Annotated in this window: 24 protein-coding genes (1 of these 24 running past the window's edge); 7 read left to right on the plus strand and 17 right to left on the minus strand. The window is 70.2% G+C overall.

The genetic code is table 11. From position 1 onward, the window contains the following. From H504_RS37915 to H504_RS0131105, 10 genes are all read right to left on the minus strand, one after another. Positions 1-8,078 carry the 5' portion of a non-ribosomal peptide synthetase gene (locus H504_RS37915; protein WP_051386445.1) on the minus strand. The gene continues 1,195 nt to the left of window position 1, outside the view, so only the first 8,078 of its 9,273 coding nucleotides appear in the window; its start codon is at positions 8,076-8,078; its stop codon lies off the left edge, out of view. After that, positions 8,075-27,415 (minus strand): non-ribosomal peptide synthetase, encoded by a 19,341-nt coding sequence (locus tag H504_RS0131065; protein ID WP_084468457.1) that lies wholly within the window; start codon positions 27,413-27,415, stop codon positions 8,075-8,077. Before H504_RS0131065 ends, H504_RS37915 begins: the two co-directional genes overlap by 4 nt. Before the next feature lie 85 nt (positions 27,416-27,500). After that, complete coding sequence (locus H504_RS37920) at positions 27,501-28,304, minus strand: siderophore-interacting protein (protein ID WP_211239432.1); 804 nt, start codon at positions 28,302-28,304, stop codon at positions 27,501-27,503. 4 nt (positions 28,305-28,308) lie between these two features. Next, complete coding sequence (locus H504_RS0131075; protein ID WP_026425986.1) at positions 28,309-28,536, minus strand: MbtH family protein; 228 nt, start codon at positions 28,534-28,536, stop codon at positions 28,309-28,311. A 52-nt stretch (positions 28,537-28,588) separates the two neighbouring features. Then, entirely contained in the window at positions 28,589-29,428 is an 840-nt protein-coding gene (locus tag H504_RS37925; protein ID WP_051386446.1) for an alpha/beta fold hydrolase, read from the minus strand. After that, positions 29,428-31,134, minus strand: a complete 1,707-nt coding sequence (locus tag H504_RS0131085) for an ABC transporter ATP-binding protein (protein WP_026425987.1) — start codon at positions 31,132-31,134, stop codon at positions 29,428-29,430. Before H504_RS0131085 ends, H504_RS37925 begins: the two co-directional genes overlap by 1 nt. Further along, complete coding sequence (locus tag H504_RS37930; protein ID WP_035307044.1) at positions 31,127-32,752, minus strand: ABC transporter ATP-binding protein; 1,626 nt, start codon at positions 32,750-32,752, stop codon at positions 31,127-31,129. Before H504_RS37930 ends, H504_RS0131085 begins: the two co-directional genes overlap by 8 nt. Positions 32,753-32,856: 104 nt before the next feature. Beyond that, on the minus strand, positions 32,857-33,882 hold the full coding sequence (locus tag H504_RS0131095; protein ID WP_026425988.1) for a FecCD family ABC transporter permease: 1,026 nt from the start codon (positions 33,880-33,882) through the stop codon (positions 32,857-32,859). Next, positions 33,879-34,868 carry a FecCD family ABC transporter permease gene (locus tag H504_RS0131100; RefSeq protein WP_026425989.1) on the minus strand — a complete coding sequence of 330 codons (990 nt, stop codon included), beginning with the start codon at positions 34,866-34,868 and terminating at the stop codon, positions 33,879-33,881. The genes H504_RS0131095 and H504_RS0131100 overlap by 4 nt, the downstream gene beginning before the upstream one ends. 28 nt (positions 34,869-34,896) lie before the next feature. After that, the gene (locus tag H504_RS0131105; RefSeq protein ID WP_035307122.1) at positions 34,897-35,541 is read right to left on the minus strand and encodes an HAD family hydrolase; all 645 of its coding nucleotides are present in this window, start codon (positions 35,539-35,541) and stop codon (positions 34,897-34,899) included. Between the two features lie 62 nt (positions 35,542-35,603). On the opposite strand from H504_RS0131105, the gene H504_RS0131110 reads away from it, so the two are divergent. After that, positions 35,604-36,641, plus strand: coding sequence for an LLM class flavin-dependent oxidoreductase (locus H504_RS0131110; RefSeq protein WP_026425991.1), 1,038 nt, complete (start codon positions 35,604-35,606; stop codon positions 36,639-36,641). On the opposite strand, the gene H504_RS0131115 is transcribed toward H504_RS0131110, so the two are convergent. From H504_RS0131115 to H504_RS0131130, 4 genes are all read right to left on the minus strand, one after another. Further along, a complete protein-coding gene (locus H504_RS0131115) occupies positions 36,610-37,650 on the minus strand; it encodes a zinc-dependent alcohol dehydrogenase family protein (protein ID WP_026425992.1) in 1,041 nt (346 codons plus the stop codon). The two genes, H504_RS0131110 and H504_RS0131115, sit on opposite strands and share 32 nt — an antisense overlap. 451 nt (positions 37,651-38,101) lie before the next feature. After that, positions 38,102-39,085 (minus strand): SGNH/GDSL hydrolase family protein, encoded by a 984-nt coding sequence (locus tag H504_RS0131120; protein WP_026425993.1) that lies wholly within the window; start codon positions 39,083-39,085, stop codon positions 38,102-38,104. 410 nt (positions 39,086-39,495) lie between these two features. Next, positions 39,496-40,092: a hypothetical protein gene (locus H504_RS0131125; protein ID WP_157440736.1), complete on the minus strand. Its 597-nt coding sequence runs from the start codon at positions 40,090-40,092 to the stop codon at positions 39,496-39,498. Next, positions 40,082-42,229 (minus strand): hypothetical protein, encoded by a 2,148-nt coding sequence (locus H504_RS0131130; protein WP_026425995.1) that lies wholly within the window; start codon positions 42,227-42,229, stop codon positions 40,082-40,084. The genes H504_RS0131125 and H504_RS0131130 overlap by 11 nt, the downstream gene beginning before the upstream one ends. A gap of 696 nt (positions 42,230-42,925) precedes the next feature. Between H504_RS0131130 and H504_RS0131135 the strand changes: the two genes are divergently transcribed. The 3 genes from H504_RS0131135 to pip all read left to right on the plus strand — a co-directional run bounded on the left by H504_RS0131135 (position 42,926) and on the right by pip (position 46,255). Next, positions 42,926-44,398 carry a DNA-3-methyladenine glycosylase 2 family protein gene (locus tag H504_RS0131135; protein ID WP_026425996.1) on the plus strand — a complete coding sequence of 491 codons (1,473 nt, stop codon included), beginning with the start codon at positions 42,926-42,928 and terminating at the stop codon, positions 44,396-44,398. 1 nt (position 44,399) lies between these two features. After that, the gene (locus H504_RS0131140; RefSeq protein ID WP_026425997.1) at positions 44,400-44,930 is read left to right on the plus strand and encodes a methylated-DNA--[protein]-cysteine S-methyltransferase; all 531 of its coding nucleotides are present in this window, start codon (positions 44,400-44,402) and stop codon (positions 44,928-44,930) included. A 383-nt stretch (positions 44,931-45,313) separates the two neighbouring features. Continuing rightward, a complete protein-coding gene (pip, locus tag H504_RS0131145) occupies positions 45,314-46,255 on the plus strand; it encodes a prolyl aminopeptidase (protein WP_026425998.1) in 942 nt (313 codons plus the stop codon). Here the strand turns inward: pip and H504_RS0131150 are convergent. From H504_RS0131150 to H504_RS37940, 3 genes are read right to left on the minus strand one after another with little or no spacing between them, the layout of a single operon-like run. After that, the gene (locus H504_RS0131150) at positions 46,252-46,902 is read right to left on the minus strand and encodes a response regulator (protein ID WP_026425999.1); all 651 of its coding nucleotides are present in this window, start codon (positions 46,900-46,902) and stop codon (positions 46,252-46,254) included. The genes pip and H504_RS0131150 overlap by 4 nt on opposite strands. After that, the gene (locus H504_RS43770) at positions 46,899-47,894 is read right to left on the minus strand and encodes a sensor histidine kinase (RefSeq protein ID WP_051386448.1); all 996 of its coding nucleotides are present in this window, start codon (positions 47,892-47,894) and stop codon (positions 46,899-46,901) included. The genes H504_RS0131150 and H504_RS43770 overlap by 4 nt, the downstream gene beginning before the upstream one ends. 3 nt (positions 47,895-47,897) lie before the next feature. Beyond that, a complete protein-coding gene (locus H504_RS37940; RefSeq protein ID WP_157440737.1) occupies positions 47,898-48,701 on the minus strand; it encodes a hypothetical protein in 804 nt (267 codons plus the stop codon). A 285-nt stretch (positions 48,702-48,986) separates the two neighbouring features. On the opposite strand from H504_RS37940, the gene H504_RS0131165 reads away from it, so the two are divergent. The 3 genes from H504_RS0131165 (at position 48,987) to H504_RS0131175 (ending at position 52,127) form a co-directional block, all read left to right on the plus strand. Continuing rightward, positions 48,987-50,285, plus strand: a complete 1,299-nt coding sequence (locus tag H504_RS0131165; RefSeq protein ID WP_026426000.1) for a glycoside hydrolase family 18 protein — start codon at positions 48,987-48,989, stop codon at positions 50,283-50,285. A gap of 122 nt (positions 50,286-50,407) precedes the next feature. Then, a complete protein-coding gene (locus tag H504_RS0131170) occupies positions 50,408-51,760 on the plus strand; it encodes an acyltransferase (RefSeq protein WP_026426001.1) in 1,353 nt (450 codons plus the stop codon). 31 nt (positions 51,761-51,791) lie between these two features. Then, positions 51,792-52,127 (plus strand): hypothetical protein, encoded by a 336-nt coding sequence (locus H504_RS0131175; RefSeq protein WP_157440738.1) that lies wholly within the window; start codon positions 51,792-51,794, stop codon positions 52,125-52,127. The last annotated feature ends 390 nt before the right edge of the window (positions 52,128-52,517 follow it).

Below are 52,517 nucleotides of genomic sequence, written 5' to 3' on the forward strand. Positions count from 1 at the left end.
TTGGGAGGCGAGGCATCAAGGGACAAGGCATCGGAAGACGAAGCGGCCGGAGACCAGACACCGGGGGGCCGAGCGTCGAGAGACGAAGCATCCGGGAACCAGACGCCGGAAGACGACACGCCAGCAGGCGGAGCACCGAAGGACGAAGCGGCCGGAGACCAGGCACCGGGGGGAGGGGCGTCGAGAGACGAGGCGTCCGGGAACGAGACGCCGGAAGACGACGCGGCAGCAGGCGGAGCGCCGGAGGACGAGGCGTCCGGGAACCAAGCGCCGGGGGTCCGGGCATCGGGAGACGAAGCGGCTGGGAACCAAGCGCCGGACGACGACGCGGCAGCGGGCGGAGCGCCGGGAGACGAGGTGTCGGGAAGCGAGGCGCCCGGAGACGAGGCGCCAGCGGACGAAGTATCCGGAGACGAAGCGTCAGGAAATGAAGCGCCGGCAAACGAAGCAGGAGAAGACGATGCACTAGAAAGCGACGCGTCGGAAAGCGAAGGGGCAGCGGGTGAACTGTCCGGAGGCGAGGCGTCGGGAAGGGAGGCGTCGGGGAACCAGGCGACGTGGAACATGGGGCCGGTGTGGGGGGCGAGGTGGTCCAGGACGGAGTCGACGTCGAGGGGGCCGGGGTGGTGGTGGACGGACGCGGTGGCGGTTTGTGGGACTTCGAGGCCGGCTGGGGTGAGGCGGGCGCGGAGGATGTCGTGGGTGTCCAGGAGCGCTTGGACGGCCGTGGTGAGGGTGGGCAGGGTGAGGCCAGGTGGGGCGGGGATCACCTGCGTCTGCGCGAATCGGGTGATCGGGCCGCCTTGGTCGAGCAGGTCGCGCATGATCGGGGTCAGTGGGACCAAGCCGACGCCGTTGTCGGTGCCGGCGGGCTGGTCGGGCTCGGCGATCAGGGCCAGGGCGGCGACGGTGCGCTGCTCGAACACGTCGCGGGGGGAGAACTTGAGGCCTTCGGCGCGGGCGCGGCTGACCAACTGGATCGAGACGATGCTGTCGCCGCCGAGGGCGAAGAAGTCGTCGTCGATGCCGATTGTGGGCAGGCCGAGGACGGCGGCGAAGATGTCGACGAGGGTGGCCTCGGCCGGGGTGGTGGCTGCTCGGTTGGACACCAGGGCGGCGAAGTCCGGATCCGGTAGCGCGGACCGGTCGATTTTTCCGTTGGGCTGCAACGGGAATTCGTCGACGGCTACGAATGCTGACGGGATCATGTGGTCCGGGAGCAGGGCGGCGGCGTGGGTGCGGAGATCGGTGGCGCCGATGACATAAGCCACCAATCGACCGTCACGAACGACGGCGACGGCGGCCCGCACCTCCGGGTGCTCAGCGAGAACCGACTCCACCTCACCGAGTTCGACCCGATAACCGCGGACCTTGACCTGGTCGTCGGCGCGGCCGAGGAATTCCAGGGAACCCGCACTGTTCCAACGCACCAGGTCGCCCGTGCGGTACAGACGACCATCGCCGAATGGGTTGGCCACGAATCTCGCGGCGGTGAGTCCGGGCTGACCGAGGTAGCCGCGCGCGAGTCCTGGGCCGCCCACATACAGCTCACCGACGACACCAGGCGGGACCAGCCCGAGTGCCTGATCCAGCACGTGGACCACGGAGTTCGCCACTGGGCGGCCGATGACCACATCTCGTCCGGCGATCGGCGCCACCACGGCGTCCACTGTGGACTCCGTGGGTCCGTAGAAGTTGAACGCCTCGACCGAACTGTCCGCGAGAGTGCGCCACAACTCGGGGCCAATGGCCTCGCCACCGGTGCCGACAACGGAAACGTCCGTTTCGAGGAGGCCGTCGGACACCAATTGGCTCAAAAGTGAAGGTGCGGCGTCGACATAGGCGATGTTGTTGTTCCGCACGTAGTCCACGAGTCCGCGCGGATCGGCGACGATGTGGGTTTCATGGCCGGCAATCATCCACAACAACGGGTCCAGGGAGGCGTCGAACGAGAACGACGCCGATTGCAGCGCCGCGCCCGGTCGCAGCACCGAAGCCTGGTGCGACGCCAACAGGTTCACCAACCCGGAATGCTCGACAACAACGCCCTTGGGTCGCCCGGTTGAACCAGAGGTGAAGATGACGTAGGCCGCGCCGGAAACCGGACCACCCGTGAATGAGTATCCGGAAACGTCGTCGATCTCGATGGCACCCGGCATGGCGACCGCGGCGATGGTCAAGGTCAACCGGGGATTGGCCTGCTCGACCATGTACCGCAGCCGATCGGCCGGGTACTCGGGGTCGAGCACGAGGTACGCCGCGCCCGCCTTCCACACGCCGATCATCGCGGCGACCAACCCGGCCGACGACGGCAACGCCAGCGCGACAACGTCACCCGCGCGGACACCGTTCGCGACCAGCAGCCCGGCGACCTGGTCGGATCGGGCGGCCAACTCGCCGTAGGTCAGGGTCGCGTCGGGGCCGACGACGGCGCGCGCGGCGGGGTCCTGACGGGCGAGCACGTCGAGCACGGACGTGTCCGCCACGTCCACAATCGGCCCACACCCGGCCACGCGCAGAAACTCCCGCTCGGCGTCCGACAGGAGGTCACCGACCACGGTGTTCTCCGCGAACGACCGCAGCGCGCGGACGAACCGGTTGGCCCACGCGGTCACGAGTTCGGCGGAGACAAGGTCGTCGCGCACGTCCAGCCAGGCGGAACCGGCGTTGACGGTGAGGGTGATCGGGTAGTTGGTGGCGTCGGCGCCGCTGACCCCGCTCACCCGGAACCCGGCGGCGAACTCGGCGCGGTCGAGGGCGTCCGTGTCGACCGGGAAACTCTCGAACACGGTCAGCGTGTCGAACAATTCGCCGACACCGAGGGCGCGGTGCAGGTCGGCGATGCCGATGTGCTGGTGGTCGAGTACGGCGGCCTGTTCAGCCTGGACCCGGGTCAGCAGGGCTCCGGTGGTCTCCGCCGGGTCGAGCCGGACGCGAACCGGGATCGTGTTGATGAACAAGCCGATCATCGACTCCACGCCGGGCAGGTCCGCCGGTCGCCCGGACACCGTCGCGCCGAACACCACGTCGGTGCGACCGAGACCGCGGGCCAGGGTCAAGCCCCACGCGGTTTGGACCAGGGTGTTCACCGTGACGCCGTGCTGTCGCGCCACAGTGGACAGCGACTCGGGCAGCGCCAAGTCGACCCGCCGGGGCAGCGCGCCGGAACGAGCAGCGCCCGCGGGAGCGACGAGAGTGGGCTCGACACCGGCAAGTGACTGCGTCCACACAGGAATCCCATTGTCCTTTGCAGACAACCAGTGGAGGAAGTCCCGGTATGACCGGACGGCGGGGAGAGTGTTGCCCGCGTACAGCTCGAACAGTTCGCGCACCAGCAGCGGTGTCGACCAGCCGTCGAGCAGCAGGTGGTGGAACGTGATCAGCAACCGGTGCCGGCCCGGTCCGACCCGACCGACGAGGAACCTGATCAGTGGCGCCGAAGCGATGTCGAACCGGGTCCGCCGGTCGGCCGCGACCAACTGGTCCCAGTCGCCGTCGGTTTCCCGCCAGGCGAGTTCGGCGTGGGCGGACACGACGAGGACGGGGTGGTCGACAGACGCGCGAAGGACCTCGTGCCGATCGAGCAGAGCAGACGCGGCAGCTCGGAGGCGCACGGTGTCCAGCGGCCCGGTGAGTTCACACTGGAACTGGACGGTGTAGACGTCGGTGGCGGTGTCGTCGAAGCGGGACAGGAAAGCGATTCCCTGTTGCAGCGCGGTCGGCCGCCAGACGTCGACGAGGTCGGGGTGCCTACGCGCCAATTCGTCCACGTCGGACTGATCGAGGTCGGCGAGCGGGAAGTCCGACGGGGTGAAGCCGCCCCCGCCGGTGGCCACGTGCCGGTCGAGCGCGTCGAGCGCGGACACCCAGGCGGCGGCGAGGTCGTCGATCTTGGTCTGGGTGAACAGGGCGGCGGGCCAGGAGAAGGTCGCGGTGAGGCGGCCGTCGGCGGTGACGGCGTTGATGTCGAGGGCGTGGCCGACCGACAGCTCGGGGTTGGCGTCGCCGCCAAGCGCCCCGGCCTCCGGCGCCCCGGACCAGGGGCCGGGGGTGCCCGCGTCGAACCGGCCGAGGTAGTTGAACAGGATGTCGGGGTTGGTCGCGGACAACTGGTCTCGCAACAACCCGAATCCGAGGCCGTCGCCCGGTACCGCGCGCACCTGTTCCTTGATCCGCTTGATGGCGTCCCCGGCCGACGCCCCCGGGTGCACGTCGATGCGGACCGGGTGGGTGCTGGTGAACCAGCCGACGGTGCGGTGCAGGTCGGCGCCAGGGACGGCGTCCTCCTCGCGACCGTGTCGTTCCAGGTCGACCACCCGCGGGCCGCCGACCTGGGCCGTGGCGAGGGCGAGGGCGGTGAGCAAGATGTCCTCCACGCCCGCGTGGTAGGCGGCGGGCACCGGCCCGAGCAGTCTGGCGGTGGTGTCCGGCGAGATCGACACCCGGACGGACCGCACGGTGGCGACGGTGTCCCGAGCGGGCACGACCTGGCGGCCGCCGGTGGGAAGGCCGCGCCAGTGGTCGAGTTCGGCGGCGCGGTCCTGGGTGGTGAGAGCACGCGCCCAGTCGCGGAACGAGGTGCCGACCGGGGCGAGCGGCTTGCCCGCGACGGCGTCGGCGAGGTCGGGCACGATGATCCGCCAGGACACGCCGTCGACCACCAGGTGGTGCGCGACGACCAGCACCCGGTCGGGGGCGAACCAGACGACCCGCAGCATCTCCCCCGCCGCCGGGTCCAGTTCGCCGTAGGCCCGGACGGCCTCGCCCGCGTAGTCGGTGTTGTCGACGTGACGAACAAGAGGCGCGGCATCGAGGTTCGAGCGGACGTCGAGAGCGTCAACAACCAGACGCGCGCGCAGGATGTCGTGGGTGTCGACGACGGCCTGGACGCCGGCGACGAGCCGGTCCAGGGTCAGGCCAGGCGGCGCGATGAGCAGGCGGGCCTGGGCGACGCGGGTGAACGGGCCGCCCCGGCCGAGGAGTTCGCGCATGATCGGGGTCAGCGGGACGGTCCCGGTGCCCTGGGACGCGACGACCGGGGCCGGTTCGGCGGCGACCTCGGCGACGCGGGCGACCGTGCGCCGCTCGAAGACGTCCCGCGGGGAGAACCGGAGCCCTTCGGCGCGGGCGCGGCTGACCAACTGGATCGAGATGATGCTGTCGCCGCCGAGGGTGAAGAAGTCGTCGTCGATGCCGACCGAGGGCACGCCAAGCACCTCGGCGAACACGGCGGCCAGAGTGCGTTCGGTCTCGGTCTCGGGCTGTCGCGCGGTGGTGAGCCCGGCGAAGTCCGGTGCGGGGAGGGCTTTGCGGTCGACCTTGCCGTTGGGGGTCAACGGGATGCGGTCGAGCACTACGAACGCGGCGGGCACCATGTGTTCTGGTAGATCCCGCCCCGCCCAGCGGCGGAGCTCGCCGCTGTCAACAGGAGCAGTGGGGACGATGTAGGCGACGAGCCGGGTTGTCCTGTCTTCGCGCACTACGGCTACCGCGTGCGCGACGGCTGGGTGCACGGACAGGACTGCCTCGATCTCGCCCAGCTCGATGCGGAACCCGCGCAGCTTGACCTGACCGTCCGCGCGGCCGAAGTACTCCAGGGTGCCGTCTTCGCGCCACCTGGCGAGGTCACCCGTGCGATAGAGGCGACCGGAGCCGAACGGGTTGGCCACGAATCGGGTTGACGTGAGCCCGGCGCGGTTGACGTAGCCGTCGGCGAGACCGGCTCCCGAGACGTAAAGCTCGCCGACGACTCCCGGTGCGGACAGGCCGAGGCTGTTGTCGAGGACGTAACACCGGAGGTCCGGGATGGGGAGACCGATGTCCGGCGTGCCTTCGGTGGCGATGCTCTTGGTCAGGGGGAGGTAGGTGACGTGCACGGTGGTCTCGGTGATCCCGTACATGTTCACCAGACGCGGGGCGTCGTCGGCGTGGCGGTCGTACCAGCCCGTCAGCTTGCGCGGCTCCAGGGCCTCACCGCCGAGGATGACGTACCGCAGCGCGAGGTCCACACCGCCCCGGGCGGCGTCGGCGGCGTCAAGTTGGTGGAACGCCGAAGGCGTCTGGTTGAGCACGGTGACGCGTTCGCGCGCGAGTAGGTCGAGGAACGCCTCGGGGGAACGGCTGGTGGCGTGGTCGACGACGACGAGAGTCCCGCCGCGTAGCAGCGCTCCCCACAGCTCCCACACGGAGAAGTCGAAGGCGTAAGAGTGGAAGAGAGTCCACACGTCGTCGGCGCCGAAGTCGAACCAGTGGTCCGTGGCGGTGAGCAGCCGGTCGACGTTGCGGTGCGGGACGAGAACACCCTTGGGAGTACCGGTGGACCCGGAGGTGTAGATGACGTAAGCCGGGTGATCCGGAGTTAGCGCTACCTGCGGCGGTGGGCCGTCCACACTGTCTGTCGGGGATACCGTGGGCAAGTCGAAAGCCCGGTCGGTGACTACGAGCGTCGGTGCGGCGTCGGCGACCATGAGGTCAAGCCGGGCTTGCGGGTAGTCGGGGTCGAGTGGCAGGTAGGCGGCGCCGGACTTGAGGACGGCCAGCACGGCGACAACCAGGTCAGCCGACCGGGGCAGGCACACAGCGACGATCCCGCCAGGGCGGGCGCCACGCTCGATGAGCACGCGAGCGAGTTGGTCTGAGCGCACGTCCAGCTCGGCATAAGTCAACCGGTCGTCGCCCGCGACAAGGGCTGTCGACCGTGGCGCGCGCACGGTCTGCTCGGCGAAGCGGGCCGGGATGGTGGCGGTAGCGCCAACGGTTCCGGTGGGGTTCCAACGCTCGGTGACGTTGTGGCGCTCGTCGTCGGAGAGGCCGTCGATGCGAGCGACGACGGTAGTGGAATCGGTGACAGCCGTAAGAATCCTGACCAGCCGTTCCGACAGGGTGTGTGGATCGACCAGCCCGGGGCGGTACTTGAGCAGCAAGTCGGTGCCGGTGGCGACAAGAGTCGCCGGGTAGTGCGTGGCGTCCCGGGTCTCCCCCGCGCGAACCCGCAGACCGGTGGCGGACTCGGCCCGGTCCAGAGCGGCGGTGTCGACGAAATAGCTCTCGAACACCGTCAGCGTGTCGAACAGCTCCCCGATCCCGGCCGCGCGCTGGATGTCGGCGAGCCCGAGGTGCTGGTGGTCCATCACCCTGGCCTGCTCGGCCTGCACTCGAACCAGCAGCGCGGCCACCGTCTCCGCCGGGTCGAGCCGGACCCGGACCGGCACCGTGTTGATGAACAGGCCGATCATTGACTCGACGCCGGGCAGGTCCGCCGGGCGACCGGACACGGTCGCGCCGAACACGACGTCATCGCGGCCGAGCGTGCGGCCGAGCAGCAACGCCCACGCGGCTTGGATCACGGTGTTGAGGGTGACGCCGGTCGATCGCGCGAGCGCGGCGAGTTGAGCCAAGAGGCCGTCCGGCACTGGGATGGGCTGTTGGTCGGCGGCGCCCGACGGGTCTGCCCCGGGCGCTAGCAGCGTCGGCTCATCCAAGCCGTGCAGTGACTCGGACCAGGCAGCACGGGCGGCCTCGTTGTCCTTACCGCGCAACCACGCCAGGTAGTCCTTATATGGACGGACGGTCGGAAGTTTCGTGGGGTCGCCGTGGGCGGTGTAAAGCAGGAAGAGTTCCTTGGCCAGCAGCGGGGTGGACCAACCGTCCAGCAAGATGTGGTGGTAGGTCAACAGCAACCGGTGCCTGTCCGGGCCAAGACGTGCGAGAAGGACTCGCAGCAACGGGGCCTGGGCGAGGTCGAAGCGCTCGGCGCGGTCTGCGGCGAGAACACCGTCCCATTCGGACTCGGTCACGTCCTGCTCGCGCCACGGTAGCGCTACCTCGCGCGGGACTGGGGCGAGCAATTCGCCGGTCTTACGGCGTCGGAAGCACGCGCGCAGGTTGGCGTGCCGGTCGATGAGGGCCTGCGCGGCGGTCCGCAGCACCACGGCGTCCAGTGGCCCGTCCAGGTCCAGCACGAACTGGACCAGGTAGGGGTCGTCGGTCTCGGTTCCGTACTCGCTGTGGAACAAGAGGCCTTGCTGCAGCGGGGAAAGGGGCAGGACGTCTTCCAACCCGGGCTTGCGCGTGTTCACTGGCTCCACTCCGACTCGAACTCATCGAGTTCGTCCTGCGACAGGTCACTGAAGGTCAGGTCCGACGGGGTGTGGCCGCCCCCGTCACCCCGGGTGATCGCGCGCAGCGCGGCGAACCAGCCTTCGGCCAGCTCCCGCACGGCGGCCTCGGACACCACGTGGCCGCCCCACGCCCAGGTCGCGGTCAACCTCGGACCGCTGGGGCTGTCGATGGTGACGGCGCTGACCTGGATGGCGTGCGAGATGGGCATGTCCGGGTGCACTCCGCCACCGAGCGCGGCCGCCTCGGGTGCCGCTGTCCACGGTCCGGACTCGCCGCCGCCGAACCTGCCCAGGTAGTTGAACAGCAGTTCGCGGCGAGGGATACCGGTGTCGCCGAGGAGGCCGTATCCGATTCCGTTGTCCGGGACGGCGCGTAGGTGTTCCTTGACCCGCTTCACGGCAGCGTCAACGGCGGAGACAGCGATACCGGTGAGATCGAGCCGGACGGGATAGACGGTGGTGAACCAGCCAACCGTGCGCGACAGGTCTACCCCAGGCACGGCCTGTTCCTCGCGGCCGTGCCCTTCGACATCGACGACCCGGGCGAAGTTGCCGTAAGTGGCCGCCGCGATGGCCAAACCTGCGAGCAGGATGTCGTTGACGGTGCCGTGGTACTGCTCGGGCACGGTAGTCAGCAGCGGCAGGGTGTCCTCCGCCGACAGCGTCATCCGCAGCTCTTGCCCCGTGGCGACGGTATCGCGGGAGTCGACCGCGCGAGACGCGATCAGGGTCCCCGAGCAGGCCGCGAGCGCGGACCAGTGGTCAAGCTCGGCATTGCGGTCGGCCTGAGTGAGCCCGATTGCCCACTGGCGGAAGGAGGTGCCGATCGGATCCAGGGCCGCGCCGCTGTACGCCTTGACGAGGTCGGGCTCCAGGACGCGCCAGGAGACGCCGTCCACGACGAGGTGGTGGGCTACCAACAGCAGCCTGCCTTGGGCCTGGAACCAGACGACCTTGAACATCACCCCCGCGCGGGGATCCAGCTCATCGGCAACCTGCGCCGGGTCGAGACCGTCTTCGGCTCGGCGCACCACATCGGCCGGGGCGTAGTCGGGCACGACGAGGCCGTCGTCGGTGAGGCGCGCACGCAGGATGTGGTGCTTGGCGCGCAGCGCCTCCACCGCTTGGACCAGCCGGTCGAGATCGAGATCGGCAGGGGCGCGCAACATCCTGACCTGGGAGAACCGGTCGAGTGGGCCGCCACGGGCGAGGGTGTCGCGCATGATCGGGGTGAACGGGACCGCGCCGATCCCATCACCGTCGACCTCGGGGGCGCGCTGATCGGACTCGGCGACCAGCGCGATCCCCGCGACCGTGCGGCGCTCGAAGACATCGCGCGGGGTGAACCTGATCCCGGCGGCACGAGCGCGGCCGACGAGCTGGATCGAGACGATGCTGTCGCCACCGAGGGTGAAGAAGTCGTCGTCCACGCCCACCGCGGGCAGGCCCAGCACGGTGGCGACGAGGTCGACCAGCACGCGTTCGATGTCGGTGTCGGCTTCGCGGTCACTGACCAGGGCGGCGAAGTCGGGCTTCGGTAGGGCCTTCCGGTCGGTCTTGCCGCTGGGGGTAAGAGGGATGTCGTCGAGGCTGACGAACGCGGACGGGACCATGTGGTCGGGCAGCGTCTTGGCCAGGTCCGCGCGAAGCGAGTCGGTGTCGACATCGCCGATCAGGTAGCCGACGAGCCTGTCGTCCACGACAGCGGCAACGGCGTGGGTGATGCTGTCGTGGGCGGACAACGCCGCCTCGATCTCGCCGAGCTCGATGCGGAACCCGCGCAGCTTGACCTGGTCGTCGGCTCGGCCGAGGTATTCGAGGACGCCGTCGCCCCAACGCGCCACATCACCGGTCCGATAGAGGCGACCTGGGCCGAACGGACTGGCGACGAACCTGACCGAGGTGAGTGCAGGCCGGTTCAGGTAGCCCCATGCGAGTTGAGTACCCGCCAGGTACAGCTCACCCGGTACGCCCGGCGGCACCGGCCGCAGGAACGGGTCAAGAACGTAGGTGTGTGTGTTCCAGACCGGTCGTCCAATGGGGACAGTTCCGGCGTACGGGACCTCGATGGCGGTGACATCGACCGAGGCTTCCGTCGGACCATAGAGGTTGTGCAGTTCGGCGTTGGAGACCTGCCGGAACTCGTCGCACAGGTCGGCGGGCAGCGCCTCTCCGGAGCACAGGACCCTCCGCAGGGATGTGGTCCGGGCGCCTGGGTCGGCGACGAAAGCGCGCAACATGGACGGCACGAAGTGGACCGTGGTGACCTGGTGGCGGTCGATGACCCCGCCCAGGTACGCCGGGTCGCGGTGGCCGCCGGGCTTGGCGAAGACCAGGGTGGCGCCGGTGATCAGCGGCCAGAAGAACTCCCACACCGACACGTCGAAGCCGGCCGGGGTCTTCTGCAGCACCCGTTCCCCCGGCGTGAGGTCGTACTCGGCCTGCATCCAGAGCAACCGGTTGACGATGCCGGACTGCGGCACCACGACGCCCTTGGGCTTGCCGGTCGACCCGGACGTGTAGATCACATACGCGGCGCGATCTTCGGTGGTGACCTCGGCTGTAAGCGGTACGGCCAGGTCTGCCGGGATGCCGTCGGTGTCGACGACCAGGGTGTTGCCGCCTGGCTCGGTCGCGATCACCACGGTGGGGGCGGCATCGGCGATCATCATGGCGAGCCGGTCGGCCGGGTACTCCGGGTCCAGCGGCAGGTACGCGCCACCCGCCCGCTGGATGGCGAGCAGGGCCACGATCAGCGCCGCCGACCGCTCCAACCGCACGCCGACAATCGAGCCCGGTCGAACGCCCCGCGTGACGAGAGCCCCCGCGAGCACGCCGACCCGACGGTCCAACTCGGCATAGGTCAGCGTGGAACCCTCATCGACGATGACTGCGGTCTCGTCGGGTTTGTCGGCGACTCTTGCCGCGAACAGGGCAGGCAACGTGGTGGGGTCCACGGCGACGGTTGAGCCCTGCCAGTCGGTGAGGACCTTGCGCTGTTCATCGGAGGTCAGCAGCGACACCGTCGCCACGGACTGGGTCGGGCTGGTCGCGATCGTGTCGAGGGCATGCGCGAGCCGACCGAGCAGGGCTCGCGCGGTGAGCTCGTCTACGACGTCCGGGCGGTAGCGCAGGGTAAGAGTCGTCTGGGCACCGGGGAGCACCAACAACGTCAACGGGTAGTGCGTGGCGTCGCGGCCCTCCACCTGCGTCACGCGGAACCCGGCGGCGGTCTCGGCGCGTTCGAGGGCGTCAGCGTCGACGGGGTAGCTCTCGAACACGGTAAGCGTGTCGAACAGCTCGCCGATCCCGCCCACGCGCTGGATGTCGGCCAGGCCGAGGTGCTGGTGGTCGTGCTGACCCGCCTGCTCAACGTGCAGGCGGGTCAGCAGCCCGGACAGCGACTCGGCGGGGTCGAGCCGCACGCGGACGGGCACGGTGTTGATGAACAGGCCGATCATCGCCGTCACGCCGTCGATGTCGCCGTCGCGACCGGACACGGTGGCACCGAAGACGACATCATCACGGCCGGTGTGTTGCGCGAGCACGAGTCCCCAAGCGGCTTGCACGGCCGAGTTGAGGGTGACCCCGACGCGCCTAACGGTGGCGGTTAGCGCGTGCACCGTGTCAGCGGGCAGCTCCAAGTCGAGCTGCCTGGGGAGCACGCCCGTACGAGCCGCATCGGGGGCGATCACGGTGGGCTCATCGAGCCCGGTAAGCGCGCCGCGCCAAGCCGCCTCGGCGGCGACGTGGTCGCGGGCGGCGAGATCGGCGAGGTGTTCGCGGTAAGAGCGGACGGCGGGCGGTTCCTGCCCGGCGTAGCGGGTGAACAACTCGCGGGCCAGCAGGGGGGTCGACCAGCCATCGAGGATGGCGTGGTGGTTGGTGACCACCAGCCGCGCCTGGTCACCGGGCAACCGCACCAGCAGGAACCGGATCAGCGGCGCGGCCGCCAGGTCGAACCGGGTGGCCCGCTCGGTGTCGATGAACGCCTGGCACTCGGCGGCGGAGTCTGCGGTCACCTCGCGCCAGGCGACGTCGACCCGCCGGGTGATCACCTGGGCGAGGCGGCCGGTGGCCAGGGTCGGGAACGCGGCGCGGAGCGGGTCGTGCCGGTCGACGGTGGCCTGCGCGGCCGCGCGCAAACGATTGCCATCCACGGTTCCGCGCAGGGTGAGGACCTGCTGCGTGGTGTAGACGTCCACTTCGGACTCGTCGAAGCGGGAGAGGAACAGCAGCCCCTCCTGCAGCGGCGTGGTCGACCACACGTCGACCGGGTCGTAGCCCGCGTCGATCTCGTCGACCTCGGCCTGGGTGAGCCCGGCGAGCGGCCAGTCCGACGGGGAGTGCCCGCCGCCGCCGGTGTGCGCCAACTCGGTCAGAGCGGCGGCCCAGCGGTTGGCGAGGGCGTGCACGGTCTCGTCGTCGACCGCGCCGACCCAGGCGAAGTGCGCGGTCAGGGTCGAGTCGTCGGCGAGGATGTTGAGTGCGATGGGATGGCCGACCGGCATTGCGGCGTCGGCCCCGCTGGTCAGTCCAGCCGCCTCGGGGGCGGTGGACCAGTCGCCGCTCTCCCCCGCGCCGATCCGGCCGAGGTAGTTGACCAGGATGTCCCGGGGGGCGGCAGGAAGACGGTCGCGCAGCAAGCCGTAGCCGAGGCCGTCGCCGGGGATCGTACGGACGGCGTCCTTGACCAGCTTAAGAGTCGCGGCGGGGTTACCGGCAGGAGTTAGCCGTACCGGGTGGATGTCGGTGAACCAGCCAACGGTCTCGGTGACATCGTCGGAGCGTCCGTGTCCTTCGAGGTCGACGACGATGGGCTCTCCTACCGCCGTCGCCAACGCGGACAGCAACACCTCGGTGGGGCCGGTGTGGAAGGCGGCCGGGACCGGTCCGAGCAGGATGGGCGCGTCGGGGATGGTGACGGTGAGAGTGCGCGCGGTGCCGACCGTGTCTAGAGACGGGTCGAGAGGCCGGGCGGTAAGACTGTGTGCGGGGGCCAAGATCTCCTGCCAGGCCGGGATCTCCGTGTCCCGGTTCTGCTCACCGAGCGCGGTAGCCCAACCTCGGAAAGACCTACCGGGTGCGGTGAGCGTCTCGCCGTTGACGGCGGCGGCCAGGGCGGGGACAAGGATTCGCCAGGACACTCCGTCGATGACCAGGTGGTGCGCGACGATCAGCAGTCGGCCGGGTTCACCGGTTCCCCGGTCGCACCAGACGACGCGGACCATCACGCCCGCGACCGGATCGAGTTCGGCGATCGCCCGGTCGGTGGCCGCGCGCAGGACCGTCGTCCACTGTGGCCCGTAGACGCCGGTGGCATCGATCCGGGTGACCGCTTGGGGCGCCTCAGCGACGACGAGGGCCTCGTCGGTGAGGCGGGTGCGCAGAACCGCGTGGGTGTCCAGGACGGCCGCGACAGCGGTGGTGAGGCGGTCAACGGTGAGGCCGGCGGGGCTGAGCAGGAGCCGGGCCTGGTGGAAGCCGTTGATCGGGCCGCCGCGACCGAGCAGTTCGCGCATGACCGGAGTCAGCGGGATCGGGCCGGTAGCGTCATCGGCGACTGTTACCGCCGTCGTGTCAAGTTCGGCGACGGCGGCAAGAGTGGCGATGGTGCGTGTCTCGAAGACCTGCCGGGTCGTGAACCGGATACCCGCCGCACGTGCTCGGGCGACGAGCTGCATCGAGACGATGCTGTCGCCGCCCAGCGCGAAGAAGTCGTCATCGGCGCTGACGGTGTCGAGGCCCAGGATGTCGGCGACCAGGCCGACGAGTGCGGCCTCTGCGCCGGTGATGGGCGCGCGGGTGCCGGTGGTGACACGTTCCGGCTCCGGTAGGGCTGCGCGGTCGACCTTGCCGTTGACGGTGGTGGGTAGCTCATCCATCAGCACGAACGCGGACGGGACCATGTAGTCCGGTAGAACCGATCGCGCCCAGCCTGCCAGTTGCGTCGTGGTCACGTCGCTGTCGGGGACGATGTAGGCCACGAGCGACGAGCGGCGGACAGTGACAACAGGGCGGACAACAGCGCGGACAACAGCGCGCCGGACCGCAGGGTGACCGGACAGGGCTACCTCGACCTCTTCGAGTTCGAGACGCATCCCGCGAATCTTGACCTGGTTGTCGGCGCGGCCGACGAAGTCGAGGGACCCGTCGGCGTTCCACCGGGCGAGGTCACCCGTGCGGTAGAGGCGCCCGCCCGCAGGGCCGAACGGGTCCGCGACGAAACGTCCCGCTGTGAGGCCGGGCGCGTTGACGTAACCACGGCCGAGTAGGTAACCGCCCGCGTACAGCTCACCTGCTTGCCCAACCGGGACAGGGCGCAGGTACGAGTCGAGCACATAGAGGCGGGTGTTCGGGTTGGGCTTACCGATCGAGGTAGCGATTCGTTCAGCGGCGTCGCGGTAGACCACGTGCGACACACCGATCGTGGCCTCGGCAGGCCCGTATCCGTGGTACATCGTGGTGTCGAGCCTGTGGCGGAACCGGTCGAACAGGTCCGGGGTAAGAACCTCGCCGCCGCACCACACATGTCGCAGGCCGGAGAGAGAGCCAGGCTCGGTTGCCACCGTCAGCAACGCGTCCAGCATGGACGAAGGCAGGTAGACGAAGGTGACGCGTTCGGTGTCGATCACATCGAGCAGGTAGCTCGGGTCGCGTTCGCCGCCTGCGGTGGCGATGACGACCCGGCCGCCCGCGACCAGTGGCAGGAAGATCTCGTTGATGGAGATGTCGAACGCCAGCGGCGCCTTGAACAGGGTCGCGTCGTCGGGGCCGAAGCCGAGCAGGCCGAGCTGCCAGTGCAGGCGGGCGCAGATGGCCTCGTGGCGGATCATCGCGCCCTTGGGGACCCCGGTCGATCCGGACGTGAAGATCACATAGGCCAGGCCGAGACCGTCGATCGCCACGGGATCCGGGGTGGCGAGCGGCAACTGCCAGTCGTCGAGGTCGATGTGGACAGTGGGGACGTGCAACACGACCGGCTCACGGCCGGTGATGGCAACGACCGCCCGGGAGTCGGCCACGACCCGGTCGCGGCGATCAGTGGGCCAGGTCGGGTCGACTGGGACGAACGCGCCACCCGCGCGAAGGACCGCGACAAGTGCCACGACCATCTCAGCCGAACGCGGTAAGGCGATGCCAACGGTGGTCTCCGGGCCGACGCCCTCCGCTTGCAGCCTCGCGGCAAGAGAGGCGGTAAGGGTGTCCAACTCGCGGTAGGTGAGTCGGCGGTCGCCGTCGACAACGGCAACGGCGTCCGGCGTGGTGGTCATGTGCTCGGTGACCATGGCGGTCAACGTGCGGGTGACCTCGGGCTCCCCGGTGCTGGTGAAGCCAGTGTCGTTGAAGGTGCCGAGCACGGTAAGCCGCTCAAGCTCGGTGAGTGTGTCGACCTCACTGACGCGTTCGACCGTGGCGAGCTTGTCGAGCACGGTCGCGAACCGGTCGGCGAGGTCACCGATTTCGCCGTGGTAGCGCAAACGGAGGTCTTGCCCCGGGTGGGCCACTACGGCGACGGGGTAGTGGGTGGCGTCGTGGCCCACGGCACCGGTCACCCGCAGCTCGGCGTCAGCGGCCTGGTCGGCGAGCGGGTAGCTCTCGACGACCAGGAGCGTGTCGAACAGGTCGCCCAGGCCCACGGTGCGCTGGATCTCGGCGAGACCGACGTCGTGGTGCTCAATCAGCGCGGCCTGTTCGGCCTGGACCCGGGCCAGCAGCGCGCCCGGGGCCTCGGCGGGGTCGAGCCGGACCCGCACCGGGACCGTGTTGATGAACAGGCCGACCATGTCCGCGATGCCATCGACATCGCCGGAGCGGCCGGACACCGTCGCGCCGAACACGACGTCGTCGCGCCCGAGGGCCTTGGCCAGGGTCAACCCCCACGCGACCTGCACCACGGTGTTGACCGTGACCCGGTGCGCGCGGGCGATCTCGGCCAGGTCACCGCGAACCGGCACGGTGACCTCGTGCGGCGCACCGGCGGCTGTGACACCGGGCGCGAGGATCGTGGGTTCGGTGAGCCCGTCGAGCGCGGCCCGCCAGGGCTCCGGGTCGCGGTTCTCGAGGGACGCGAGGTAGAGGCGGTAGTCGCCGGGCGCGGGCAGGACGGTGCCGGCGTAGGCGGCGATGAGGTCGCGCACGAGCAGTGGGCCCGACCAGCCGTCCAGCACGAGGTGGTGGTTCGTGATCACCAGCCGCGAGCCGACCAAGGTGAACCGGATCAGCGGCCCGGCGGCCAAGTCGAAGCCTCGGTCCCGATCGGCGGTCAGGAACTCGTCCAGGTCATCGGCGATCTGGAACGGGATCTCCACGAGAGGTGAGACCACCTGGACCGGGACGCCGCTGTCTGTGGTGCGGAAGGAGGTGCGCAGGTTGGGGTGACTGTCCAAGACAGCACCAACGGCCGCTCGAAGTCGACTGGGGTCAACGGTGCCGTCGAGGTCCAGAACGAGTTGGACCGTGTAGACGTCGTTGATCTCGGCCAGGTAGAGCAGCCCGGTCTGTAGCGGGCTCAGCGGCAGGATGTCGGTCAGTGTCGGGTAGTCAGCGCCCAGTGCGTCTACGTCGGACTGTGTGAGGGTGGCGAGCGGGAAGTCGGACGGGGTGTGCTCGACCGTGTCAGCCCTGTTGGCCTCGTCGGCAAGCCCCGCCAGTGCCGCCGCCCACCGCGCGGCGAGCGCAGGCACGTTGATGTCCGCGCACGCGTTGGGCCCGTATACCCATTCGGCGACAAGGACAGGGCCGTCCGGCCGGTCCTCCACGGCAGCGTTAAGGGTGATGGGGTGGCTCAACGGCATGTCTGGCTCGACACCGCCACCGAGCGCGTTGGCATCGGGCACGGGGGTCCACGGGCGGCCGTCAAGGGTGAACCGGCCGAGGTAGTTGACCAGGACCTCTGCCGTAGGGCCACCAGTGAGGCCGTAGCCGATGCCGTTGTCGGGTAGTGCGCGCAGTTGGTCCTTGACCCTCTTCAGGGCGGTTACACCGGTGCCTGGGTCAAGGCGGAGTGGGTGCAGGCTGGTGAACCAGCCGATGGTGCGGGTGAGATCGGCGCCGGGGACGACCTGTTCCTCGCGGCCGTGACCTTCTACGTCTACACGCACTGGTCGGTCACCGGCGAAGCCTGTGAGGACGGCCTCGCGCACACCTACACCGAACCGCCTGGGCAGGACCGTGAGCAACGTGGACGTGGTGTGTGGGTCCAGCTCAACGCGTTCCGTGCGTGTGTGCCCAGCGGTATCGCGGGCCGGGACCGTCCCCCAGGGCTGGATCGGTGCGGCGAGGTAGTCCTGCCAGAACTCGTCGCGCGGTAGCGCCACCAGCTCGCGTGACCACAACCGGAACGGGGTGGACTCGGGGGCAAGGTCGCCGTGGCAGGCGGCGGCGAGGTCGTCGGCGAGGATGCGCCAGGACACGCCGTCGATCACGAGGTGGTGCGCGACGATGAGCAGCCGCGACCCGTCCCAGCGGAACGCGACCATGGCACCCGATGTGGGGTCCAGGGTGTCGATGGCCTCGTCGAGGTTCAGTGGTCCGACACGCAGGACGGCGTCGGCGGTCGGGGGTTGGTCGACGGTGAGTCCGATGCCGGTGAGGCGGGCGCCGAACAGGGTGTGGGTCTTGAGGACCCGGTCGATGGCGAGCCGCAGCGTGCCCTCGGTGAGGTCGCCGGGGGTGACGAGGACGGTGGTCTGCGCGAATCGGCGGATGGGGCCACCGCGCGCGATGAGGTCTCGCATAACCGGCGTGAATGGGAGATCTCCGGTCGGTGAGCTCATCAGGCGAGTCGACTCGGTGGCGCTAAGAGCGGCGAGGGCCCTGACCGTGCGCCGCTCAAAAACGTCGCGGGGGCCGATGGTGAAACCGGCGGCGCGGGCGGCGGTGACGAGCTGGATGGAGACGATGCTGTCGCCACCGATGGCGAAGAAGTCGTCGTCCACACCGACCGACGGCAGGCCGAGCACGGCCATGAAGATGACCATCAAAGCCTTCTCCGCCGGGGTTTCCGGCTGCTGAGCAGTGACGACGACGGTGAAGTCCGGGTCCGGTAGGGCTTTCCGGTCGACCTTGCCGTTGACCGTAAGAGGCAACTGCTCCAGCGCGACGATCGCGCCCGGTACGGCCTGTTCGGGCAGGGCAGCCTGCAACGCCGCGCGGGCGTTGGTCGTATCGACCGTAGCCGGGGTGACGTAGCCGACGAGCCTACGATCGCGCAGAACCACTACGGCCGAACGGACACCGGGAAGCGCGGACAGCGCCGACTCGACCTCGCCCAGTTCGACCCGGAAGCCGCGGATCTTCACCTGATCGTCGGTCCGCCCAGCGAACCGCAGCGAACCGTCACGGCCACGCCGCACGAGGTCACCGGTGCGGTAGAGCCTGCCGTCACCGAACGGGTTGGCCACGAACCACTCGGCAGTAAGGGCAGGTCGGTTGAGGTAGCCGCGCGCAACCTGTTCACCGCCAACATAAAGCTCTCCGACGACACCGGTCGGGACAGGGTTTAACCGGTCGTCGAGCACGTACGCGGTAGAGCCCGCGACAGCACTACCGATGGTGGGGGTGTCGCCGGTGATAGCGGCCATAGTGGCCATGACCGTGGTCTCGGTCGGTCCGTAGAAGTCGAACGCGGTTACACCTCTCAACCGCTCCCACAGCGCCGTTGGCACCGCCTCGCCGCCCATCGCAACAGCCTTAACGCCGCTATCGAGCAGGCCTTCATCAACCAGCATGGCCATGGTGCTGGGGGTTGCTTCGACGAAGTCGATGCCGCGTTCGGTGACCGCTGCGCGGTAAGAGGCCGGGTCTGCGTACTCGTCGCGGGTGAGCAGGTGCAGTTCGTGGCCGTCGAGCAGCCACAGCAGTTGCTGCCATGAAGCGTCGAAGGCGAACGAGAAGCCGTGGCTGACCCGCAACCGCGCGCCACCGGACACCGGCTCGAACACGGCGGCCCGGTTGGCGTGGAACAGGGCGGTGATTTGCCGGTGCGCCACGGCGACGCCCTTGGGCAGGCCGGTCGACCCGGACGTGTAGATCACGTACGCGGCCGAGTCCGGGTCCACCGGGCTCAACGGCCGGTCCGGCTGGGTGGCGATCGCCGGATCACGCGGGTGCACGACGCGGAGATCGGTGATCAGGCTGTCGGTGATCAGCAGGGCGGGTTCGGCGTCGACCAGGATGTGGTCGAGCCGGGCGCGCGGGTAGTCGGGGTCCAGCGGGAGGTAGGTCGCGCCCGCCTCGATGACCGCGAGCAGTGCGACGATGAGGTCTACCGTGCGTGGCAGGGCGACGGCGACGATGTCCTCACGGGTGACCCCCAGCGACACCAGGTGGTGTGCCAGCCGACGAACTCGGGCGCCGAGTTCGGCGAAGGTGAGGGTCTCGTCGGCCACCAGGGCTGTGTCGCGGGGACGGGCGGTGACCTGGGCGGCCAGCAGTTCCGGCAACGTGCGGGGGCCGTACGGCAGCGGGGCCGCGTCGGTGGGCCACGCCAGCTCGCGGGGGGTTCGTACGTCCACTGTGGATAGTCGGGCCGCCGGGTTGGCGGCGATCGCGGTGAGCACCCGGGTGAACCGCCAGGCCAGATCCGCGGCGGTGGCCCGGTCGAACAGGGCGGTGGCGTAGTCGACGGTGATGTCAACGCCGCCCTCGGCGCGCTCGGCCAAGGTCACGGTCAGGTCAACCTTCGCGGTGCTCAACTCAACCGGCTCGTGTGCGCCGCCGTGCCCGGGAAGACCAGGCCGCGCTGTCGGCGCCGCGCGGTGCACGAGCATGGTTTGGAACAGCGGGTTGCGGCCCAGCAGGCGCTCCGGGGCGAGGTCGTCGACCACGCGGTCGAAGGGGACGTCCTGGTGGGCGTACGCGGCCAGGTCCGTACCGCGTGTGCGGGCGAGCAGGTCGGCGAAGGTGGGGTCGCCGGAGGTGTCGACGCGCAGGACGACGGTGTTGACCAGGAAGCCGATCAGGCCGTCGAGCCGGTCGTCCACCCGTCCGGCGACCGGTGCCCCGACCGGGATGTCGGTGCCCGCCCCGAGACCGGTCAGCAACGCCGCGAGAGCGGTGTGCCCAACCATGAACAGGGACGCGTTGCGCTCCGCCGCGACGGCCGCGAGCGCGCGGTGCGTGTCGGCGTCGATCTCCGCGTGCACGCGGGCGCCCCGGTGGTCCGGCGCGGCGGGACGCAGCCGATCGGTCGGCAACGGGATCTCGTCGGGCAGGCCGTCGAGCGCGCGCCGCCAGTAGGCGAGCTGGGTGTCGACGACGACGTCGAGTAGGGCGTGCTGCCAGACCGCGTAGTCGGCGTACTGCACGGGCAGCGCCGCGAACCCCGGTTCCCGCCCGTCCCGGCGCGCGGCGTAGGCAGCGCCGAGTTCGGCCCACAACGTCGCCTCTGACCACTCGTCGGCGGCGACGTGGTGCACCAGCACCAGCAACACGGACGCGTCGGCCTCGGTGAACAGCCACGCCCGGATCGGGATGTCCGCGCTCAGGTCAAACGCGTGCTCGGCCGCCCGACTTACCTGGTTGGCATCGACCAGTCGCACGACCTCAAGCTCTGGCGCGCGGTCGGTGACAACCTGATGCGTGTCGGTAAGAACCGTACGCAGGCTCTCATGTCGGGCCACTAGATCCCGCAACGCACTGTCGAGGGCGTGCACGTCCACTGCGCCGTTGAGCCGGGCGGTGAACGGGATGTTGTAGGTCGCCGAAGGCCCTTCGACCTGGAACGCGAACCACAACCGCCGCTGCGCGGCCGACAACGGAGCCCGCTCCGGTCGGGCCACACTGCCCAGGACGGGCCTGTCCACATCGATGACGTTCGCACGCACGGCAAGCGCAGCCACGGTGGACGCCTCGAACACATCGCGCACAGACAGCTCGGCGTTGAGCCCGGTCCGAACCCGGTTGACCAGCCGCGTCGCCAGTAGCGAATGGCCGCCCAGCGTGAAGAAGTCGTCGTCCACGCCGACCTGGGGTAGGCCGAGGAGGTCGGCGTAAGCCGCGCACAGGAACTTCTCGGTGTCGTTACGCGGCCCGCGAGTCGACTCACTCTGCGCTTGCGGCTCCGGTAGGGCCTTCCGGTCTGTCTTGCCGCTGGGGCTGAGAGGAATGCTGTCCAGTCCAACAACAACGGACGGCACCAGATGTCCAGGCAGCACCTTCGCCAAGGCGTCTTTAACCTGTGCACTGGACTCAGCGGGTACCACGTACCCGACGAGCCTGTCTTGCTTGACCGCCGCCACCGCGTGCGTGACGCCGTGCACGGCCGTCATCGCCGCCTCGACCTCACCGAGCTCGATGCGGAACCCACGCAGCTTCACCTGGTCGTCGACGCGCCCCAGGTACTCCAACACGCCGTTGGCCCACCGGGCGAGATCACCCGTGCGATAGAGCCGCCCGCCCCCGAACGGATTCGCGACAAACCTCTCCGCCGTCAACCCAGGCCGGTTCAGGTAACCCCACGCGAGTTGAACACCCGACAGGTACAACTCGCCCGGTACCCCCGGCGGCACCGGCTTGAGGTTCGCGTCAAGAACGTAGGTTTGTGTGTTCCAGACCGGTCGCCCGATCTGCACCCCGCCGCTATCGGGCACCTGCATCGCGGTGACATCCACCGAGGCCTCGGTGGGCCCGTACAGGTTGTGCAACTCGGCCCGCGACACCCGCCGGAACTCGTCCCGCAAATCCGCGGGCAACGCCTCCCCCGAGCACAACACCCGCCGCAACCCCGCCACCCGCGGCGCGCCCGCCACGAACGCCCGCAACATCGACGGGACAAAGTGGACAGTGCTGACCCGGTGCCGAGCAATGACCTCAGCCAGGTACCCGGGCTCCCGATGCCCACCCGGCCGCGCGAACACCACCGTCGCCCCACAGATCAACGGCCAGAAGAACTCCCACACCGAAACATCGAAGCTCGCGGGCGTCTTCTGCAGCACCCGCTCCCCCACAGCGAGCCCGTACTCGGCTTGCATCCACAACAGCCGGTTCACAATCCCCGACTGCGGCACCACCACGCCTTTTGGTCGCCCCGTCGACCCCGACGTATAAATCACATACGCGGCCCCATCCCCCGCGCCGCCCACAAACCGCCCACCGCAGGCCTCAACCTCACGCCAGGCGGCCCCCACCCATCCCGGGGGGCGTCCCTGGTCCAGTCTACCGGCGGTGGCGTTGGCGAGGAAGGGGTGAGCTGGAGCTGTGGATGAATTGGGGTTATAGCGGGATTCTGTGGATGGAGCGGCTGCGGGAGTGTCCGAAGTGGTGTCCCTGTGGGTGATGCTGGGGGACAGCGGGGCGGAGGTGGTGTCCGAGCGGGTGCCGCCGTGGGGCAGCGGACCGGAGGTGGCACGTGTGTCGATCGCGTCCGGATATAACGGAACTGGAGGGGTGTCCATTCGAATGACGCTCGGGGACAAAGGATCTGCAGCGGCGTTCGCGTGGGTGACGTCTGGGGACAGCGGATGCGGAGCAGCGTCGGTACGGGTCAAGGAAACCGAAACGGCGGCCGAGTTGGGGACGCCCAGGGGCCGTGAAGCTGGAGCGACGCTCGTGTCAGGGATGCTCGGGGGCGAAACCGGAGCAACGTCCGCGTGGGGGGCGCCTAGGGGCCACGGAGGCGGAGTGGTGGCTGGGGGTGGTGGAGCGGTATGTGGAAAAGTGCCGTCGAGGTTGAGGAGGAGGGTGGGGGTGGCGACGGGTGGCATGTCGGGGGTTGAGATGACCACCGAAGGCGAGGCGTCGGTGAGCATGAAGGTGAGGCGGTCGGGGGGGTAGGACGGGTCGAGTGGTAGGTAGGCGGCTCCGGCGCGTTGGATGGCGAGTAGGGCGACGATGAGGGCGGCGGAGCGTTCCAGGAGGACGCCGACGATGGGGCCTGCGGAGGTGAGGGCGGTGGCCAGGGTGGCGACTCGGGCGTCGAGTTGCTGGTAGGTCAACGAAATATCGTTGTCGACGATGACGGCGAGAGCGTCGGGGGTAGCGGCGACCTGGGCGGCGAACAGCGACGGGATGGTGGCCTGGGGGATGTCGACTTGAGCGCCTTGCCACAACGAGGTGACGGCTGTTCGCTCGGATTCGCGTAAGACGTCGACCGAGGATACGAGGGATTCCGGTGCGCCGACCACCGCCTGCAGGAACCCGATGAACCGGTCCGCGAAGGCCGAGATGGTCCCTGCCGAGTATAGATCTGTGGCGTACTCGACGAATCCGGTTAAACCGTTCGAGGATTCCGACAGGTCTACCGTCAGGTCGAACTTGGCTGTCCCCGTGTGCACCAACTCGGCGGTCCCGTGCAGGCCGGTGAACCCGTCGGGTGATGGAAGCGCGGGGTGGTAAGCGAACAGCACCTGGAACAAGGGGTGCCGACCGGCCGATCGACGTGGTGCCAGTGTCTCGACCAGCGACTCGAACGGCGTGTTCTGGTGGTCGAACGCCGCCAGGTCAGCTCCCCGAACCCGGGACAGCAGCTCGAGGAACGACACAGAACCGGGAATCTGTGTGCGCAGTGGAACGGTGTTGACGAAGAACCCGACCAGCGCGTCGACCGAGGGATCGACCCGGCCCGCGGTCGGTGTGCCGATCACGATGTCCGGCCCCGCTCCGAGCCTGGACAACAGCGCGGCGAGTGCGGCGTGCAGGACCATGAACACGCTGGTTCCGGACCGCTCCGCCAGGCCGCGAACGGCGGTGTGCAGGTCGGCCGGGACGTCCAGCGGCACCGTGCCACCGCGGTGGGATGCCCGCGCCGGTCGGGGGAAGTCGACGGGCAGGCCGATCTCATCGGGTACATCTCGCAGGGTGGATGCCCAGAAGTCCAGCCCGTCGGGCGTCGAACTCCGCTGCCACACAGCGAAGTCGGCGTATTGGAGCGGCAATGTGGCCGGCTCGCCTTGAGACCCGGCCACACGAGCGGAGTAGGCGGCGCCCAGGTCGGCCACTAGGAGCCCCAGCGACCACTCGTCCCCGGCGATGTGGTGCACCACAACAACAACGACCCGGCCAACAACGTGTACCCGTAGGGGTGCCTCGGCACGAAGGTCAAACGGCTGCCGCGCCGCGGAACCGATAGATCCGCCTTCGACCACAACCGGCCACGCGCCTCCGATGACCTGGTACGCGATCCCGTCGGCGTCGGTGGCTACCACCGTCCGCAACGACTCGTGCCGTTCGGCCACGTCCGCGACCGCAAGGCGCAACGCGTCGACGTCGATGGCCGCGTCGAATCGCAGCGCCAGTGGGATGTTGTAGGTCGCGGACGGGCCGTCCAGCTCATACACAAACCACAACCGCCGCTGCGCGAACGAGAGTGGTACTCGATCGGGTCGCGCGCAGGCACGTGGGCCGTCGACAGCGACGGAGACCGAAAGGCCGGCCGCCAGTCCGGCCACGGTCGGCGCGTCGAACACGGTTCGGATCGACAGCTCGACGCCGAGTTCGGTCCGGGCCCGCACGCTCAACCTGGTGGCCAACAGGGAGGTTCCGCCGAGGGCGAAAAAGTCGTCGTCGATGCCAACGCTCCGCACACCCAGCACGTCGCCGACCAGGTCGCACAGGGCGCGCTCGCGCGGGTTACGCGGTGCCCTACCGCCGCCGACAACCTCAGGAGCTGGTAGCGCCTTACGGTCGACCTTCCCGTTGGGCGTCAACGGAATCGCGTCAAGTTCGACGAACGCGGACGGCACCATGTAGTCCGGTAGCGTTGTCCGCGCCCACGACATCAAGTCCTCGGGAACCGTAGGCACGACGTAGGCCACGAGTCGCTGGGACAGGCCAGTCCCATGGGCTACCACGACCGTTTGCTCTACCGAGGGGTGCCGCCCGAGGACTGTTTCGATCTCGCCCAGCTCGATGCGGAACCCGCGCACCTTCACTTGGTGGTCCACCCGGCCGAGGACGTGCACCACCCCGTGGGCGTCACGCAACGCAAGGTCGCCTGTGCGGTACATGCGCGTGCCCGGTGTGCCGAACGGGTCTGCGGTGAAGCGTTCCGCGCTCAGCCCAGGCCGGTTGTGGTACCCGCGCGCCAAGCCGTCACCGGCGATGTACAGCTCGCCCGGCATACCGTCTGGGACAGGCTTGAGTGCCGCGTCCAACAGGTACACGCTGGTGTTGGCGATAGGCAGGCCGATCGGGGTCCCGCCATCACCGAGTTGCCACGCGGTCGACCAGATCGTGGTCTCTGTGGGGCCGTACAGGTTTGTGACGCTGGAAGCCCGTGCGAGTAAGGCATCTGCGACGTCCGCTGGTAGAGCCTCTCCACCGACCAAGACCCGAAGTCCGTCAACCGCGTCGGGCTCGGCGGCCAGCAATGCCTGCCACAGCGACGGTGTGGCCTGCATGGCGGTAACGCCATCGGCGATCGTCAACGCCAACTGCGACGGGTCCTTCGCCGAGTCCGCGAGCTGGACAGTCGCTCCGGACAACAACGGCACGAACAGTTCGAGTGCGGAGATGTCGAAGCCGACCGTGGTAACCGCGAGCAACACGTCATCGGACGAGAGCGCGAACCGGTCGACCATGTCGAGCAGGAAGTTCGCCAACGCGCCTGATGGCACCACTACGCCCTTGGGGCGGCCCGTAGAGCCCGAGGTGTAGAGGATGTACGCGGCCTGGTCCGGCCGCACGGCCACGGGCGAGAACTCGGCCGCGTGGAGCCCGTCGAGCTTGGCAGGGTCGATCACCAAGACCGGCGCGGCATCGTTGAGCATGTACTCGATGCGGTCGGCAGGGAAGCCGAGGTCAAGCGGGAGGTAAGCGGCCCCGGTCGACGCTACCGCCAGCAGCGTCGCGACGAGGTCCACAGTACGAGGTAGTGCTACCGCGACAACGGCTTCCGGACCTGCCTCACGTACCAGGGCAGCGATCGCCCCGGCCCGCGCGAGCAGTTGGCTGTAAGTCAGCTCGGTGGCGTTGTCGCGCACGGCGACGCGGTCCGGCGTGCTGGCCGCCTGCGTGGCCACGAGTTCCGCCAGCCCCCGCGCGGGCCGGGCGAGCTCGGGGCCGACCAGCGCCGCCGGACGGTCCAAGAGCCCCAACCGGCCGGTCGGCGTCGCGGGATCCGCGGCGGCGAGGCCGGTCAGGACGGTGGTGAAGGCGTCGCGGAGCCGGGCGAGGTCCTCGGCGCCGTAGCGCGCGGGGTTTCCGTCGACCTCGACCTCCAGCGTCCCCTGCGCGCTGTAGACCGTGACCGACAGGTCCTCTACCGACCCCGCCGACAGGTAGTGCACGACCGACTCAAGGTCGCCGAAGTCGAGCGCGGCCCGGTACGGCTTGAGGTTCACCCACGGACCCACCAGCCTGCGCCCGGACGCGAGCAGGTGCGCGTCACGCCGCACGTCCTCGCCCCGGTAGGTCTGGTGCGCGCTGATCGCCCGCAGTTCCGCCCGCACCGACGCGATCAGGTCGCCCGTGGTCCGCCCCGGCGCGACCGCGACGCGCAGCGGCAGCACGTTGACCGCGGTCGTCGGGATGCGCGCGGACACCGACCCGAGCCTGCCCATCATCGGCAGTCCGAGCACCACCTCGTCCGCCCCGGTGACCCGGTGCACCACCAGTGCCACCGCCGCGGCGACGATGGCGGCCCCGTACGCCGGATCCAAGTCCAGCGAGACGCTCCCCCGCGCGCGCCGGAACCCCACCGCCGTGTCCGCAGACCGCGACGAGGACCTGGGCGACACCGCCTCTGGCAGGTCGGCGACCCGCGCCGCCCACCACTCCTGGTCCGCCGCCCACCGCGGCGAACTCCGGTACCCCTCCTGTTCCGCGACGTAGTCGCGCACCGGGGCGAAGGGGCGCACGCCGGGGTCCACATCGGACACCAGTGCCCGGTACACCTCGGCGACCCGGCGCGCGACCAGGGAGAACCCGTAGCCGTCGAGCACGATGTGGTGCGCCCGCTGGTACCACAGGTGCCACTCGGGGCCGAGCACGAGCAGGGCCTCGGCGGCCGCTGGACCGGTGACCAGGTCGACCGGCCGAGCGGTGTCCTCAGCCATCCAGCGCCGGGCGGCCGCCATCGGGTCGGCGGACGAACTCAGGTCGACGACCTCGACCGGGACCTCGACCGCGCCGGGGAACTGGCCGTCGCCGTCCGCGGTGAACACTGTGCCAAGGGCCTCGACCTCACCGGTGACGACGGCCAGGGCCTGCAGGAACGCACCGGCGTCAAGGTGTCCGCGCAGTTCGACGGCCTCCGCCGTGTTGTAGGCGGCACCCGTGGGGTCGAGGCGTTGGGCGAACCACAGAGCCTGCTGCGCGGGTGACAACCCCACCGAGCCCACTGCTTCCGACATCCCCGCGCAACCCTCTCCCGGCACAGCTCTCTACCGCGCCGAAACCGATCGCGGCTCCGGCGTTATCCAGACGTGTTTTTCGGCGTTAGTCGTCTTCGGCGTGCCCGTGCCGCCAGTAGCCGCTGAAATAGACCCGTTGTTTGGTCAGGTCGCGGTCGAGGACCAGCGTCGATCGAATCGCTTGCACCGCCGCGGACTCGCCCGCCACCCACGCATACGTGCACGGATCGATCGACTCGACGGCTCTAACCGCGTCGTACAGCCAAGTACCGCTACCTGGCTCTACACCTTCGCGGTGCAACCAGGTGACAGTGACATCAGCGGAAGAATCCAGCGGCTGCTCGTCCACCGCGGAATCCACCTCGACCAACACCCGTGCGCGTGTCCCGGTCGGCAGTGACGCCACGATCCCGGCGATCGCGGGCAACGCCGTGTCGTCACCGGCGATGAGGTATTCCGAGGTGTCTGCGGGTGGCGCGAACGAGCTCAGGCACCCGTACAGGCCAACAGGGTCGCCGGGCTGGGCGTTCGACGCCCAGCGCGAAGCCGGGCCGTGCTCGCCGTGCACGACGAAGTCGATGTCCAGCTCGTGGTCGTCCGGTCGGGCCGCGCGGACGGTGTAGGTCCGCACGACCGGCCGCAGACTCTCCGGCAGCGCGTTGAGCGCGTCCCAAAACGGGACCGAGTCCGGGACGATGACCTCGGCGCCCGGCGCGGGCGGCAGCAGTACCTTGCACCGCGGCTCGGGTCCGACCGGGCGGTAGTCGGCTAGGTCGGACCCGGTCAGGGTGACCCGGAGCAGGTTCGGCGTGACCCGCGCGGTGCGCGCGACCGTAAGTCGGTACGGGCGCAGCGTGTCGCGGCCCGCGACCGGTCGGGCGGCGGTCACCGCCTCAGCCGCCCGCCTGGTCCGCGGCCATCCGCTCGACCAGGCTGCGCGGGCGCATGTCGGTCCAGTTGGCCTCGACGTGGGCCAGCGCGGCCGCGCGGGTGTCCGGGCCGAACACGACCGTCCAGCCCGCGGGCACGTCGACGAAGGTCGGCCAGAGCGAGTACTGGCCCTCGGCGTTGACCAGGACGTGGAAGGTTCCGTTCTCGTCGTCGAACGGGTTGGTCGACATCGGACGCACTCCTCGCGGGGACTCGGGCTTATGTTGGTTAGGCTAACCTAATTCACGAGTCCGGTGAAGTGGGAGCGGGATCGGTCACACGACCACCGAGGAAGTCGGTGAGCAGCGCGTTCACCTCGGCCGGGCGCTCCAGGTAGCCGTAGTGGCCACCGGCGTCGACCTGGGCGAACCGGGCACCGGGAATGGCGTCGGCGACCTCACGACCCAGGTGCGGTGGGGTGACCAGGTCGTCGGTGAACGCGATGACCAGGGTGCGCGCGGCGATCCGGGCGCAGATCCCGAGCAGGCCGGGGTCGTCCTCGATGGCGAGCTGCGCGCGGACGCCGGGACCGGCGGGCTGGGTGGCGAACTCCAGGACGTCCAGCCACTCCTGGGCCTTGTCCTTGTCGAACAGGGTGCGCGGCGACAGGTTCCACATCGCGGTCGTGGCGGCGTAGTAGCGCTTCGGCAGCTTTAAGCGCTCGGTCGCAAGAGCCAGCTCACCGGCGTCCAGGGCGACGTGCACGGCTTCCGGTCGGGACCTCGTGGCCATGAGCACGAGACTGTCGACGAGGTCGCGTCGTTGCGCGGCGACCTCGATCGCGATGCGCGACCCGAGGGAGGTACCGACCAGTGATAGCCGCGTCAGGTTCAGGTGCTCGGCTAGGGCTACAACGTCGGAAGCCATGTCCTGCACGGTTATGCCGTCGGCGCATTCGGACGTGGGCGGGATGCCTCGGTTGTCGACCGTGATGACGCGGTACCCGGCGGAGACAAGAGCGGGCTGCTGGTGCAGGTGCCACACCCGGCCGGTCCCGCCTGTCCCCATGATCAGCAGGACCGGGTCACCGGTGCCCTCGTCCTGGTAGTTCAACTTGATGCCGTTGACATCGACTAGCGGCACTAGACAGTCCCTCCCTGCACAGGCCCTTCCGGCACAACGACGCCATTGTCGAGCCGGACCACCCTGGGGAGCCGGTCGATGGTGGCCGCGCGGTGTGCGATGACGATGAGCGTGCGCCCCGCGTGCAGGTTGTCCACGGCGCGTTCCAGCCGCGCCGAGGTCTCCGGGTCGATGTCGGCGGTGGCCTCGTCCAGGATCAGCACGGCCGGGTCGACCAGCGCCGCCCGGACCAGGCCGATGATCTGCCGCTCCCCCGCCGAGAGCCGGTCGCCGCGCCGCCCGACCACGGTGTCCAGCCCGGCGGGCAGGGCGGCCACCCACTCGTCGAGGCCAAGCGCGCGCACTGCGGCGACCATGTCGACGCGGGTGGGCGCGGTCGGGGCCAGCGCCAGGTTGTCGGCGACGGTGCCGTCGACCAGGTGGACCTGCTGGGGCACGAGCACGAGTCTGCCGCGCAGGTCGGACTCGTCAAGGTCCGCGAGGTCGATCCCGCCGTACGACACCTGGCCGTGGTCAGGGCGGTAGAGGCCGCTCAAGAGTTTCGCGAGGGTGGTCTTACCGGAACCGGTTTGTCCTACCAGCCCCGCGCGGTCGCCTTCGGCGAAGGACACCGAGACGTCTCGTAGTACCTCGGTGCCGTCGACATAGGCGTAAGTGAGGTCCGAAGTGGATAGTTCAGCGCGCGGCGGTAGCGCTACCGTTGTCCTCTTAGCTGTTCGTTCGGTCGCGCCGAGCAGGTCAAGAAGCCGGGCTAGTCCGACGCGCGCGATCTGCAGTTCGGCCAGCAGCTCCGACAGGTCGAGCACGCTTTCGAACAGGTTCTTCGTGGCGAGCACGAACACGACGACCGTACCGACGCTGATCTGGTCCGTTGTCACCAGCCACACACCGAGTAAGAGCAGCGCCGCAGTCGACAGGCCCTCTAAGAGGCTCATCACCTCTAGGCGGTTCTGCACCTTGACTGTCCGGTTGGCGGCCTTCAGCACGGTGTCGTTGGACTGGCCGAACCGGCGCAGCCGGGCCGCGACGCCACCACCGAGCCGCAGCGTCTCCCCCGCCGACACCAGCTCGGTGAACTGGGCGGACATGGTCGCGTCGGCGGCGGCCTGATCACCGAACGCGCCATCGGCGTCGCGGTCGAACCAGCGCAGCACCAGCACGGCGGCGGGCAGGAAGCCGACCAGCAGGATCAGGGTGAGCAGCCACGAGTAGGCGAACAGGATGACGACCGTCATCGCCAGCGAGATCACCGCGGCGAGCAGGTCCGGCAGGCTGGCCCGGACGAACTGGGCCAGTTCGGCGACCTCGCCGGTGCTGCGCCGCAGCAGGTCACCGGTGCGGTGCGCCTCGATGAACCGCAGCGGCGCCGCCGCGAGCCTGCCGACCACCAGTTCCCGCAGGTGCCGCACGACCCGTTCGCCGACCGCGGTGAGCTGCAGCTCGGCGACCACGAGCAGCACCAACCGGGCCAACGTCAGTCCGACGAGGAGGACAACGGCGGTCCAGAGAGCGCCTTTGTCCTTGGCCAGGACCGCGTCGACGCCGGAACCGATGACCGGCGCGATGCCGACCACGGCCGCCGTGGCGAGGGCGGTGGTGAGCAGCGCGGCGCCGATCCGTCCGCGGTGCGGGCGCAGGTGCGGCCGGAACCGGCGCAGCACACCGCTGGTGGCGGGCGTATCGACGAGGGTGCGGATCTCAGCCACCGACGGCCTCCCGGTCCAGCGCGCCGAGGCGGATCACCCGGTCGGCGGCGGCGACCACGGCGGGGCGGTGCGAGACGAACACGATCGCGGTGTCCGGGGACCATTCACGGAGCCTGCGCAGGATCGTCTGCTCGGTGTGCGCGTCAACGGCGGAGGTTACGTCGTCGAGCACGAGCACCGGTGGCTTGTTCAGCAAGCCTCTTGCCAAGGCGAGCCGTTGGATCTGCCCACCGGAGAGGGTTTCACCGCGTTCACCGACGACGGTGTCGTAGCCGTCGGTAAGGCTGTCGACGAACTCGTCAAGTGCCGCTACCCGGCACGCTTCACGAACCAACTCGGGGTCGACTTCCCGGTCGAGGGTGATGTTGTCACGGATGGTGCCCGACAGGACCACCGGTCGCTGCGGCACGACCCCGATCCGCTGCCATACCTGTTCCGGTTCAGCCAACCGGAGATCTATCCCTCCGAAGTGGATGGTTCCGCTGTCGGGAACGTCAAGCCGACAGAGCAACCGCACCAAGACAGACTTACCGGAGCCGGTGGGGCCGGTAACCACAACGAGCTCGCCCGGCGCGGACAGCACATCGACCGGTCCGACCACGGTTCGTCCGTCGCGCACGGCGGTGACACCAACGGCGGCGAGCATGCCCGTGTCCGGCAACGGCATCGGGTCCGCCGGGGCCGCCACGGCCGGGCGCGCGGCGAGCACCTCGTCGATCCGCGCCATCGCGACCCGCGCCTGCCCCCGGTTGACCAGCAGGTCTACAAACACGGTCACCGCGACGGTCATGGTGATCATCCACGAAGTGAACGCGACCAGCGCGCCGACGGTGATCCGGCCGTCGATCGCGGCCAGGCCACCCACGGCGAGCCCCACCGCGACCGCGAGCCGCAGCAGCGCGGGCGGCGCGGACACCCACCACGCGGAAATCCGGGCGACGCCCAGGGTGTGCCGGGTGACGTGCGCGCTGGCGTCGTCATGCCTGCGCACCAGCACCTGCTCTCCACCGAGCCCCCGCACGGCGGCGCTGGCCGACAGCAGGTCCTCGACGGCGTCGGCGCGGGTGCCGTGCGCGGCGGACAGCCGCTCGTTGGCGGCCCGGTAGCGGCCGGGGAACTGGGCGTTGAGCAGGCCCAGCAGCGGCATCGACACGAGCAGCACGACCAGCAGCAACGGGTCGAGCAGGCCGACCGCGGGCACCACGATCCCCACCGTGACCGCGACCCTGGCCCAGCGGCTGAGGCCCTGCACCCACGCGGTGATCAACTCGGTGTCCCGGGTGACCCGCATGGCCAGGTCGCCGCGACCGAACGGGGCCAGCGCGGCGCGGTCCAGGGTGCCGACCCTGGCGGCCAAGTCGGCGCGCAGCCCGGCGGCGATCCGGTTGGCGGCCAGGCTCGACCACCACTTGCCTGCCGTCGCCGCGGCCAGCATCACCGCCGCCACCAGGCAGGTCGCGACCGACCAGAACGCGGTGCGGCCGGTGTCGCCGGGGGTGATGCCCTCGTCCAGGCCGTGCTGGACGCACCAGGGCAGGGCCAGCAACGCCGCCTGTTGGACGACCGTGGCGGCCAGACCGGCACCGAGCACGACCCGCTCTCTCCGCAGCAGATCCACCCGGTGTCCTCCTTGATCAGCTCTGGTCGGCGGCGCGGATAGGGCAGGCTAAGTAAAGTTAGGCCATCCTTACTTGCGGGTGACCTGGGTGTCAATGTGACGGATCAACGCCTGCCCGAACGCCACTCGGTCGCCAACAGCCACGCCAGGTAGATCCCGCCCAGCGCGGCGGTGGCGACCCCGACCGGGAGCGCGTTCTGGCCGAAAGCCCGTTGCGACAAGACATCTCCGGCGAGCAGCAACACGGCTCCCATCGCCGCCGCGGGCAACAGGGCCACACCGGACGACCCGGCCAGTCGCCGCGCGAGTTGTGGCGCGGCGAGCGCGACGAAGGTGATCGGTCCGGCACAAGCGGTCGAGACAGCGGTAAGAGCCACGCTGACAACCACGAGCGACAGCCGGGTCCACTCAGTGCGGATGCCGAGCATGGTGGCCGTCTCGTCGCCCATCTCAAGGATGCCGAGACGGCGCCCCAACACGACCGCGGTGGGCAGGAGGACAGCCAGGGCTATCGCGACAGGCAGGGCTTCCGTCCACCCGCGGCCGTTGAGGCTACCGATCAGCCATACCTGAGCCGCTTGCGCTTGCCGTAGTCCCGCGCGAGTGAGGATGTACGTGTTGAGCGACCCGAGTACCGCTGTTACACCGATACCGATGAGGATCAGCCGGTACCCCTGGACGCCCGTTCGGTACGCGAGGCCGTAGACAACAACGGCCGCCGCGATGCCGCCCAGGACGGAACCCACGGCGATCTGGGTGATACCACCGCCGAACACGACCAGCACAAGGATCGCGCCGGTGGCCGAGCCGCCGGAGAACCCGATGATGTCCGGGCTACCCAACGGGTTGCGGGCCAGGCTCTGGAAGATCGCGCCGCTCACCCCGAGCGCGGCACCCACCAGGAGCGCGACGGTGACCCGGGGCAGCCGCAGGTCGTAGACGATGTACTTCTGGCCGCCGGTGCCCGCGCCGCCGAGTGTGTTCGCCAACTGGGTGAGGTTGAGCGGGAAGTCGCCGGTCAGCAGGCCCAGCAGCGCGAGTCCGGCCGCCAGCAACAACAACCCGCCGACCACGGCGATCGCGCGCGGGTGGGCTCGGAAGGACAGCACACCGACCCGAACCCCGATCACAGGTGGGCCAACTTCCGCCGTCTGCACAGCGCGATGAACACGGGCGCGCCGACGAACGCGGTGATGATCCCGACCTCCATCTCCCGCGGCGAGATGATCAACCGGCCGACCACGTCCGCCCCCAGCAGCAGCACCGGGGCCAAGAGCGCGCTGAACGGCAAGACCCACCGCAGGTCGGGTCCGACGATCGCACGCGCCATGTGCGGCACGGTCAACCCGATGAACGCGATGGGCCCCACTGCGGCGGTAGCAGCTCCGCAGAGCAGTGTGATCGCGGTAGCGGTACCGAGTCGAACGACCGTGAGGTTTACCCCGAGCGCTTTGCCCGTCTCGTCCCCGAGCGCGACAGCGTTAAGCGGCGAGGCTAAAAGCGCGGCGACAACGAGACCGACGACGACGAACGGCGCAACCTGCGTGACGACGGTGATGTCCCGTCCGTCCAGCGATCCGATCTGCCAGAACCGGAACTGCTGGAACGCGGCCGGGTTAAGAACGATGGTCGCCGCCACGAACGCCCCCAGCGTCGCGCTGATCGCGGCCCCCGCCAGCACCATCCGCTCCGGCGTGACCGTGCGTCCGGTGGACCCCAGCACGTAGACCACCACGGACGCGACAGCGGCACCGACGAACGCGAACCAGATGTAGCCCCCGACCGTCGAGACGCCGAAAAACGCGATGGCCGCCACGACGGCCGTCGACGCGCCGATGTCGACACCGAGCAGCGCCGGATCGGCCAGCGGGTTGCGGGTCAGCGACTGCATCAACGCGCCCGCCACCCCGAGCGCCGCGCCGACGACCAGTCCGACGAGGGTGCGCGGGACCCGCCGGTCCCAGATGATCGTGGCCTCGTCGCCGCTGGTCAGCGACCGGGACAGCACGTCCCACACGGTGCCGAGCGGGATGGTGCGCGAGCCGACCGCCACGCTGAGCAGGCCGATGACGACCAGCGCACCCAGGGCGACCACCAGCCAGCCGACCCGGCTCACCGGCCACCCCCTCCAAGTTAAGTTAGCCTCACCTTAGCTTGTTCAGATCGGCCACCCACCGGGCCCCCTCAGCGGCGAACGCGGCCCCGTCGACCAGGCCGGAGGCCACCCCCACGAAGCCGAACCCGGCGCCCCTGGCGGCCAGCAGGTCCATGATCGCGTCGCCGACGTAGACGGTGCGGGCTACGTTGTGCCTGGTCAGGTAGTCGCCCGCGGCGGCGAAGACCGCCGGGTCCGGCTTGTGCCGGGTGGTCCGGTCGGCACCGTGCACGAAGGCCAGATCCCGCACCGGGAAACCCGACCACTCGAGATCGGCGAGCGCCGGGTCGGTGTTGGCCGAGGTGACCACGCCGACGTGCGCCCCGCGCGCCAGGAGGGAAGTGACCAGTTCGACGGCTCCCGCGGCGGCGACCTTGCGGTAGTCGTCCTCCAGGCTGAGGTTGGCCGCCTTCATCTCGGCCAGCGGCGCGGACCCGCGGTAGAGCAGGGTGATGAGCTCGTCGTACGGCTTGCCCCAGTGTTCGAGCAGGTCGGTCTCGGTGAGGTCGATGCCGTAGAACCGCGCGGCGACGGCCTGGTGGTGCGCCCACTTGACCGCCCGGGTGACCAGCAGCGTGTCGTCCAGGTCGAAGATGACGGCTTCCGCCTCGGCCACCAGTGCGCGCGCGTCCATGGCACCGTCGTACCACACGGCGGACCCGGTAGTTGATGTGTCAACATTGAGCGGGAGGTGTCATGGAACTCGGGATCTACAGCTTCGCCGACCGCCACCCGGACCCGGTCACCGGCGACCAGGTGCCGGTGGCCGAGGCGCTGGCCAACACCCTGGAGCGAATCCGGCTCGCCGACGAGCTCGGCCTGTCCTTCTACGGTCTCGGCGAGCACCACCTGGACAACTACGCGATCTCCAGCCCGACCACGGTCCTGGCCGCCGCCGCGGCGGTCACCAACCGGATCACGCTGAGCAGCGCGGTGACCGTCCTGAGCACCGAGGACCCGGTTCGCCTCTACCAACAATTCACCACCTTGGACCAGCTCAGCCGCGGCCGCGCCGAACTGCTGGCCGGGCGGGGCTCGTTCACCGAGTCGTTCCCGCTGTTCGGCGCGAGCCTGAACGACTACGACGAGCTGTTCGAGGAGAAGCTGGCGCTGCTGCTTCGGCTGGACCGGGAGGACCCGATCACCTGGTCCGGCCGGTTCCGACCACCGCTGGAGAACGCGCACGTCGTGCCCAGGCCGTATGGGGACCACCTGCGCATTTCCGTTGGTACGGGCGGGAATCCACAGTCGTCGGTGCGCGCGGGTCTGCTGGGGCTGCCGGTGGTCTACGCGGTGATCGGCGGTGAGCCGGAGCGGTTCGCGCCCCTGGTCGACCTCTACCGCCGCGCGGGCGAAGCCGGTGGACAAACCGGACTGCACGTGACGATGGGCGCCGTCGGGTTCATCGCCCGGAACTCCCAGGACGCCAAGAACACGTTCTACCCGTATTGGCTCCAGACCATGAAATACGGCGCGCAAGCCCGCGGTTGGACTGTTCCGTCCCGCGCCGATTACGACGCCTACACCCACAACGCGCAAGCCATCTTCGCGGGCAGCCCGGATGAGGTCGCCGAGCGCCTCATCACCGTCGGCAGGCTGGTGGGCGCCGACCGGTACGCCATGCAGATGGACTGGTCCGGAGTGCCGCACAAGGACGTCATGGCGGCGATCGAACTCCTCGGGACCGAGATCCTGCCCCAGGTCAAGGCCGAACTCGGGGCTCGATCATCGTGACCCCGCTGCCGGGGGTGTTCCCCATGGCGGTCAGCGCGCCCGGTGCCTGCTCAAGCGAAATGGTGCGGGTGATCAAGAGATCCGGGCGGAGGATGCCCGAGTTCACCATGGACATCATTTCCGGATAGGCGTGGGCGGGCATTCCGTGGCTGCCACGCAATTCGAGCTCATAAGCGATGACCCGGGCCATGGGAATCGGCGGGTCCTTGGGGAGAAGACCGACCTGGACGTGTCGGCCCCTCCTGCGCAGGCAGGTGATCGAGGCGGCGCAGGTGGCGGGGCTGCCCAGGGCGTCGAGGGACAGGTGGGCGCCGCCGCCGGTGATGTCGAGAATCGCCGCCGGGATGTCCACGGTGATCACCGGGTTCAGGCAGGCGACCGCGCCCATGCCCACGGCGAGGTCGAGGGCCACCTGGGAGATGTCGACGGCGACGACGCGCGCGCCCGCGGCAGCGGCCACCGCGACGGCGGAAAGACCGACACCGCCGCAGCCGTGCACGGCGACCCACTCACCCGGGGCGACGCGGCCCTGGGCGATGACGGCGCGGAACGCGGTGGCGACCCGGCAGCCGAGGCCCGCGGCGGCGGCGAAAGTCATGTCGTCGGCGAGGCCGATCAGGTTGACCTCGGCGTCGGAGACCGCGACGTACTCGGCGAAGGAACCCCAGTGGGTGAAACCGGGTTGGGTCTGGCGCTCGCAGACCTGCTGGTCGCCCGCCGCGCAGGACGGGCAACGGCCGCAGGCGCAGACGAAGGGGATGGTGACGCGGTCGCCCTCACGCCAGCAGGTCACGCCGGAGCCGATGGCGGCGACGGTGCCCGCGAGCTCGTGGCCGGGGACGTGGGGGAGGCGGATGTCGGGGTCGTGGCCGATCCAGCCGTGCCAGTCGGACCGGCACAGGCCGGTGGCGGCGACCTCGATGACGACGCCGGTGGGGGTGGGGGTCGGGTCGGGGACCGACTCGACGGTGGGGTCGGCGCCGAATTGCTCGAACAGGACTGCGCGCATTGGTCTCGTTTCGGTGGGTGCTTGTCGCCTTCGGCGACGCCGCTGGATCGCGCCAGATAATACAGGGTGCCCGTTGGGGTGAAGTTGTTTTGTTCGGGGCCCCTGGCGGCGGCCTGGGTAAGGCTAAAAGGCGGGGCCACTGGAAAGCGTGGCCTTACCCGCCGGCCGGCTTAGGCCACCGCCTCCCCCGAACAAAACAACTCCACCCCAGCGGGCAGTTGGGATCGGCGGCTTTCGAGGCGCGCGGGGTGGGTTGGCGGCCTTCGTCGATGAGGGCAGGGGATTTGAGGCGCGCGGTGCGGGGGGTGGCGCTTTGTCGGTGTGGGGTGGGGGTTTTGAGGTGAGGGGTGGGGTTTCTGTGGTGGGCACAAAAGTCATTGTGGGTGGGGGGTAACTGTGACATCCACGGGCCGGGTTGGGTGGGGGGCAACCCGGCCGTGGGAAGGAAGGGCTAGTGGGTGGCGAGGGCGGCCTCGATGAGGGTGGCGACGTTGTGGTGGCCTGCGGTGTTGGGGTGGACGAGGGCCCAGCCGCCGGAGCGGTCCATGATGCCTTCGGTCCAGTTGGTGCCGTCGGGCCTGCAGACGTCGTGGCCGGTGCTGGGGGTGTATGTGTCGATGTAGGTGGCGCGGTGCAGGGTGGCCTGCTGGGCGATGGCGTGGTTGAGGGGTTCGAGCACGTCGGTGCGCAGCCAGTTCAGGTCGGGGTAGGTGGCGGTGCCGAAGTTGCGCAGACCGGCCTGGGTGAAGCCGTAGGCGCAGGTGCTGACGTCGTCGGGGATGATCTTGGGGTAGCCGATGGCGAGGATGGTGACGTTGGGGGCCTGCTGCTGCAGCGATTCGAGCAGGTCGCCGTACTGGTCGCTGACCTGGGTGAGCCGTTCGGTCACGGTGGGGACGCCGTCGCCGCCGGAGGTGAAGTAGTCCTCGCAGGGGTGGTCGGTGTCCTTGTCGGCGGAGGCGCCCAACTGCAGGCACGCGTAGAGCAGCTCGGCGAACCCGAACGTGTTACCGCCCGCGCCGACGGTGACGAGCTTCGCGCTCTCGGTGACGGCGTCGATCTGGGCGGGCACCGTGGGGAACGGGTAGTCCGGGTCGTAGACGTCGAAGAACGGCATGTTGTACCCGGTCGGGTCTTGCGGTTCGTAGAACAGGTTGGCGATCGTGGCGCTGCCGCAACTGACGTTGTGCAGCTCGAACCGGCCGGCCAGGCTGGTGCGCAGCAACTCCGGGTAGGAGCCCGCGGTGCGGCCGCAGCCGTCGCGGCCGCCCGGGACCGGGAGTTCGACACCGGCGGCGGGGATCACGCCCGCGGTGTACGAGTCGCCGAGGGCGACCCATTCCAGGGCAAGGGGTTTCGCGGCGGCGGGGGTGGCCAGCGCGACGGTGGACACAACACTGAGGACGAGCGCGAGTCGGCCGCGGGCACGGGTCATCGGGAGTCAACTCCTGGGGTGAGGGAACCGCGCCTGCAGGCGCGGCACCCGAGTCGTACCGTCCACAGAGGTCGGCCGCCAGCGTGCTCACCCACGCTGGTGACGATTGCCCCACCATCGGAACCGACCATCCACGCCCGTTGACCAAACGCGGGGGTGGCCTGGGCATAGGCCCGCCCCCGCGTCCCAGCCGCACGATGGCGGGTCGGACGTCGACCGCCGGTCACGGTAGAAGACCGCCACCGGGATGAGGTACCTCCGAATGGCGCAAGCGGTGATCTCCGGCGATCCCGACCCGCCGATCCCGGACATACCCGGCGACCAACAGTCCACAGTGGAGCATTCGGGCGGACGCCGGAACCGCTATGGCCCGATCGGCGCCGACACCCGACCGCAGACCGCTGACGCCGTCACAGCGCCCACTGCCGCATCCACAGTGGACGGTCGCGGCCCTGGCCGACCTGGCGCAGCTCGGTCGGGTCGAACAGGACCGGGCCCGGTTCGCCCGCCACGAGCAGCACCTCGTGGTAGACCGCGTGGTCGGTCAGCAGCCAGTCGTCGGAGCAGCGCGCCGCCCGCCACCGGGCCCGCCACAGCGCCGTCTCCTCGGCCGCGGCGCGCTCCACCAGTTGCACCCGCTCGACCCGCAGGCCGCGTTCGGCGAGCACCAGCGCGGCGACGCAGGCGAGCACGCCGCAGTCGACGTGCGTGGCGTCGGGGAGGTCGCACCAGGCGAACGGCCACCGGTTCGGCCCCCAGCGCAGGTGCCGGAACAGCCAGCCGAGGCCGAAGGTCGTCGCGTCGGTGGCGCGGCCGGGGGTGGCCTCGGCGCGGTCGCGGGCGAGCAGCCACGACCGGGTGTCCGCGCAGGCCGCGCAGTCCTGGTGGGTGGTCAGCGCGGCGGGCGGCCGGGTGGGCACCCGGAACGGCGGGCGCGGCGCCCACGGCGGGTCGGCGGCGGGGACGGCCGGGGGCATCGATATGGCGGCGGACGGCTCAGTCGACACGGTGTCCCCTTCCGGGCAGGACCAGCAGGTGATCGCCCGCGTCGAGGTCGTCGGGCAGGGTGCGGCGGGTGCCGTGGTCGGCGCCCAGCCGGTCCAGGACGGGGTCGTCACCGGGCGGGAGCCGCAACCACCGGCCGCCGGGGCCGCGCCAGAGGACGTGGGTGGCGTGGTCGGGCAGTTCGGCGGCGTCGACGACGGCGGCGCGACCGGCGGGACCGTCGCGCACGTCGAGCACCGTGCTGAACACCGCCGTCGCCTGCCCTACCAGGAACTCCCCCGGTTCGAACAGCACCTGGTCGAGGCAGCCGAGTTCGCGGACCGCCAGCCGGGTCGCGCGGACCAGGTGCCCGCCGAGGTCACCGCGGTCGAGACCGGGCAGCCAGCCGCCGCCGAGGTCGACGCAGCGGACCCGGACGTCGGCGCGGGCGCACAGGTCGGCGGCCATGGTGATCGCGGCGGTGAACTCGCGCAGCCGCGGCCCGGCCGCGGGGGACCGCAGGCCGAGGCGCCCGATCTGGGCCGACCGCAGCAGGTCGGCGACCCGCCGGTACGTGCGCGGGTCGGTGACGTCGACCCCGTGCCGGGACGCCGGGTCGAGGCCAAGGCCCAGCACGTCGGCGTGCACGAGCCCCCGGTCGACCAGGTCGACGGTGCGTTCCAGGTCGGTGACCGAGTCGCAGGTCACCACGCCGAACTTGACCGGCTCGCCGTCGTAGCGCCACCACTTCGCCGGTCCGCCCAGCGCGACCCGGTCCGCCGGGAACCCGGCCGCCGCGCTCCGCCGGGCCTCCGCCTGGGAGAACACCTCGACCATGGCGCCGCGCCGGGACACCGCGCCGAGCACGCGCGGGTCGGGGTTCACCCGCACCGGGTAGGCGAACCGGGCGGTGACGCCGGTCGCGTCCTCCACGTCCCGGCAGACGCCGTCCAGCAGGTCGAGGCCGCGGTCGAGCACTCCGCCGAAGAAGACCGTGGCGGGCGACTCGAACGGGTCGACGACGAGGGCGGCCGGGATGTCCTGCGCCAGAGGCGGTTCCAGTTCCGTGGGCCCGGGACGCGGTCGCGGGGTGGCGAGTGCGCGGGACAGCGCGGGCATGCCGGAAGGATCGTGGTCCGGGGAGGCGAAAGCGCGCCGCGCCTGCGGGGTGACGCCGATGGCGTGCGGTCCGGCCGGGATTTCCTCGACCACCCGCACGAAGCCCGTCGAATGGGCTTTTTCCCGGCTGTGCGGCGGAATCCCGGTGACGGCGGCGACCAGCCGGGCGGGCAGGTTGACCCCGGCCAGGGTGGCGCCGTGGATCCAGGCCGGGAACCGGGGGTTGACCGCCACCAGGTGCGGGGTGCCGGTGGTGGTCTCCCGGACGATCTCGACCTCGCCGCCGCCGGTCCACCTGGTCACCCGGACCAGGTCGTCGATGCCGGACGTGGAGTCGAGCGGGTGCAGGGAACCGGCCCAGGGCAGGCCAGCGGCGGTGGTCGTGGTCGGGCGCATCGCGCAGGCGCCGAGCAGGTCGCCGTCGAGCGCGGCGAACACGATGGACTCGGTGGGGCCGTCGACCCGGCGTTGCAGCAACACCTCGGCGTCGCCCCAGGTCCGGCGCAGGCGGGTGATCGCGGCGGCCAACGCGGGCCGGGTGTCGACGGCGACGGTCCCGCGCCGGGGCCCCTTGACCAGGACGCGCCAGCCGTGTCGGGCGGCGAAATCGGCGGCGTCCTCGACGTCGGTGGTGAACCGGTGTTCCGGCACGGCCAGCCCGAGCAGGGCCGCCACCGCCGCGCCCGGTCGCGCCACCGTGTCGAACGCCGCCGGTGGCGGCAGGAGCAGCGCCGGGTGGCCGTGTTCGGCCAGCAGCGCGGCCTCCAGGTCCAGTCCGGGCAGGAACACCGCGCCAGCCGATTCCACAATGGACACAAGTCCGGCGCACAGCGCGACCGGGTCGGCGGTGTGCCAGCCGGGGCGGACGTGCACCCGGTCGAACTCGGCGGCGCTGAGACCGGTCGAGCGCGGGGAGTAGTCGAGCGCCTCCAGTCGCAGCCGGGGCCAGGCCAGCCGCAGCGACCGGGCCAGGCCGAGCCCGGGGGACGGGTCCGGACCGGAGTGGACGCCGGAAAGCACGGCGGTGGGGGTGTTCGACACCGGTCTCCCTTCAGAGTTCGGCACTCGGACAACACCGCCCGATTATCGCGACCGGTGACCGGAAGTCGGGAACCCGCGGTTGTGCGCGGCCGGGAAAACGGGTGCTGTTCGGGCTGACCGGCGATTTCTCGGCGGCCGTTCGGTGAAACCGGTTATTGCGCTCGGGGTGACGCCCCGACGTGGGGCGCGGCCTACGCGCGATGTCCGGCCCGACGATACCCGCGACCCGGTCGAGACCGGGTTCGCGCACGTCGTGCCCCGCCGGACGCCGCGCGGCGCCGGTGGCCGCGCCCCACGGTCGGAACGCGAAGGGATCGCCGTGACTGCCCGGGTGCGCCCACCGCACCGGTTTTCCGGTCAACGCCACTCCCTTCACCGGATCGAGCATCGCGGCCCGTCCGGACCCCGTTACCCTTTTCCCACCCCGGCGACCCGATCCAGTGACCCGGTTCGCGACAAACCGCACAGGTGTTTCCGACCCGACGGGCCGGTTGCCAACCAGTTCAGCACCGATCACCCCGCGCGGGGAATTCCAGGAACGGGCCGAATTCCCGTACGGTCGGTAATCGGAAATGTGAAAGCGCTGGGCCGACAGTGTTTTCCGGGATGACGAACCACCCGGGCGGCGCAGCACCGCCGAGCGTGATGTCGTTTTTCCGCTGGTGAGCGCCGCGCGGACCGGCGATGCTGGTGGACATGCACTCAGACACCGAGCGCTGCGTGCGCGCCGTGCAGTCGCGCGACGCGCGGTTCGACGGCTGGTTCTTCACCGCCGTGCTCACGACCGGGATCTACTGCCGACCCAGTTGCCCGGTCGCCCCGCCGAAAGCCCGCAACATGCGGTTCTACCCGAGCGCCGCGGCCGCCCAGCAGGCAGGCTTCCGGGCGTGCAAGCGGTGCCGCCCGGACGCCTCACCCGGGTCGCCGCAGTGGAACGAACGCGCCGACCTGGTCGGCCGGGCCATGCGGCTGATCGCCGACGGCGTGGTCGACAACGGCGGTGTCCCAGCCCTGGCCGCCCGCCTCGGCTACAGCGTGCGGCAGGTGGAGCGGCAACTGCGCGCCGAACTCGGCGCCGGTCCGCTGGCGCTGGCCAGGGCGCAGCGGGCGCAGACGGCGCGGGTGCTGATCGAGACGAGCGCGCTGCCGATGACCGAGGTGGCGATGGCGTCCGGCTTCGGCAGCATCCGCACCTTCAACGACACCGTCCGCGAGGTGTTCGGCCTCAACCCCACCGACCTGCGCCGACGGGCGGCCGCGCCGGTGCGGCCGGTGGCGGCGGGGCTGACCGTGCGGCTGCCGTTCCGCGCCCCGTTCACCCCGAGCAACGTCTTCGGCCACCTCGTCGCCACGGCGGTTCCCGGCGTCGAGGAGTGGCGGGCGGGTACCTACCGGCGAACCTTGCGGCTGCCCAACGGGCCCGGCGTCGTCGCGTTGAGCCCGCGCCCCGACCACGTCCGCTGCGACCTGTCGTTGAGCGACCTGCGCGACCTGTCGGTGGCCATCAGCCGCTGCAGGCGCCTGCTCGACCTGGACGCCGACCCGATCGCCATCGACGAGCTGCTCGCCCGCGACCCCGTCCTCGCGCCGCTGGTCCTGGCCGACCCCGGTCGCCGGGTCCCGCACACCGTCGACGGCGACGAGATGGCCGTGCGCGCCGTGCTCGGCCAGCAGGTCTCCACCCAGGCCGCCCGCACGCACGCAGGCCGCCTCGTCCAGGCGCACGGCACCCCCGTCACCGACCCGGACGGCGGCCTCACCCACCTGTTCCCGGACGTGGCCGCCCTCGCCGAACTCGACCCGGAGCGCCTCGCCTTCCCGCGGTCCCGCCGCACCACGCTGACCAGCCTGGTCGCCGCCCTCCCCGGCATAGACCTCTCCCCCGGCGGCGACTGGCACGCCGCCCGCGAAGACCTAGCCGCCCTGCCCGGCATCGGCCCCTGGACCGTCGAGACGATCGCCATGCGCGCCCTCGGCGACCCCGACGCGTTCGTGGCCACCGACCTCGGCATCCGCGTGGCCGCGGGCCACCTGGGATTACCCACCGCCCCGGCCGCGTTGACCAAGTACGCGGCCCCGTGGCGACCGTGGCGGTCCTACGCCGTGCAGTACCTGTGGGCCACCGGCGACCACCCGATCAACGCCCTACCCGGAAACGAGGACCGCTGACGTGCTCCTGCTCGACCCCGCCACCACCCCCACCCGGCACACCACCCTCCCCACCCCCGTCGGCGACCTGCTGCTGACCGGCGACGGCGACGCCATCACCGGCCTGTACCTGCTCCCGTCGCACCGCCACTTCGCGGGCATCGGCACCGACTGGATCGCCGACGCGTCCCCGTTCCGCGCGGCGTCGACCCAGCTCGCCGCCTACTTCGCCGGTGAGCTCAAGGAGTTCGACCTCCCGCTCGCCCCCAAGGGGACACCCTTCCAGCGCGACGTCTGGCAGGCGTTGACGACGATCCCCTGGGGGCGGACGACGACGTACGGCCAACTGGCGGCCGAGCTCGGCCGGTCCCCGGCCGCGTCCCGAGCGGTGGGGATGGCCAACGGGCGCAACCCGGTGTCGATCATCATCCCCTGCCACCGGGTGATCGGGGCGGACGGCGCGCTGATCGGCTACGGCGGTGGGCTGCCCGCGAAGGAATTCCTGTTGACGCACGAGGGATCCCTACCCGCACCAGAACAAAGCCTCTTCTAACCGAACCGCACCCACGACCGCAGACCGCCACCCCACCGCCCGAGACCATCACCTCACCACCCGAGACCGCCACCCACCACCCGATCCAGCGCTTGCGCCACATCGCACCGGCGGCACGCAGGACCCCACCCACCCGGGGGCCGGGGGCCCATTCCTGAACATACCGCGAACCACGACCTGTCAAGGGGTGGCGAGCCGGGCTGTGGATGAACGACATCATTGTGGACAACCCCGCCGCGTTGCCTGGTGCGGGCACGGGTGATGGCGTGGACGACCGAGCGGCAGCCATACGCGGCTGCGCACCAAACCGGTGGCAGCCGAGGGTCCGTCCCCGATATAACAGCCCCGATATAACAGCACTGTCACATCCAGGGAGGGGCGCGGTGTACGAGCACGGAGAACCACGGGCGACCGGCATGCTGGACGTCGGCGACGGCAACCTGGTCTTCTGGCAGGAGTCGGGGAACCCGCACGGCAAGCCCGCGCTGGTGGTGCACGGCGGACCGGGCTCCGGGTGTGGTCTGGGCAGTCGCGAGTTCTTCGACCCGGAGCGCTACCGGCTCATCATGTTCGACCAGCGCGGGTGCGGCCGCAGCGAACCCCACGCCAGTGACCCCGGCACGGACCTCACGCACAACACGACCCACCACCTCATCGCCGACATGGAGTTGCTCCGCGAGCACCTCAGCGTCGACCGGTGGTTGCTCTCCGGCGGCTCCTGGGGTTCGACGCTCGCCTTGGCCTACGCGGAGGAGCATCCCGAGCGGGTCAGCGAGATAGTCCTCAGTGGAGCGACGATCAGCCGTCACTCCGATGTGGACTGGATCACCGACGGCATCGGCGTCTTCTTCCCGGAAGCGCTGGAGAGGTTCCGCGCCGGCGCGGGCAACGCCGAGAACGTCGTCGCCGCCTACGCGAAGCTCATGGAACACCCCGATTTCGCGGTCCGCGACCAAGCCGCCAAGGACTGGACGGCCTGGGAGGACACGGTGATCTCCTTGGAGCCCAACGGAAACCCGACGGCCTACAGCGACCGCCCGACCCGCGACCTGCACGCCCTGGTCCGGCTGGTGACCCACTACTGGTCGCACCACGCCTGGCTGGCGGACGGCCAGATCCTGCGCGAGAGCCACCGCCTGCACGGCATCCCCGGCGCGATCATCCACGGCAGGCACGACATCGGCGGCCCCGTCGAGGTCGCCTGGACGCTGGCGCGGGCGTGGCCGGACGCCGAACTGATCGTCGTCGAGGACTCCGGGCACACCGGTTCCGACCAGTTCTACCAGCACAAACTGGCCGTCCTGGACCGGTTCGCGAGCCGCTAGCCCGGCCGGACCAGGCCGGTCCGGTAGGCGAGCACCACCGCCTGCGCCCGGTCGCGGACCTCGATCTTGGCCAGCACCCGCTTGACGTGCGTCTTGGCGGTCGACTCGGCGATGTCGAGGTCCACCGCGATCTCGGCGTTGGACCGGCCCTCGGCGAGCAGCCGCAGCACCTGGGTCTCGCGGTCGGTGAGCCGGGCGACGCGGGCGTCGGTCACCGGCACCGGGGCGCGGCGGACGAAGTGCTCGACCAGGTCGCGGGTGACGGCCGGGTCGAGCAGGGACTCCCCGGCGGCGACGACGCGGACGGCGTCGATCAGCCGTTCCGGGGCGGCGCGCTTGAGCAGGAACCCGGCCGCCCCGGCCCGCAACGCGCCCCAGACGTACTCGTCGTGGCGGAATGTGGTCAGCACCAGCACGGACACCCCTGGTTGCTCGGCGACCACCCGCCTGGTGGCCTCGACGCCGTCGATGCCGGGCATCCGGACGTCCATCAGCACCACGTCCGGTGCCAGCGCCCGCGCCTGGTCGACGGCGGCGAGCCCGTCGGCCGCCTCCCCCACCACCTCGATGTCCGGGGTGGTGCCCAACACGACCCTGACCCCGGCGCGCAGGAAGCCGTCGTCGTCGGCGAGCAGGACGCGGATCATGGCAGCGGGAGCACAACCCGCAACCGGAAGCCGCCCCCATCACCGCCCCCGTGCACAACCGACCCGCCGAGCACATCCACCCGTTCCGTGATGCCGGTGAGCCCGCGACCCGCCCGGTACCCGGCGCGCGGGCCGCGGCCGTGGTCGTGGACCTCGACGACGGCCGACTCCTGGTCCCGGTCGACGGACACGGTCGCCGACCGGGCCTTGCCGTGGGTCAGCGCGTTGGTCAGCGCCTCCTGCACGATCCGGTACACCGCCTGCTCGACCACCAGCGGTAGCCCACTGGCGTCACCCCGCAGGTCAACGGTCATGCCCGCATCACCCATCCGTTGGACCAGGCGGCCGAGGTCCGGGGTCGGCCCCTCGGGCCGGAGGCCGCCGAGCACCCGGTCCAGCTCGTCCAGGGCCTCCCGGCCGGTGTGCTCGACCGCGCTGAGCAGCTCTTTCGCCTGCTCGGGGTCCGAGTCGAGCACCAGCCGGGTCGCCCCGGCCTGCACCAGCATGACGTTGACCGTGTGCCCGACCAGGTCGTGCAGCTCACGGGCCATCCTGGCGCGCTCCTCGGCGACGGCGGTGCGGTTGACCAGGTCGTGCCGTTCCCTGGCTCGGGCCATCGCGTAGCCAGCCGCCCAGGCCAGCAGCCAGATGAAGGTGGTGCCCGCCGTGGCGATCGACGACCCCGGCTCGTGCGCGAAGTACCCCAGCACGCCGGGGAGCACGATCACCGGCCCCCACAGCGCCTGGCGCGGCGAGGCGTACGCGCCGACCGCGTGGATCCCGACCAGGTTGGCGTAGGGCGCGACCGGGTCGGGCACGCTCATCAGCCCGCCCGCGACCAGCGCCGCCGACCCGATCACGTAGCCGACCAGCGGCGCGCGGCGGCGCAACGCCAGTCCGGCGGCGACACCGAGCGCGAGCCAGATCGGACCCGGCCCGGTCAGGGCCATGGCCACGAACGCGCTCAGCGCCAACCCACCGTCGAGCCACATCGCCTAGACCACCGCGTGTTCCCTGGGCAGTGCCCGCAGATAAACGATCCCGACAAGCACAGCGCCGATCAGGCCGAGCGCGCCCATGGGCAGAGTTGGCTCTACCCAGGAACGGCCCTCGTACGCGCTGACGGTAATGGCAGCGAACGTCGCCGAGTAGCCGATAGCGGCAAGAATCATCAGTTGGAGTTTGACCCGGTTGGCCATAGCAGCCCCTTCGAGCAGCACCGCGAGCACACCCAAGACCTGCAGGGCGTGGATACCGGCGGCGTGGGCGACTTTCGCGCTCCCGGCCACGCCGAACACGAGGTTCTCCGGCACGTGCCCGGTCGCCGTGTACACGTCCTTGCCCACCGAGATCATGTCGGTCCCGATGTACCCGGCCACGACCAGCGAGGTCAGCCCGACCAGGGCGGCGATCCGCGCGATCGCCGACCCGCGGAAGTCGAACACCGCCCAGATCAGCAGCACCGTCACCGAGACCCCGGCCAGCAGCACGGTCATGCCCATGAAGCTGAACACGCCCTCGTCGAACGTGGTGGACTCGTTGAAGTGCGACGCGACGCCGCGCCAGCGCTGCATGGTGATCAGCGTGACCTCGATGACCGAGGACAGCCCGAGCAGTGCCGTGAGCGGACCACCCCACCACCGGCGGGGCAACTGCCGCAGCACCCACACCGATGACCACATCAGCAGCCCGAACGACTCGCCGAACAGGATCGGTTTGCGCCAGCTCACCGACCCGAGCCAGCTCCCCCCGTCCACCAGTTCGACCACCCCGTGCACGGCGGCGGAGGCCAACAACACCGTCCCGCACCACCACAAGAACCACTGTCCGACACTGACCGGCCGGACCGACGCCCACATTTGGCGAATCATCCCTAACCCCCTTCGTTGGAACAGAAGGTAGGGACCGGGCGGCGCGCGCTCGTCCCCCCGCGGGGGTAGGGGGACCCGGGTCCACAGTGGAGACGGGCTGGAACCGAGGGTGCCCGAATTGCGCCGTTCGGCCGTAGCCGGTGCCGACCCGGACGCCTACTTTGGTCCAGACCACAGGGCGGGTCGGCCGCCCGCGTGCAGCGAGGGAGAGCGATGTCCGCGAGACGATGGCGTGCGGCGACGCTGGTGACCGGGTTGGCGGTCACCGCGGCGGTGGTGGCCGTACCGCAGGCCCAGGCGCACCAGGAGCACGGGCACGGCCGGGACCAGGTCCGCACGGTCGGCTACTTCACCCAGTGGGGCATCTACGGGCGCAACTTCACCGTCCGCGACCTGGTCACCAGCGGCACGGCGGAGCGGCTGACCCACCTCAACTACGCCTTCGGCTTCCTCGACGAGCAGGGCAACTGCGTCAGCGCGGACGCGTGGGCGGACTACCAGAAGCCGTTCGACGCCGCGCAGAGCGTGGACGGGGTGGCCGACGCCCCCGGCCAGCCACTGGCGGGGAATCTCAACCAGCTCAAGAAGTTGAAGAAGAAGTACCCGAAGCTGCGCGTCGACATCTCCCTCGGCGGCTGGTCCGGGTCCAAGTACTTCTCCAACGCCGCGCTGACCCCGGCCTCGCGCGCCGCGCACGTGAAGTCCTGCGTCGACCAGTGGCTCAAGGGTGACGTGGCGGGCCCCGGCGTGGCGGCCGGGATCTTCGACGGCATCGACATCGACTGGGAGTGGCCGGGCAGCGAGGCCAACGCGGGCAACGTCGTCCGCCCGGAGGACAAGGCCAACTTCACCGAACTGGTCAAGGAGTACCGCCGCCAGCTCGACCGGCTGCCGCGCCGCGACCGGGCCGACCTGACCGCGTTCCTGCCCGCGAACGGCAAGCAGATCGACAACGGGTTCGAGGTATCGAAGGTCTTCCGCTACCTGACCTTCGGCAACCTGCAGGGCTACGACTACCACGGCACCTGGGAGACCACGACCAACCAGCAGTCCGGTCTGCGCACCGCCAAGGCCGACCCGACCCCGGCGCCCGGCTTCAGCAGCCAGGTCGTGGTGGACAGCTACCTCAAGCGCGGCGCGCCGCGGGACAAGATCGTGCTGGGCGTGCCGTTCTACGGGCACGGCTGGACCGGCGTCACCAACGCCAACCACGGTCTGTTCCAGACCGCCACCGGCCCGGCGCCTGCGACCTGGGAGGCGGGCAGCGAGGACTACAAGGTCCTCAAGACCAAGGTGGGCAACGGTTACCGGGTGTACCGGGACGAGCGCGCCGGGTTCGCCTGGCTGTTCGACGGCAGCACGTTCTGGACCTACGACGACCCGACCGAGCTGCGCCGCAAGGCGGACTACATCACCGACCGGGGTCTCGGCGGGGCGATGGTGTGGTCGCTCGACGGCGACACCGCCGACGGCGAGCTGATCAAGGCACTGCACCACGGACTGTCGCATTAGGACAACTGGCGGAACGCCGGTCCCGCCGCGGACCGGCGTTCCGGTGCGGCAAATGGAGTCTGGTCGCCGGGCCCCGCGCTGATCTACCGTTCCCGCAGCGATAACTGGGAAAGGATTTGACGATGAGCGGATGGCCCGAACTGCGTTCGTCGCGGACGGTGCGGGTCGGTTCCGCGCCCGGCACCGTGATCACCTGCGGCGTCACCGACACGGTGATCGCCGACGTACCGGTGTCGGTGGTCTTCTTCTACCCGCACGCGCTCGACGAGACCCGGCTGGCGGAGGGACTTTCCCAGGCGCTGGCGGCGGTTCCGGCGTTCGCCGGTCGACTGCGCACCGTCGGTGACACCCTGGAGATCGTGTGTGACGACTCGGGTGTCCCGCTCGACACGTACGACCTCGACGAGTCGCTGCCGAAGGCGATCGGGCGGGTCACCCTGCCCGGGTCCGACTTCGTCGACCACGTCCAGGGGCCCGAGGCCCGCCAGGGCGGGTTGCCGCTGCTGAAGATCCGGCTGACCCACCTGTCCGACGGCACGTCGACGCTGGGCTGCTCGTTCCACCACTCGGTCGGCGACCTGGCCAGCTTCATGTTCCTGATGCGCGCCTGGTCCGCCGCCTGCGAGGGCACCGAACCCCCGGCGATCACGTTGCTGACCGACCCGGACGCCTACACCGACGCGGTCCTCCCCGCGGTCGACTCCGGCCGCCCCGGGTTCCGCCTGCCGACCCCCGAGCAGGCCCAGCGGCTCGGCGAGGAGTTCGCGGGCGCGATCCGCGCGAACCGGACCGTGCAGGTCTACTTCACCGACGCCGAGGTCGCCCGCCTGCGCGAGGAGGTCAGCGCGTCGGCCGGGCGCAGGCTGTCGGTCAACGACGTGCTGTGCGCGCACGTGACGAACGTGGTCCGCGGCCTGGCGGGCGACGTGTCCGAGCCCCGTTCGATCGCCATGCCGGTCAACGTGCGCCGGTTCCTCGGCATCGACGAGGGCGTGATCGGCAACCTGGTCAGCGAGCTGTTCGTGACCTGCCCGGCTGGGGCGTCCACCGAGACCATCGCGGGCATCATCCGGGACGCCGTGGAGACCTTCCCCACGTCCCACCTGAACCTGCGCGCCAACCGCGCGTTCCTGGAATCCATCGGCCGCTCCCGCCTCCGCGAGTGCATCCCGGTCGGCTTCGACCCCGACGCCCGCACCTTCACCATCACCAACTGGAGCCGCTTCGGCATCTACGGCATCACCTTCGGCGGCAAACAACCCGCGTTCTTCAGCCCCACCTCCAACCTGCAACTCCCCTGGGTCTCCTGGATCGTCGAAGGCTTCGACAACACCGGCCTCCTCTTCACCATCGCCGTCCCCGCCCGCCTCGCCACAGTCCTCCGCGCAGACGCGGGCCGCGCCGCACTCCACCGCTACCGATCAGCCGACGAGGAGCTTCCCGAGCTCGCTCGTGAGGTTCGCAAACTGGCGTGACGTTCGAACACTTGTTCGATATGCTGTGGGGGTGAGAGGCCCCAAGGCGACCGTTGCCCGGTACTACGTCCCCTGGACCGACCCCGTCCAAGCCGCGCACTACACCGACCCTTCGGCCCTTCCGCTGATCGGACAATGGGTCACCGCCCTGCGCCAACAAGGCAAAGTCCCCCCAGAGGTGACCTTCGGCATCGCCCCCGACACAGACCCACCCACCGGCCTCCTCACCGACGCCACCGGCACCCACCACCTCGACCTGTCCGAATTCCTCGTATTCGGCCGACAAGGACTCCACGTACTGGACGCGGACACCTTCTGGCAGCACTACCACAACCCCTGCCCCCCAGACCGAGAATGGGCAAACTAAGCCAACCCCACAGCGGCGGTTGGGGCACCAACGCCTGACCCAGCGACCCACAGATCAACCGCCGCCCCGAGAACACCCCACCGCATTCCCGCACCACACCCCTCGAACCCCACACCTCACCAACGAAGCGCCACACCCGCGCCACGCGCCCCAAAAAACCCACCTCTCATCGACGAAGCACCACACCCAACACCGCGCCCCCCCAAAAAAAATCCACCCCACATCGACGAAGTCCCACACTTGCCCCCCCCCCCGGGGAAACCGTCGTGCGGTGAAGCACCACGACCAACCGGCGCCGCGCGCCTCGAAACCCGCCGAACCCAACCGCCCGTTGTGGTGAAGTTGTTTTGTTTGGGGGGAGCGGTGGCCTAAGCCGGCCGGCGGGTAAGG

This window comes from Actinokineospora inagensis DSM 44258 (genome assembly GCF_000482865.1).
Taxonomy (GTDB): Bacteria; Actinomycetota; Actinomycetes; order Mycobacteriales; family Pseudonocardiaceae; genus Actinokineospora; species Actinokineospora inagensis.

Coding starts and splice junctions, on each gene's coding strand:
- H504_RS0131065 (WP_084468457.1), bottom strand. CDS start 27,415: ATGTCGGAAGCAGTGGGCTCGGTGGGGTTGTCACCCGCGCAGCAGGCT.
- H504_RS0131075 (WP_026425986.1), bottom strand. CDS start 28,536: ATGTCGACCAACCCGTTCGACGACGAGAACGGAACCTTCCACGTCCTG.
- H504_RS0131105 (WP_035307122.1), bottom strand. CDS start 35,541: ATGGACGCGCGCGCACTGGTGGCCGAGGCGGAAGCCGTCATCTTCGAC.
- H504_RS0131110 (WP_026425991.1), top strand. CDS start 35,604: ATGGAACTCGGGATCTACAGCTTCGCCGACCGCCACCCGGACCCGGTC.
- H504_RS0131115 (WP_026425992.1), bottom strand. CDS start 37,650: ATGCGCGCAGTCCTGTTCGAGCAATTCGGCGCCGACCCCACCGTCGAG.
- H504_RS0131120 (WP_026425993.1), bottom strand. CDS start 39,085: ATGACCCGTGCCCGCGGCCGACTCGCGCTCGTCCTCAGTGTTGTGTCC.
- H504_RS0131135 (WP_026425996.1), top strand. CDS start 42,926: ATGCACTCAGACACCGAGCGCTGCGTGCGCGCCGTGCAGTCGCGCGAC.
- H504_RS0131150 (WP_026425999.1), bottom strand. CDS start 46,902: ATGATCCGCGTCCTGCTCGCCGACGACGACGGCTTCCTGCGCGCCGGG.
- H504_RS43770 (WP_051386448.1), bottom strand. CDS start 47,894: ATGTGGCTCGACGGTGGGTTGGCGCTGAGCGCGTTCGTGGCCATGGCC.
- H504_RS0131165 (WP_026426000.1), top strand. CDS start 48,987: ATGTCCGCGAGACGATGGCGTGCGGCGACGCTGGTGACCGGGTTGGCG.
- H504_RS0131170 (WP_026426001.1), top strand. CDS start 50,408: ATGAGCGGATGGCCCGAACTGCGTTCGTCGCGGACGGTGCGGGTCGGT.